Genomic DNA, 56,827 nt, shown 5'->3' on the forward strand with positions numbered 1-56,827 from the left:
GCCCGCGCCTCAGGCGAAGACCGCCCCGGAGGCCAAGCCCGCGACCGAGGCCAAGCCCATGACCGAGGCCAAGCCCACGACCGAGGCGAAGCCCGCCGCATCGCCGGCCCGTTCGGGCCAGTCGATCAACGTGGTCTCGGCGCCCGCCGCCACCCGCAACGCCGAGATGCTCCGTCCGGGCAGCGGCCCCCGTGCCGACCAGCGCGGCGGCGACAACCGCGGCTGGCTCTCGGACCTGCTCACGCGTGCCTCCCTCGACGACGAGCCGGAGGCCGTGCCGAGCAGCCGGGCCCCCGCCCAGGCACCCGACGACGCGCAGCGGAACGCGGCTGAGCGGGGCCGTACCGCCCTGGAGACGATCTCCAGCGACATCGCCAAGATGATCGATCACCAGACGGCGGTGGATCTGTGGACGCGCTATCGCCGGGGCGAGCCGAACCTGTTCGACCGCCGGATCTACACCGCGCAGGGTCGCCAGACCTTCGAGGAGGTCCGCCGCCGCTACGCTGCCGACGCCGATTTCCGCCGCACGGTGGACCGCTACGTCGGCGAGTTCGAGCGCCTGCTCGGCGACGTCTCGAAGAACGACCGCGACTCCTCGCGGGCGGACGCCTACCTCACCTCCGAGACGGGCAAGGTCTACACGATGCTGGCCCATGCCAGCGGCCGCTTCGACGGCGCCTGATACCGGGCCTCGACGAGCCTGCTCGTCGAGGCCTCCTCGCGCGGCGGCCCTCCGCCGGATCTCAAGGCGACTCGGCCTCGGCCGCGTGGTGTTCGCCAGATGAGCCCCGAACGCGACAAACCCCGCCTCCCCCCGGAGGCGGGGTTTGTCATGGGCAGTGGTCGGTCGCTCAGATGAGCCCGAGACCGGCGAGTTCGCGGCGCAGGGATTCCGGCATCTCGGCGAGGCCCCCGGCGGTGCGGGCGTCGAGATCGGCCGGGGCATCGTCCGCCTTGAGGTAGCGCCAGCCCTGGAAGGGGCGGCACGGGCGTGGCGAGACCGCGGTGACGACGGGGTCCAGGATCAGGCGGCAGCGGCCGATGCCGTCCGCATCCGTGAAGGGCGTGATCGCCCGGATGGATTGCCGGCAGAGCAGCGTGCCCTTGATCACCCAGTAGATCGAGCCCCGGCCGACGATGTCGCCGGCGCGGGTCGGTACCATGCGGGTGGTATGCACGGGCGCGGGATCGCGCCCGAGGCGACGCGCCTCGTCGACGTTGCGGGCGATGCGCTCCTCCAGCTCGCCGATGCCGGCCGGACCGACGCAGAGCTTGAGGAGATGAAGGGGCGCGCGAGCGGACATGGCGGCCTTGTAGCAGCCGCACCGGCCGCGCGCTCGGGCCGCGGCAGCGGCGCGACCCCGCGCCGCTATGGGCGGGATCAGGAGAACAGGGCGCGCTTCTCGTCGTCCGAGAGGGCGTCGATCTCCGCAAAGGCGCTGGCGATGTCGGTCTGAACCGGGGCGGCGGACGCCGCCATCTTCAGGGCGACCGGATCCACCGGCGAGGCGGGCTCGGCGTCCCCGGCCGGCTCGGGCTCGTGGCCGGTCGCCTCCGTCGCCGGGTTCGGGACCGGCGCTTCGGCGGCCGGGGCGGGCTCGCGGATCTCGGCACGCAAGGCGACCGCTTCCTCCGCGATATCGTCGGCCGGCTCCGCCACCGCAGCGTGGGCGGGCTCCGCATCCTGTGCGAGGATATCCGCAGCCGGCGCCTCCGCCTCGGCGAAATCGGCCGGCTGGGGCTCGGCCAGGGGCGTGGCGGCGGACGCATCCGGCGGGACCGCGTCCGTGGCTTCGAGGAACACGATGTCGTCGTCGACGGAGAGGTGCTCCGGCAGCCTCGAGGCCGCGACGGGGGCATCGGCGTCACCCGGGGACGCCTCCCCGTCGATGTAGCGGTCCACGTCGCTCTGGCAGAGGTCGGTGGGCAGGGTCCCGCCCTTGGATTCGCCGGGCGCGGGCGGAACCGATTCCACGGCATCGCCCCAGATCGCCATCATGGCGGCGAGGCGCTCCTCGAGATAGCGCAGGGTGTGGATGATCCGCGCCGTGCGCTGCGCGGTCAGGTCCTGGAAGGAGCAGGCGGTGTAGATGCCGGTGGCGCGCCGGTCGAGCTCGTCGCAGATCGCGGCGTCAGAGCCGGATTCGCGCAAGGTCCAGGCGGCCTCCTGCACGTGCTCGGCGGCGCTGAGGATCTCGGAGGTGGCGCGCTCGGTGGAGCGCACGATGGCGTCGAGGGCGGCGGAGGCACCGCCGAGGCGGCTCTGGTCGTGGTCCGGCGCGCTGATCGCCGCGATCTCGGCCTTCGTCCGGGCGATGGCGTGGGCCATGTCCATCAGGTCGCCGCGCACGCGCCCGATCTGGTCCTGTTCCCGCTCCCCGGTGACGGCCTTTTCAAGCCGCGCGATCGCATCGAGCAGGATACCGGTGTCGTGCGCGCGGTTGCGGCGCAGATACGCGTCGAGAAACCAGCGCCCCCGCTCGCTCTCGCTCATCGCGGCCTCGATCCGATCGTATTCCGACACGTCGATCGACGTCAGCGATTGGGAACTCGACATCACGCACACGTCCTTGGCGAGGCTGCGGCCGACAAGCGATCGCTGGTTTCCAAGCGACTGGAGATTGACAGCATCACTTTAACGCCGGCTTTACGCTGCCATCGCCTGGGACGATCGATCCACAGGCCTCCTCATCATCGCCCGTCGCGTGTCCGATCCACTTTCACCGCATGCGGAGCCGAAGGCGTTCCGCCTCTCGGTTCTCTACGCCGTCATCTTCGTCGAGATCGGAATCGCGATGCCGTTCATGCCGGTCTGGCTGAACGCGCTCGGGCTCGATGCCGCGCTGATCGGCCTGCTGCTCGCGCTGCCCATCGCGATCCGGATCGTGGCGACGGCGCCGCTGGTCGGGCTGATCGACCGGGGCATCGCGGCGCAGCGCATTCTGCTCGTCGGCAGCCTCGTGCTGGCGGCGACCTACGCGCTGATGCCGGCCGGCGCGGCGACCGGCTGGCCGCTGCTGGCGCTCCTCATCGCCCTCAACGCGGTGGCCGCCGCCCCCCTCGTCCCGAGCATCGACTACATGACGCTCGGCGCCGTGCGCCGGAATGCCCGGCTCGACTATGCCCGCATCCGGATGGCGGGCTCCATCGGCTTCCTCCTCGCCAACCTCGCGGGCGGGGCCGTACTGGGCGCCATGGGCGAGCGGCTGGCGGTCCCGCTCATCCTCACCGCCCTGGCACTCCTCGCCGCCGCCGTCGCGCTGGTCGCCCGTGTCGACGGACCGGCGGCGCCACCCCGCGACCCAGGTGCCGGGCGCCCGCGAATGCCGGGCGTGCTCTGGCTCTCCATCGGAGCGGCGGCACTGATCCAGTCGAGCCACGCGGCGATCTATGCCTTCGGCAGCATCCATTGGAGCACGCACGGGATCGGGACGGCGTGGATCGGGACGCTGTGGGCCATCGGCGTCGCCTCGGAGATCGTGCTGTTCGCCCTGATCGGCCGTGTGCCGGCGCGCTGGCGCGGCCCCTTCGCCCTGCTCGCCCTCGGGGGCGGGGCGGCCCTGGTGCGGGCGCTCGGCATGGCCTTCCTCGGCGACCGGCTCGGGCCGGTCGTCGTCCTGCAGGTGCTGCACGGGCTGACCTTCGGGGCGACGCAGCTCGGCGCCATGGCGGCGGTGTCGCGCTTCGCGCCGGAGGGCGCGCGCGGGCGGGCGCAGGGCACCGTAAGTTCGGCCGGCGCGCTGGCTTCGGCGAGCGCGACCCTGCTCACGGGCGCCGCCTACGGGGCCGGGGGCGGCCCCCTCGCCTTCGCGCTGATGGCGCCGCTCGCCCTGTGCGGCCTGTGCCTCGCGGCACGCGCCGCGCAGTCTGCCCGCGCTTTCGGCCTTCACACCACCACGTTTCTGGGCCAGCACCCGCAACAGCGCGATCGATCTTGACCCTCCGGTAACCGTGATCGGTGATGCGTGATGGGGAGATGGAGCGCTGCCCCTTTGGCTAGAGCCGAGACCAGGACCCACCCCGACACCGCCGACGCCACCCTCCTCGAGGGCGGGCGCGTCGGGCTGTCCGGGCGTTGGACCGCCGACCAGGGCGCCGCCGTGGAAGACGCCGCCGCGCGCATCGCCGGCAGCGCCGCCGGCGCGCCGGTCCTCGTCGACCTCAGCCAGATCAGCCGCCTCGACACCCTGGGCGCCTGGGTGCTGGAGCGGACCCGGGCCGAGATCGAGGCCGCCGGGGGGCGCCTCGCCTATGCGGGGGCCGCCCCCGAGCACCGCATCCTGCTCAGCGAGGTGAAGCTGCGCGCGGCCGAGCCGGCGCCGGCCCCGCGCGGGCGCCTCTACGGTTTCCTGGAGGATCTCGGCAAGCGGGTGGTCGGCGCGAAATCCGACCTCGTCACGGGCCTCGCCTTCTTCGGCGAGGTCGTCACCGCCTGCATCCGGGTCGCGGCCCGGCCCGGCACCTTCCGGGGCACGGCCCTGGTCAACCAGATCGAGCAGGTCGCCTTCCGGGGCGTGCCGATCATCGTGCTGATTTCGTTCCTCGTGGGCGGCATCGTCGCCCAGCAAGGCATTTTCCAGCTCCAGCGCTTCGGCGCCCAGAGCTTCGTGGTGAACCTGATCGGCCTGCTCATCCTGCGCGAGCTCGGCGTGCTCCTCACATCGATCATGGTGGCGGGCCGCTCGGGCTCGGCCTTCACCGCAGAGATTGGCTCCATGCGCATGCGCGAGGAGGTCGATGCCCTACGCGTCATGGGCCTCGACCCGATCGAGATCCTGATCGTTCCGCGCATCCTCGCCCTGGTGATCGGCCTGCCGATCCTCACCTTCCTGGCCTCCCTGGCGGCGCTCGCGGGCGGCGGCCTCACGGCCTCCCTCTACGGCGGCATGACGGTGGACGCCTTCCTGGCCAGACTCCAGGCGGCGGTGTCCCTCCACCACGTCGCCGTCGGCCTGATCAAGGCGCCCTTCATGGCGCTGATCATCGGGATCATCGCGACGATCGAGGGTTTTGCCGTGGAGGGTTCGGCCGAGTCGCTCGGGCGCCACGTCACGGCCTCAGTTGTGAAGTCAATCTTCATGGTCATCGTCCTGGACGGATTGTTCGCCGTCTTCTTCGCCGCCATCGATTTCTGAGGCGCCCGTTCCGACAACCATGACAACCCTGTCCGCCATACCGGTTCACGCCGCGCAGCAAGCGCCCGTCCATGGCGAGACGGCCCGCGCGGGCGCGCCTGAGCCGATCATCCGCGTGCGCGACCTCGTGGTCGGGTTCGGCTCGAAGATCGTGATGAAGGGGCTCAACCTCGACATCCGGCGCGGCGAGATCCTGGGCTTCGTCGGGCCGTCCGGCCAGGGCAAGTCGGTGCTGACGCGGACCATCCTGGGCCTCGTGCCCAAGCGCGCCGGCACCATCGAGGTGTTCGGCGAGGACGTGGACGGCCTTACCGTGGCGCGCCGCCGCCAGATCGAGCAGCGCTGGGGCGTGCTGTTCCAGCAGGGCGCATTGTTCTCGGCGCTCACAGTCAAGCAGAACATCCAGATGCCGATGCGCGAGCATCTGAACCTGTCCGAGCGCCTGCTCGACGAGTTCGCGCGTCTCAAGATCGAGATGGTCGGCCTGAAGCCGGACGCCGCCGACAAGCTGCCCTCGGAGCTTTCCGGCGGCATGATCAAGCGCGCGGCGCTGGCCCGGTCCCTGGCCCTCGACCCCGAGATCCTGTTCCTCGACGAGCCGACCTCCGGCCTCGACCCGATCGGCGCCGGCGAGTTCGACGACCTCGTCGCCACCCTCAAGCAGACGCTGGGCCTGACCGTGTTCATGGTCACGCACGACCTCGACAGCCTCTACACCGCCTGCGACCGGATCGCCGCCCTCGGCGACGGTCAGATCATCGCGCAGGGCACCATCGCGGAGATGCTGGAGAGCGACCATCCCTGGCTGCGCTCCTACTTCCACGGCAAGCGCGGCCGCGCGGTCGTCCCGCAGGGAGGCCGCCGTGCACAGGCCTGACGCGCCGGGTGCGGCCTCGCACCGCGCGGTCCCCATCCCGCCAAGGTATCGCTGATCCCATGGAGACTCGTGCCAACTACGCCCTCATCGGCGCCTTCACCCTTGCGGTCCTGGTGGCGGCCTTCGGCTTCGTGTTCTGGCTCCAGGGCGGCTCGCGCAGCCAGGTCCGGCAGGCCGTGCGCATCGTGTTTTCGGGCAGCGTCGGCGGTCTCGCCAAGGGATCGACCGTGGCCTTCAACGGCATCAAGGTCGGCGAGGTGATGGACGTGCGCCTGCTGCCGCAGGATCCGCGCCGCGTCGTCGCCGTGGTCGAGGTCGAGCGGACCACGCCCCTGCGCGCCGACACCCGCGCGCGCCTCGATTCGGCGATGCTGACCGGCGTCTCCACGATCTCGCTCTCGGGCGGCAACGCGGACTCGCCCGTGCTGCCCCCGGGCTCGGGCGACCAGATGCCGACGATCTTCGCGGATTCCTCCGACATCCAGGACATGATGGCGGCCGCCAAGCAGATCGCCCAGCGGGCCGACGACGTGCTCCAGCGCCTCGACAAGGTGGTGGCCGGCAACGAGGGCGCGATCACGCGCACGCTCGCCAACGTCGAGTCGTTCTCGAAGACCCTCGCCGAGGCCGGCCCGGCGGTGAGCGGCCTCGTCAAGGCCATCGACGGGCAGAAGCTCAACCGCGTCATCGACAATGCCGACCGCTTCTCCGGGGCGCTGGCGGCCGGGAGTCCCGACATCGAGGGGGCGCTCAAGGACGCGCGTTCGCTGGCCGCCAAGCTCAACGCCTCGGCCGACCGGGTCGATTCCGTGCTGAAGGGCGCCGAGGGCTTCCTCGGCTCGGCCTCGGGTTCGGCCGGCACGAGCACCTTCACGGAGGTGCGCGAGGCCGCGATCTCGGTCCGTGACGCCGGCAAGGCGTTCCGGACCCTCAGCGAAAACCTCGACAAGCGCACCTCGAACATCGCCACCAGTTTCAACCGTCTCAGCGGCACCGGCCGCCGCGAGGTCGAAGCCCTGTCGACGGACGGGCAGCGCACGCTCAACACCCTGAACCGCACGGTCAAGAGCCTCGAGCGCGACCCATCCCAGGTGATCTTCGGCGGCAAGCCGTCGTTGCCGGAATACAACGGTGGGCGCTGAACTGTGCTCCACCGGGCCATGCGTGCTGCGGCGCACGGCACCAATCGCCCGGGCCGCTAGTTTACGGCCACGCTGCGCGTCTGTGCGGCGACGGGTTTCCGGAATGCGTATGTCCCACTACAGAACCGCCCCCGCACTCGTCGCGATGCTCCTCGCGGCCACCCTCGGCGGCTGCGGGGGCGGCGCTGTGCCGCTGACCTTCGATCTGGCCGCCTTGCCGTCCAACGGCCGGGTCGGCACCTCCGCGCGTTCGTTCAGCGTGGCCGAGCCCGTGGGCATCCAGCCCTTCGAGGCGGACCGCATCATCGTGCGCGAGCCGGGGGGCGCCCTGTCCTTCCTGGGCGGCGGCCAATGGGCCGACCGTCTGCCGCGCCTGATCCAGACGCGGCTGATCCAAAGTCTCGAAAATTCCGGCCGCCTGAAATCCGTGAGCCGTCCCGGCGACAAGGTGGTCTCCGAGTTTCAGCTCATCAGCGAGATCCGCGCCTTCGACATCGCGGCCGGCTCCGGCGAAGCGGTGGTCGACATCTCCGCCAAGATCATCGCCGAGGGCACCGGCAAGGTCGTGGCCGCCCGGATCTTCACCGCGCGGGTGCCGGTGCCGAAGGTCGATGCGGGGACCGCCGCCGTGGGTCTCGATGCGGCGCTGGCCCGGGTGCTCGCCGAGATGGTGGCCTGGGTGAATTCGGGGCGCTGAGCCCCCTCACTCCATCACGGCGGCCTTCATGATCACCACCATGATCGCCTTGGCCGGCTCCGGTCCGATGCAGCGCACGGTGTGCGGGCGGTCGCAGCGGTAGCGCAGGGTCTCGCCGGCGCGGGCGCGCTGGGTCGTGCCGGCCACCTCCACCTCGAGCGTGCCGGCGGTGACCGTCAGCGATTCCACCGAGCCGCGCTGGTGCGGGTCGGAATCGAGCTGCCCGCCCGGATCGGCGGAGACCTCGTACCATTGCAGCCACTCGACGGTCTTGATCCAGCCGACGATGGCGAGACGCACCTTGCCGTCGTCCGAGACCAGGATCGGCGTGTCGGCCCGCGAGGTCTTCTCGATGAAGGGCTCCTCGTCGCTCGTGGCCAGCACCCGCTCGATGGAAACGTCGAGGGCCTGGCTCAGGCGCCAGATCGTGGCGAGCGTCGGATTGGTCTCGTTGCGCTCTATCTGGCTGATGATCGACTTTGCGACGCCCGACTGCTCGGCGAGTTCGGACAGGGACAGGTTGTAGGCCTTGCGCAGGCGCTGGATCGTCTTGCCGAGCTGGCCGGAGAGAACCTGCGCGCCGTTCAGGATATCACGCTGCCGCCCGCGTTCGGGCGTCGTCAACTGGTTGTCCATGGGTCCCGAGATCCGCGCGTCCGTTCCGTTAAGCGGACGCTTGTACGGTACTTCAAACGCAAACGGGACGGCGGCGCAAGGCTGGGTCAGGTCCAGAGGGCGTGGAAATGGTGCACCGGTCCGTGCCCGCGCCCCACCGCGACGCCGTCGGCTCCCGCGATCGCCGCCGAGACGTAGCGCTTGGCCTGAGCCACCGCCTCGACCATCGGAAGACCCCGCGCCAGCCCGGCCGCCACCGCCGCTGAGAGGGTGCAGCCGGTGCCGTGCGTGTTGCGCGTCTCGATGCGCGGCGCGGCGAAGCGGCGGAGCGTACCGTCGCTGCTCATGAGGTGATCGACGCTCTCGCTGCCGACCCCATGCCCGCCCTTCACCAGCACCGCGCGGGCGCCGATGGCGAGGAGGCGCCGGCCCTGCGCAACGGCGGCGTTCTCGGTGTCGGCGGCGGGTTCACCGATCAGGGTCGCGGTCTCGGGCAGGTTGGGGGTGACGAGGTGGGCGAGCGGCAGGAGGTGTCGACGCAACGCCTCCACGGCCGTCTCGGAGATCAGGCGGTCGCCCGAGGTGGCGACCATCACGGGGTCGAGCACGATGGGGATCCGGCCGGCGTGGCGGGCGAGCCCCGCCGCCACCGCCTCGATGGTGGCCACCTGGGACAGCATCCCGATCTTGACCGCCGTGACGGCGAGGTCCGAGAACACGCTCTCGATCTGCGCGGCAACGAAGTCGGCCGGTACGTCGTGGATCGCCTGGACCCCTTGGGTGTTCTGGGCCGTCAGGGCGGTGATCACGCTGGCGCCGTAGACCCGCAGGGCCGCGAAGGTCTTCAGGTCGGCCTGGATGCCGGCCCCGCCGCTCGAATCGGAACCCGCGATGGTGACGGCGATCGGTGTCATTGGGGGGTGTCCTCGAGGCTTTGTGGGAGCTTAGGCCGCGACGCCCCGCGCGGCGAGGGCCGAATCCACCCGGTCCCGCAGATCGCGCGCGCAAGCCTCGACGGAATCGCCGGAGAACAGCGAGGCGATCACCGCGATCCCGTCCGCCCCGGCCCGGATCACGGACGCCGCGTTGCCCGCGTTGATGCCCGCGATGGCGCCGAGGGGGAACGCGGCGCCCCGTGCGAGGCGTCCCCGGAAGACGATGCGGGCGAGCCCGTCGAGCCCCACCGGCGGATCGGGATTGTCCTTGCTGGCCGTCGCGAACACCCCCCCGATGCAGGCGTAGTCGACCGGCAGACGGTAGAGTTCATCGGCCTGGGCGGCGGTCTTGAGCGTGAGGCCGATGATCGCTTCGCGCCCGAGCAGGCGGCGCGCATCGGCCGGGTGCAGATCGCCCTGGCCGAGATGCACGCCCTCGACCCCGGCGGCCAGCGCGAGGTCGACCCGGTCGTTGACGAGGAGCGGCACGCCCCGGCCCGCGATCGCCCCGTGGATCGCCCGGATGCGGGCGAGCGCCGCGCGGGCATCCGCGATGGACTTCTCCCGGTACTGCAGCAGCGTGCAGCCCCCCTGAACGGCCTCGGCCGCCATCGCGGCCAGCCGCGCGCCGTCATGGCCCGACACGCCGGTGTCGATGAGCCCGTAGAGCCGCAGGTCGACCGCCGGCCCCGGGCCGCCCGCTTCCTTCTGTCCGATCACGCGGCGCCTTCCTGAACGTCGTGGCAGGGATGTTGGGTCTTGTCCCCACAGTCTAGGGCCCTCGCGGCCCGCTCGGAAGACGGGTGTGCCGCCGGGAGCCCCGGGCCTGCCACGGCGTTACCGCCGCAGCCTTCCTCGGAGACGCAGCCCGCGCATGGACCGGACACCCAAACAGAAGATGCTCGCCGGCGACCTCTACGATCCGGACGATCCGGAGCTTCACACCGACAACCGGACCGCGCGAGCCTGGATGGCGCGCTACAACGCCGCCGCCACCGAGACGCCCGCGACCCGCCGCGAACTCCTGCGGGAGCGCTTCGCGTCGGTCGGCGACGGTACGGTGGTACGGCCACCCTTCCATTGCGATTACGGGCTGCACATCAGCCTCGGCGCGCACGTCTTCCTGAATTTCGGCTGCGTGATCCTGGATTGCGCTCCCGTGAGCATCGGCGACCGGACCCAGATCGGTCCCGGGGTGCAGATCCTCACGCCGGACCATCCCCGCGAGCCGGGGCCGCGCGAGGCGGGCCTGGAATTCGCCCGGGCGATCCGGATCGGCCGCAACGTCTGGATCGGGGGCGGCGCCCTGATCCTGCCGGGCGTCACCGTGGGCGACGACGCCATCGTGGGCGCCGGCAGCGTGGTGACTCGCGACGTGCCGGCCGGCGCCACGGTCGTGGGCAACCCGGCCCGGGTCCTGGCCGCCCGAACCCCGCCCGCTCGGGAGGCCTGACCGGGGCGGGACGGTTTTTCGCGTTCATCGCGCGCCCGCAATGTGCGATGAGCAGGCGCGAAGCGATGGGCGAGCAGCGGGCGAGGATCGGGCAGCGTGACCACGGCGCAGGAGACCGAACGGGCGGCGGACTCCGCGCTCTCCAATCCGTCCGCCGTGGGGCTCGTGGCCGTCATCGTCGCGGCGACTGACGGGGAGCCGCGGGCCCTGACCGTGCAGGTCGGCGGCCAGGCCCGGGGCCGTTCCGACGGCCTGCCCGCGGGGCCGCTCGTGCCCGAGCACCCCACCCTGGAGCGGGGCCTGCGCGCCTGGGTGGAACGCCAGACCCACCAGCGCCTCGGCTACGTGGAGCAGCTCTACACCTTCGGCGATCGTGACCGGCAGGGCGACGACGGCGGCGGTCTGCACTCGCTCTCGGTGGCCTACCTCGCCCTGGTGCGCGAGCTGCGGCCGGCCGGCCTCGCCGAGGCCGCCTGGCGAAACTGGTACCACTACCTGCCCTGGGAGGATTGGCGCGCCGGGCGGCCTGATTCCCTCGGCGAGATCGAGGCCAAGCTCCTCGCGTGGGCGGAGGGCACTGGAGACCCGAAGCAGCGGCGTCGCCGCGAGGACCGCCTCGGCCTGACCTTCGGGCTCTGCGGCGGCGCCTGGAACGAGGAGCGCGTGCTGGAGCGCTACGAACTGCTGTTCGAGGCCGGATTGATTCCCGAGGCGCAGGGGCAGTCCGGCGAGGCACGCGACGCTGACCTGACCGTGACGGGCCAGCCCATGGCCCTCGACCACCGCCGGGTGCTCGCCACGGCGATCGGGCGCCTGCGCGGCAAGATCAAGTACCGCCCCGTGGTCTTCGAGCTGATGCCGCCGACCTTCACGCTGTTCCAGCTCCAGCGCACGGTGGAGGCGCTGTCGGGCACCAATCTGCACAAGCAGAACTTCCGCCGGCTCGTGGCCCAGCAGGGGCTGGTGGAGGAAACGGACGGCGTGACCTCCGGGGCGACCGGGCGACCGGCCCGCCTCGTCCGCTTCCGGCGTGAGGTGCTGCTGGAACGCCCCGCCCCCGGCTTCCGCCTGCGGCCCGCGCGCCGGCCAACTTGATCGCCGTGCCCCGGCGGGGTGGATGACAGTTGCACCGCAACGTCATTCTCGCATCGCAAAAACGTTATGCTCAAAGCCTGCATATCTAGACAAGCCACCGTGGCCCGCCTACGTTAGTCGGCACAATGCTCAGTTTGAGCATAAGTGAGGACGCGTCAATGGCGGCGACCAGTCTCCCGATCGGCAGCAATCGTGCGGGTGTCCCGAGTGGCCTTCCCCTGCCGCACATCTACGAGCGCGTGAGCCGGCACGTGCCGGCCATCGAGTGGCCGGCCCTGGCCGACGACGTGGCGGCGATCCTCGAACTGAAGAAGACCCGCAACGCGGTCATCCTGGCCCACAACTACCAGGCGCCGGAGATCTTCCACACGGTTGCGGACATCGTCGGCGACAGCTTGGCCCTGGCGCGCGAGGCCGTGACGGTCGACGCCGACGTCATCGTGCTGGCGGGCGTCCACTTCATGGCCGAGACCGCCAAGCTCCTGAACCCGGGCAAGACGGTGCTGATCCCGGACACCCGCGCGGGCTGTTCCCTCGCCGATTCGATCACGGCGGCGGACGTGCGCGGCCTGCGGGCGAAGTATCCGGGTGTTCCGATCGTCACCTACGTCAACACCTCGGCGGCGGTGAAGGCCGAGTCGGACCTGTGCTGCACCTCCGGCAACGCGGTCGAGGTGGTGCGCTCGCTCAACGCGCCCCGCGTCCTCATGATCCCGGACGAGTTCCTGGCCCAGAACGTCCAGGCGATGGTGCCCGAGGTCGAGATCCTGACCTGGGCCGGGCATTGCGAGGTGCACGAGCAGTTCACCCCCGCCGACATCCGCGAGGTGCGCGAGAGCTACCCCGGCGTCACCGTCATCACCCACCCGGAATGTCCGCCGGAGGTAGTCGCCGAGGCCGATTTCTCGGGCTCCACCGCGATGATGATGAACTTCGTGCTGGAGAAACGCCCGAAGCAGGTGGTGCTCGTGACCGAGTGCTCCATGGGCGACAACATCGCGGCCGCCAACCCCGACATCGAGTTCATCAAGCCCTGCAACCTGTGCCCGCACATGAAACGCATGAGCCTGAAGAACATCCGCCACGCCCTGGAGACCATGACCCACGAGGTCACGGTGGAGCCGGAGCTCGCCGAGCGCGCCCGGATGGCGGTGGAGCGCATGCTGGCGGTCCGCACCCGATGAACGCGCACGCTCCCCTCGCCTTCGCGCTCCCGGGCGCCGATCGCATCGTCGTCGTGGGCGCCGGCATCGCGGGCCTCGCCACGGCGCTCCGCCTCGCGCCCCGCCCCGTCACCCTGGTCACGGCCGCCCCCCTGGGCACCGGCACCGCCACGGGCTGGGCGCAGGGCGGCATCGCCGCCGCCATGGGAGCGGACGACGCGGCCGCCCTCCACGCCGCCGACACCCTGGCGGCGGGCGCCGGCCTGACCGAGGCAGACGTGGCTGCCCGCGTCGCCGCCGCCGGACCGGCGCTGATCGAGTGGCTGGTCGGGCTCGCCGCTCCGTTCGACCGGGACGCCGCCGGAGCCCTCGCCCTCGGGCTCGAGGCCGCCCATTCCCGTCGCCGCATCGTGCGGGCCGGCGGGGATTCCACCGGCCGGCTCGTGCTCGAGACCCTGGTGCGGGTGGTGGGCCGGACGCCCTCCGTCACCGTGCTGGTGGCGTCGGCGCGGGAACTCCTGCGGGACGCGGGCGGCGCGGTGGCCGGCCTCGTCTGCGAGCGGGAGGGCGCGCGCTTCACCCTGCCGGCCCGCGCCGTAGTGCTGGCCACGGGAGGCACCGGCGCGCTTTACGCCGCGACCACGAACCCGCGCGGCGCCACAGGGCGCGGTCTCGCCCTGGCGCTGCGGGCCGGCGCCACCTTGCGCGACATGGAGTTCGTGCAGTTCCACCCCACCGCCATCGCCACCGGCGCGGACCCGATGCCCTTGGCCACCGAAGCCCTGCGCGGCGAGGGGGCCCGCCTCATCGATGAGACCGGCGCCCCCGTGATGGCAGGAATCGCCGGAGGCGACCTCGCACCCCGGGACGTGGTGGCGCGCGGGATCTTCCAGGCGCTGTCGCGCGGCGCGGGCGTGTTCCTCGATTGCCGGGGCGAGCTCGGCGCCCGCATGGCGACGCGGTTTCCCACCGTGGCGGGCCTCTGCGCGCAGGCCGGCATCGACCCCCACCGGCAGGCCATCCCGGTGCGACCGGCGGCCCACTACCACATGGGCGGCATCAAGGTGGATGCCTGCGGCGCCAGCACGGTGCCGGGCCTGTTCGCCTGCGGCGAGGTCGCCTCGACGGGCTTGCACGGGGCCAATCGGCTGGCCAGCAACTCCCTCCTCGAAGCCATGGCCTTCGCGCCCTGGATCGCCGAGGCCGCGAGTGCCCTGCCCGCCCCGGGCCATGCCCTGGCCCAGCCGGAGCGGGCGCGCGCCGCGACCGATCTCGACGCCCTGCGCGGGGTCATGGACCGGCAGGTCGGCGTCGTGCGCGCGGCGGAGGGCTTGGCAGATGCGCTTCGGCAGCTCGCGCCGGCCGCACGGGCCGGCGGAGACGCGGCGCTGACCGCCTTCGCCATCGCGGCCTCGGCGGCCTCGCGCCGCGAGAGCCGCGGCGCGCACTGGCGCAGCGATCACCCCGGGCAGGAGCCCGCGCGCCACACCGAGGTGACGCTGGCCGAGCTTCAGGCCCTCGCCGCGGCGTACGCGCCCGATCGTGACGTCGTCGCGGCCTGACACGGAGGGGGCGAGCCGGCACGACCCGCCCCGATGACGCGAAGACTTCGACCGAAGGACGATCCATGACCGACCGCACCGATCTTCCCCCCCTGCCCCGCCTGATGGTGGAGCCCATCGTGCGCGCGGCCCTGCTAGAGGATCTCGGCCGGGCCGGCGACATCACCACGGACGCGATCGTCCCGGCGAGCGCCCGCCTCGAAGGCGTCATCGCCGCGCGGCAGGACGGGGTCATCTCGGGCGTCGACGCGGCGGTGATCGCCTTCGGGCTGATCGACCCGGCCGTCGCCGTGACGGTGGAGCGCGGTGACGGCAGCCGGGTCAAACCGGGCGACGTGGTGATCCGCCTCGCCGGTCCGGCCCGCGCCATCCTCACCGCCGAGCGGGTCGCCCTGAACCTGTTGTGCCGGATGTCGGGGGTCGCCACCGCCACCGCCTCCCTGGTCGACGCGGCGCGGCCGCACGGCAAGGCCCGCATCGTCTGCACCCGCAAGACCACCCCGGGCCTGCGTTCCCTGGAGAAGCACGCGGTCCGGGCCGGGGGCGGCTCGAACCACCGCTACGGCCTCGACGACGCCGTGCTCATCAAGGACAACCACGTGGCGGTGGCGGGCGGCATCGTGCCGGCCATCGCGCGGGCAAGGGCCTATGCCGGGCACCTCGTGAAGATCGAGGTGGAGGTCGACACCCTGGAGCAGCTCGAACAGGCGCTTTCGGTGGGCGCCGACGCCGTGCTCCTCGACAACATGACCCCCGATCAGCTCGCCCGGGCGGTGGCGATGATCGACGGGCGGGCCATCGCGGAGGCCTCCGGCCGCATCAACCGCGAGACCGTGGGGGCGGTCGCGGCCTCCGGCGTGGACCTGATATCCTGCGGCTGGATCACCCACAGCGCACCGATCATCGACCTCGGCCTCGACGCGGTCTGATCGCGCGCCCGGCGTACCTCCCACGCGGGCGATACGGCCAAGGTGCCACGGTGTTGCCACGAAATCACGACGCTCCGGCAACCGACGCCGGGGCGGGAATAGAGCTTGGCTTTGAAGGGCGAGCGTTTACGTCTTGGGCAGACTTCGCGCCGTAACGTGCGTCGAGTTTTCCTAATCCGCTCCACAGATTTCGTTCGCCTTCGAGAGGCTCCGATGCGCCGTTTCGCCCCCGCCCTGACCGGGCTCCTCTGCGCGCTGGGCGCATGGGCTTCGCCCGTGGCCGCCTACGAGATCGATCCACTCACACGCCAGCCACTCGACAACGCCCTGGTCATCCGGGTGCGCCCGCAGGCCACGCCGGTGGCCCTGCCCACCGCCAACGCCTCGCTGCCCGCCGATCCGATGGCACCGTCCTCCGCCGTGCCGCAGATGTCGGCGATCCAGCGCGAGGAAGTCGTCTATGCGGGCGGCTACGCGGCCGGCACCATCGTGGTCTCCACCGCCGAGCGCCGCCTGTACTACGTGCTGGGTGACGGCAAGGCCCTGCGCTACGGCGTCGGCGTCGGCCGTCCGGGCTTCACCTGGGGCGGCGTGCAGACCATCACGATGAAGCGCGAGTGGCCCGATTGGCGTCCCCCGGCCGAGATGCTGCGCCGCCGCCCCGACCTGCCGCGCTTCATGAAGGGCGGCATCGAGAACCCCCTCGGCGCCCGCGCCATGTATCTCGGCAACTCGATCTACCGCATCCACGGCTCGAACGAGCCGGAGACCATCGGCACCGCCGTGTCCTCGGGCTGCATCCGCATGACCAACGACGACGTGGCCGACCTCTACACCCGCGCCAAGGTGGGCGCGAAGGTCATCGTCCAGCGCTGACCGGCGCGAACCCAAGTCAGGTAACGACGAGGGGTCGGCGGAAACGCCGGCCCCTTTCGCGTTGGAAACCTACTTCGACACCGCGAAGAACCGCGACAGCAGCCAGAGCGGCACCACCACCACGGCGCCGGCCAGGATCCAGCGGCCGAAATCGTGGAAGGTGGCGAGGCCGAGGTCGATCAGGGTCCGCACCGCGTCGTAGGCGTGCCAGAAGAGGAGGCCCGGGGTGACGCCCAGGGTCGCCATCACGGCGCCGACCAGCACCGACAGGAACAGCAGCTTCATGAAAACGGCGGCGGGCGAGCCGCCGAGGAAGCGCCGCAGGGCCGAGCGCCGGCCCTGATCCGGGAACGGTGCGCCGGCATAGGGCTGGCCCGGGTAGGGCGAGGGACGGCGCGGATCGTGTTCGGGGGTCATGCCGGAGGTCATGCGATGTTTCCTGGGAACGCCCGGCCCGTATCACGGCGGCGCGCTTGAGCCCCTTCTCAACCCGCCGATCCCGGCGGAACCGTGACGCGGACGCCACAGGACGGGAGGAAACCCAACCGGGCTTGAGGCGTTGGGCGATTTCGCACAAGCCACGGATGGCACCGATGCCCGCGCGGTCCCATTCTAGGGTCTGGAGTCGGTGGCGCGCGTCGCGACGGCCGACCTGTCAATGAAACGAACGGATTCATGATCGACCACGCCCTGTTCGATCCGGCGATGATCGAACCGGAAACCAAGCGCCTGAACGCCGAGATCGTGGCCGCCCATGCCGCGCAGGGCGACCCGTGGTCGATTCCGATGACGGAGGTGCGCGCGCGCCGTCGCCAGGGCACGCAGGCCTCCCCGGCCATGCCCCGCAGCGCCCGGGCCGAGACCCTGACCATCGACGGGCCCGGCGGTCCGCTGGACTTGCGCGTCATCCGCCCGAACCCCAAGAAGTGGGCGAAGCTGCGCGGCGCCTACCTGCACATTCATCGCGGCGGCTGGGTCTGGGGATCGGCAGACGAGCAGGACCCCTGGCTGGAGCGCATCGCCGACGTCTGCGGCTTCGTCTGCCTTTCGGTGGAGTACCGGCTGGCGCCGGAGCATCCCTATCCGGCCGCCCTCGAGGACTGCGAGGTGGCGGCCCTCTGGCTCGCCGGTCCCGGCAAGGCGGAGTTCGGCATCTCCGCGCTGACCATCGGCGGCGAATCGGCGGGCGCGCAGCTCGCCGTGATGGTGCTCCTGCGCCTTCGCGACACGCACGGCCTGCCCCGCGCCTTCCGGGGCGCCAATCTGAACGCGGGCTTCTTCGATCTCGGGCTGACGCCCAGCGTGCGCAACTGGGGCGCGGAGCGCCTCGTGGTGAACACCGAGGACCTGACGCGCTTCGCCGACGTCTACGTGCGCGACGGCATCGACCGGCGCCGGCCCGACGTCTCGCCGCTCTACGCCAACCTGAAAGGCCTGCCCCCGGCCCTGTTCACGGTGGGGACGCACGATCCGCTCCTCGACGACACGCTCTACATGTCGGCGCGCTGGGCCGCGGCCGGCAATGGCGGACACACCGCGATCTATCCGGGCGGGTGCCACGTCTTCGTGCGCTACCCCGGCGCGATGACGGAGCGCGCCCTCGAACTGATGGACCGGTTCCTGATGGCCCTGGCCTGAGCACGACGCCCGAGACACCGACGCCCGAGACACCGCTGCCGGAGCGCTTCGCGGCCTGGTTCGCCGCGCGCGGCTGGGCGCCCCGGCCGCACCAGCTCGAACTCCTCGACCTCGTGCGCGCAGGCCGATCCGCCCTGCTGGTGGCACCCACCGGGGCGGGCAAGACCCTGGCGGGCTTCCTGCCGAGCCTGACGGCGCTTGCCGAGCACCCCGCCTCGGCGGGGCGCCCGGCTTCGGTCAAGGCCCGCGGGCTGCACACGCTCTACATCTCGCCCCTGAAGGCCCTGGCGGTGGACATCGCCCGCAATCTCGAGGCGCCCATCGCCGAGATGAGGCTGTCCATCCGCGTCGAGACCCGCACCGGCGACACGCCCTCGCACAAGCGCACCCGGCAGATCGCGCGCCCGCCCGACATCCTGCTGACCACGCCGGAACAGCTCGCTCTGCTCATCGCCCACCGCGAGGCGGCCGACCTCTTCGCCGGACTGTCCTGCGTCGTCCTCGACGAACTGCACGCCCTGGTCACCTCCAAGCGCGGCGATCTCCTGTCCCTGGCGCTGGCCCGGCTGCACCGCCTCAGCCCGGGGCTGACCGCGATCGGGTTGTCCGCCACCGTGCGCGAGCCGGACGAGCTGCGCCGGTATCTGGTGCCGCAGCAGCCCGCCCCGCCCCCATCCCTCGTGGAGGGCAGCGGGTCCGGGGTGGCGATGGCCGACCTCGTCGTCGTGCGGGGTGGCGCCGCGCCCGATCTCCACATGCTCGACACCGGCCTGACCCTGCCCCTCGCCGGCCACACCGCGTGGCAGGCCATGCCGGCGATCTACGACCTGATCGGCCGGCACCGCACGGTTCTGGTCTTCGTCAACACCCGCCTCCAGGCCGAGTACACCTTCCAGGAACTCTGGCGGATCAACGACGCGAACTACCCCATCGCCCTGCATCACGGCTCCCTCGACGCCACGCAGCGCCGCCGCGTCGAGGCCGCGATGGCGGCGGGGCAGCTGCGGGCCATCGTCTGCACCGCCACCCTCGACCTCGGCATCGACTGGGGCGACGTCGACCTCGTGGTGAACATCGGCGCGCCGAAGGGCGCGAGCCGGATCATGCAGCGCATCGGCCGGGCCAACCACCGGATGGACGAGCCGTCGAAGGCCTATCTGGTGCCGGCCAACCGCTTCGAGATGCTCGAATGCCAGGCCGCCCTCGACGCCGTGGAGGCCGCCGCCCAGGATACGCCGGACGCCCGCCTCGGCGCCCCCGACGTGCTGGCCCAGCACGTCCTCGGCATGGCCTGCGCGGATGCCTTCGACGCGAACCTACTCTACAATGAGATCGTCTCGGCCGCGCCCTACGCGACTTTGTCGTGGGAGGATTTCGAGGCGGTGGTCGATTACGTGGCGACCGGCGGCTACGCGCTCCGCGCCTACGAGCGCTTCGCCAAGATCCTGCGCGGGCCGGACGGCCTCTGGCGGGTGCGCGATGCGCGCATCGCCCAGCAATACCGGATGAACGTCGGCACCATCGTCGAGTCCGCCAAGGTCAAGGTGCGCCTCGCCCGGGGCGTGCGCGGCAAGCCCGGCGCGATCCTGCCCAAGGGCGGGCGGGTGCTCGGCGAGATCGAGGAGGATTTCGCCGACACCCTGACGCCGGGCGACACCTTCCTGTTCGCCGGCGAGGTCCTGCGCTTCGAGGGCCTGTCCGAGGACGAGGCCCTGGCGACCCGGGCCGGACCCGGCACCGACCCGGCCATCCCCTCCTACGCGGGGGCGAAATTCCCGATCTCGACCTTCCTCGCCGCGCGGGTGCGGGCGCTCATCGCCGATCCGTTCGAGTGGGACCGGCTGCCGCGACAGGTCTCGGATTATCTCCTGCAGCAGCGCACCCGTTCCGTCCTGCCCGGCCCGACCGGTCTGCTGGTGGAGACCTTTCCCCGCGCCGGGCGCTACTACCTCACGGCCTTTCCCTTCGAGGGCCGCCTCGCCCACCAGACCCTGGGAATGCTGCTGACCCGCCGCCTGGAGCGGGAGCGGATGCGGCCGCTGGGCTTTGCCGCCAACGATTACGGCATCGCCATCTGGCTCACCCGGGATGTCGGCGAGCGCATCGGCCGCGAGCCGGACTTTCTGGAAGCCTTGTTCGCCGAGGACATGCTGGGGGACGACCTCGAGGCCTGGCTCGACGAATCCGCCATGATGAAGCGCACCTTCCGGCAATGCGCGGTCATCGCCGGGCTGATCGAGCGGCGTTATCCGGGGCAGGCCAAGACCGGCCGTCAGGTCACGATCTCGACCGACCTCGTCTACGACGTGCTGCGCAAGCACCAGCCGGACCACCTCCTCCTGAAGGCCGCGCGCCAGGATGCGGCAACCGGACTCCTCGACGTGAAGCGCCTCGGTATGATGTTGAGGCGCATCCAGGGGCGAATCATCCACAAGGCGCTCGATCGCGTCTCGCCCCTCTCCGTGTCCGTGATGCTCGAGATCGGGCGCGAGCGGGTCTACGGCGAGGGCGCGGACGAGATCCTGGCCGAAGCCGAGGCGCAGCTGCTCGAAGAAGCGCTGGGCTGAGACGCGGTGAAGCCCCCCTTCCAGAACTCAGAGGATGCGGTTTTGGCGCTCGGCCAGAGACTTGAGAAGACCACCCGGGCCCCCGGCCTGACCCTCGCCGGAGAAACCCTCGCCCTCGACCTCTGCGGCGGCCTCTGGCTCGGCGCGCACCGGACCCTGATCGTGTCCGATCTCCATCTGGAGAAGGGCTCGGCCTTTGCCGCGCGCTCGGGCCAGTTCCTGCCGCCCTACGACACCCGCGAGACCCTGGCCTGCCTGCACGAGATGGTGGTTCGTCTCGACCCCGCACGCGTGGTGGCGCTGGGCGATTCCTTCCACGACGCGCGCGGTCCCGAACGGATGGAGCCGGGCGACCGCGCCATGGTGGCGGCCCTGCAGGAGGGGCGCGACTGGGTCTGGATCTCGGGCAACCACGACCACGCCGTCACCGAGGGCGTCGGGGGGCGCTACGCCGAGACCCTGGCGCTCGGCGGCCTGACCCTGCGGCACGAGCCGACCGCCGACGCCCCCGAGGGCGAGGTCGCCGGCCATCTGCATCCCTGCGGCAAGGTCGCGATGCGCGGGCGGGCGGTGCGCCGGCGCTGCTTCGTCACCGACGGCAAGCGCCTGATCATGCCGGCCTTCGGGGCCTATGCGGGCGGTCTCAACGTGCGCAATCCCGTCTTCGAGCCGCTGTTCCCGGCGGGCTTCACGGCGCATCTCCTCGGCGACGGCCGCGTCTTCGCCATCGGCAAGGCGATGCTGAGCAAGGACTGATAAAGGTCCTTTCCGCTCAGGCGGCCACCAGCAGGGACGCACCGGCGACCCCGGACAGGACGAGGCGCAGGCGCCCGAGCCAGACCGGGACGAGGCCGCGCCGGGGCAGATCCTGGTCGACGAGGCCCCAGGCCAGCACGAGGACGCCGAGGACGCGCAGGTCCCACGGGGCGGGCGCGGCCAGCGCCGCCCAGGCGACGAGGGACGGCAGGATGGCGATGGCGTAGTCCGCGCCACCCGAACCCCGCGCGGCGGCCGCCCCCCAGCGGATGCCGCCGAGGAACGACGCGATGACGGCGCCGTAGGTCGAGAGCACGAGGCGGGGACTGAGGCCGATGGTGCCGAGCCCCGCATCCGTCCCGCTGACGGAGAGCAGGGCGAAGCCCAGGAACGGAATCAGGCCGGCGATCCCCAGGACGAGGGCGGCCGGTGGAACCGCTGTGACACGCGCCATCGGGTCTCCAGGCTTGGTGGCCACCCCGGTCGGCGGCACGGGCATCGGGAACGAGGGGCGGGCGTGACCCGCCCCTCCAAACCCTAACGCCCGGAGGCCTCGTCCGCTGCATCGCGAACGGGCGGCAGAAGCCCGCATGCCGGTGGGCGCGGGCTCCCGTCAGATGCGGCGCGCCGGGGGCGTGGCGCCGGGGCTCGGCGGCGGAGCGCCGAGCAGGCTCATGGAATTTTCGATCGCGAACGGAGCCGGCGGCTCGTTCGCGGCCGGGTCGGGCGTGCGGGCCTTGAAGGCGGCGACCTGCGCCTTCGCGGCGGCCAACGCCTTCGGATCGAGCTTGGCGGCCACGTCGTCCCGCTTCTTGGCCGCATCGCTGTCGCCCTGGGCCGAGGCGGCCGAGAACCAGAGGTAGGATTGTTCGAGATCCTGCTGGACGCCGAGGCCGCGCGCGTAGAGCACCGCGAGATTGTACTGGCTGTCGCGCAGGCCGAACTCGGCGCCGCGCTTGAACCATTGCGAGGCCGTGGCGAAGTCGGGCTTGCCGTTGGCGGTTGGGGTCTCGGCGTAGATCACCGCGAGGTTGTGCATGGCCCGCGCGTTGCCGAGTTCCGCCGCACGGCCGTACCAGAGCTTGGCCTGGACGAGGTCGCGGGGCAGGCCCACGCCCTTCTCGTGGAGGCTGGCGAGCTTGTACTGCGCCGGGGCGTATCCGGAGGCAGCCACCTTCTCGAGGATGCGGGCCGCCATGACATTGTCGCGCGGCATGCCCCGGGCCTCGGAGGCGCGGGTCGCGAGGTCGTAGGCGGCGGCCGCGTCCCCGTCGAGGGTGGCCTGCCGCAGCTTGCCGAGGGCGGGCGGCACGCCCGCGAGGTCGCCAGACAGGCTCGCCAGAGCCGGGACCTTGGGCGGCCCGGCCCGGTCCGGGCCCGACTTCGCGGGGTTCGCCGGGATCGCGGCGCCGGGTGTCTCGGCCAGGGACTGGGTGGTCTGGGGCTCGGCCGGCGCCTTCGCCTCGGCTGCCTTCGCCTCGGCTGCCTTCGCGGGGGCGGGCTCGTCGGCGACGGCCTGGGTGGTGGCGGGCGCGCTCTCGGCGGCCGGCGGCAACGTCGCCGCCTCGGACATCGCTGGTTCCACCGCGCCGGTCGAGCGGCGGGCGTTCACGGCCTGGAGGGCGCCGAGGGCGAGGACGATGGCGGCCAGGCCGAGGAGCAAGGGCTTGCGGCGGCGATCGATCTCGCCGCGCAGGCGCGCGAGACGGCCCCCGCGCTCGGGCGCCTGGGCGGCGTCGCGGGCCTCGGGGGGGTCGAGGGGAATGGACTGGCCCGCCGCCTCCGCCTGGGCGGCCTGGGCGGCCCGGCGGGCGGCGGCGATGAAGCTCGTCTTGATGTCGCTGTCGGCCACGGCCGGCGTCTCGACGGACTCGGTCGCGCGCTCACGGCCGGGCCGGCCGGCCCCGGGCTCCAGGGGCAGGTCGGGGCCGGTATGGAGCGCGGCGGGAATCGCGGGCCGGCTTCCCCGGGGTCCGTCGCTTCGGGGTCCGGCCCGGTCGAGGGGCGGGCGTTCCGAAGGCATGCGCTCCGGAATCGAATCGCGGCCCAGGCGGCCGGAACCTGTCGAGGCGGCCTCCCCTTCCAGGGTGCCGAGGCGGCCGACGAGGCGCTCCAGGGCCGAGTAGACGCCGTTGAGGGTCGACTGCATCCGCTGCTCGGAGGCGACCTGATGCGCGCGCAGATCGGCCAGGCTGGCCCGCAGCAGGCCGACCTCTTCCGGATCGGCGACGGCGCCGATGCTTTCCGCGACGGCGTTGCGAGCCGCGCGCTCCACCGCCGCCTCGATCGGCGCCTCGGCCCGCAGGGCCGACACCTGATCGAGGAGGTCGCTCATGGTGCGCTCGAGGCCGGCGAGCGCCGGATCGGCGTCGCGGGTGTCGATCCGCTGGGCCAGCGCCAGGACCTGCTGCTCCAGCGCGTCGAGGCCCTCGTCGCGAGGGCCATCGCCGGTGCCGACGCGGTCGAGCTTGACCGTGAGGTCGTGCAGCATGCTCCGGATCGAGGCGAAATCCTCCTCCGGCGCTGCCGGACGGCGCAGCGTCGCCCCGAGGTCTTCGAGACGGCCGATGAGGTCGCCCACCGGATTGATGTGGACCCGCTCGACCTGCTCGGAAAGCGCGTCGAGGCGGTGCAGGATGGCGTCGGACTGCGCCCCGGTACCCATCGGCGCGCTGCCGCGCAGGGCATCGAGTTTGGCGCCCATCTCCTGGATCTGCTCGCCGATTCCGGAATCCGGGCCCGAACGCAGACCGCTGCGGATCTCCTCCAGGAGCGGACGCAGTTCGGCCAGGCTCCCGGCCTCCCCGGGCTTGCCATCGTGCAGCTGCGCGATCTGGGTGCTGATGGTCTGCAGGCCCGAGGCGAGGCTCTGGATGCGCTCGGGGCCGGCAAGCGCGCCGATCAGGCGACGGATCTCGTCGAGCTCCCGGAACAGGCCCCCGAGCACGTCCTGCTCGGCGAAGCCCGCCGGCGCGCTGTGCAGGGCCCCGTCCACCTTGGCGGCGAGGCGCTCCACGTCCGCCGCGACGCGGGCATGGACGTTCTCGGCCACGTCCTCGGCCAGGCGCGCGACCTGGACCCGGATCAGTTCGATCGGGGCCGCGATGGCGGCGAGGTCCGACGGTGCCTGGGCGCGCTGCACCCCGGCCGCCAGGGCCCGCATGGCCTGCTCCAGAGCGCCGACGTCGCGGCCGCTGGCGAGGCCGCCGATGGATTCGCGCAGGCGCGAGGTCTCGTTCTGGAGTTCGGCGATGGCCGGGGAGCTCGCCTTGGGAGCCTGTCCTTCGGGAGCCTGTCCTTCGGGGGCCTGTGGCTCCGGGGCCGTGCCGGTGGCGAGTTCGCGCTGGCGCTGGCGGATCTCGCTGACGGCGTCGCGGATCTCGGTCTCGGCGGCCCGGCCCCGGCGGCCGAGGGGCCGCGGTTGGGCGAGCTGCGAGCCGATCTCGGTCATCCGGCGCTCGATCTCCGACAGGCGATCGACAAGCTCGGACGGAGCGGCGGCGGGTTGGGCGGCGGCGCCGAGGCGCGCTTCGATCCCCGCGATGGTGCGGCTGGCCGCGTCCTGCGACGCCTGGCTCTCGCGGCGCATGCGCTCGTCGATGGCATCGAGGCGCTGCATCATCTCGGACAGGGCCAAATCGATCCCTGCGGCGGCCGGAGCCGGAGCCGGTGCCGACGTCGCCATGGGTGCGGGCTCCGCCGCTGCGGCCTGGAAAGGCGGAGCGGTGGCCCGGAGATGCGCGGCAGCGGCCTGGACAGGCGGAGCGGGTGGGATTTCCGCCGTCGTCTGCGCCATCGGAGGCGTCGGCTGACGCTGCTCTCCGGTCGCGGCGCGCGCCGCAGCCTCCGGGTCCACGATGGAGGCGATCCAGGTCTCGACGGGGATTCCGGCGCGCCGCGCCACGTCTCGGGCCGCCTCGAGCACGTCGGGGTCGAAGCCTTCGAGGTTGAGCGTGGCGGTGCGTGTCATCGTCAAACCTGACTCGGCGAAGTCCGTGGCTCGATCCGGGCAAGGCCCCCACGCCAACGCGGGTAGGCGTTAACGGCAGATCGCATGTCCCCGACATTTGGTATTCTTGGTAAACACCCGGTTAAGGTCTCTGCGTCGGACGTCGCGAACGCGCGGCGGCTCCCGCGAATCTTCTCCTTTGCGCCCGGCCAAAAATAGTTTAGATATGAACCATCAGGTGCGCCGGGGGCCGCAGGGCCTTCCAAGAACGCAACCGTTTCCGGGAGATGATGCGCGATGCCAAGCTACAAGGCACCCGTCGAGGACGTGCTGTTCCTGCTCAACGACGTGTTCGGGTTCCACCGCTACGACAACCTGCGCGGCTTCTCGGACGCCTCGCCGGACGTGATGGAGGCGGTGCTCAACGAGGGCGCCAAGCTCGCCGAGACGGTGCTCGCACCCCTGAACGCCGTCGGCGACCGGGAGGGTTGCATCCGCCATCCCGACGGCAGTGTCACGACACCGAAGGGCTTCAAGGCCGCCTACGACGCCTATGCGGGCGGCGGCTGGATGGGCCTGTCGATGCCCGAGGCATACGGCGGGCAGGCCCTGCCCCACACCCTCAACACCGCGATCCAGGAATTCGCCTCCGGCGCCAACCTCGCTCTCGGCATGTATCCGGGCCTGACCCAGGGCGCGATGGCCGCCCTCCTGGTGCACGGCTCGGAGGAGCAGAAGGCGCTCTACCTGCCCAAGATGGTGGAAGGCGCCTGGACCGGCACCATGAACCTGACCGAGCCGCATTGCGGCACGGATCTCGGCCTCCTGAAGACCAAGGCGGTGCCGAACGGCGACGGCTCCTACAGCCTCACCGGCACCAAGATCTTCATCTCGGCGGGCGAGCACGACCTCTCCGAGAACATCATTCACCTTGTCATCGCCCGCATCGAGGGCGCGCCGGCCGGGACCAAGGGCATCTCGCTCTTCGTGGTGCCGAAGTTCCTCGTGAACGACGACGGCTCGGTGGGCGCGCGCAACCCGGTCTCCTGCGGCTCCCTCGAGCACAAGATGGGCATCCACGGGAATTCCACCTGCGTGATGAACTACGACGGGGCCAAGGGCTGGCTCGTCGGCCAGGAGAATCGCGGCCTCAACGCGATGTTCGTGATGATGAACGAGGCGCGCCTCGCGGTCGGCGTCCAGGGCCTCGGCCAGTCAGAGGTCGCCTACCAGAACGCCGTCGCCTACGCGCGGGACCGGCTCCAGGGCCGCTCGCTCACCGGCGCCAAGGCGCCCGAGAAGGCCGCCGACCCGATCATCGTCCACCCCGACGTGCGCCGCACCCTGATGGGCATCCGCGCCTTCAACGAGGCCGCCCGCGCCCTCGTGCTCTGGACCGCGCTCCAGGCCGATATTGGGCATCGTTCCGACGATGCGGCCGAACGCCAGAGCGCGGATGACCACATGGGCCTGATGACGCCCGTGGTGAAGGGCGTCCTCACCGACAAGGGCTTCGCCAACGCGGTCGAGGCCCAGCAGATGTTCGGCGGCCACGGCTACATCGAGGAATGGGGCATGTCGCAGTTCGTGCGCGATGCCCGCATCGCCATGATCTACGAGGGCGCCAACGGCATCCAGGCCATGGACCTCATCGGCCGCAAGCTGCCCAAGGACGGTGGCCGCGCGATGATGAGCTTCCTCGGCGAGGTCCAGACCTTCATCAAGGACCACGGCGAGGACGACGGCATGAAGCCCTTCGTCGCCCCCCTCCAGGCCGGTCTGAACGACCTGCAGGGCGCCACCATGTGGTTCATGCAGAACGCCTTCTCGAAGCCCGACAACGCGGGTGCGGGCGCCACCGACTACATGCACCTCCTCGGCCTCGTCGCCATGGGCTACATGTGGGCGCGCATCGCCAAGGCGGCCCTCGCCCGGCAGGCCGAAGCCGCTTCCGACGCGATGGCCGCCAAGCTCGTGGTCGGCCGCTTCTACATGGAACGGATGCTGCCCGAGACCGCGACCCGGCTGGTCCGGATCAAGGCCGGATCGGAAACCACGATGGCGCTCAGCGCCGAGGCTTTCTAAGAAGGCTCCCGACCCCTCTCCCCCTTGCGGGAGAGGGTGGCCCGGCCGCGAGGCCGGGTCGGGAAAGGGGAACGCCGCCTCCGGACGGGGCGCTTCCCTCTCCCGGCTCACTGACGTTCGCCACCCTCCCCCGCGGAGGGGGGAGGGAAACAAGGAAACGCGCATGCCCGAGGCCTTCATCTACGACCACGTCCGCACCCCCCGGGGACGCGGCAAGCCGGACGGCGCCCTGCACGAGGTGACGGCGCTTCGCCTCGCCGAGGTGGCCCTACGCGCCCTGAAGGACCGCAACGCCCTCGACACGCGCCGCGTCGACGACGTCGTGCTCGGCTGCGTCGATCCGGTGGGCGAGGCCGGCGGCGACATCGCCCGCGCGGCCGCCCTGGTGGCCGATTACGGCACCCACGTGCCGGGCGTTCAGATCAACCGCTTCTGCGCGTCGGGCCTCGACGCGGTGAACTTCGCCGCCGCGCAGGTCATGGCCGGCCAGCACGACATGACGGTGGGCGGCGGCGTCGAGTCGATGAGCCGCGTGGGCCTGGGCGCCTCTGGCGGAGCCTGGCCGGTGGACCCGGCCATCGCGATCAAGTCCTGGTTCATGCCCCAGGGCGTGTCCGCCGATCTCATCGCCTCGAAATACGGCTTCTCCCGCGACGATTGCGACGCCTACGCGGTCGAATCGCAGAAGCGTTCGGCCGCCTCCTGGGCCGAGGGGCGCTTCGCCGACGCGGTGGTGCCGGTGCGCGACATCAACGGGATCACGCTGCTGGCGCACGACGAGCACATGCGGCCCTCCACCGACATGCAGTCGCTCGGGCAGCTCAAGGCCTCCTTCGTCCAGATGGGCCAGATGGGCGGCTTCGACGCCGTGGCGATCGACGCGCATCCGGACGTCGAGACCGTCAACCACGTCCACCATGCGGGCAACTCGTCGGGCATCGTCGACGGCGCCGCCGCCGTGCTGATCGGATCGCGCGAGGCCGGCGATGCCGCGGGCCTCAAGCCGCGCGCCCGCATCCGCGCCTTCGCCAATATCGGGTCGGACCCGGCCCTGATGCTCACAGGCCCCGTCGACGTGACGAAGAAGGTTTTGGCCCGCGCCGGCATGAGCCTGTCCGACATCGACCTGTTCGAGGTCAACGAGGCCTTTGCCGCCGTGGTGCTGCGCTTCCAGCAGGCCTTCGACGTCGACCCGGCCCGGATCAACGTCTGCGGCGGCGCCATCGCCATGGGCCACCCTCTGGGCGCCACGGGCGCGATGATCCTCGGCACCGTGCTTGACGAACTGGAGCGCACCGGCAAGGAGCGCGCCCTCGTCACCCTGTGCATCGGCGCCGGCATGGGCACGGCCACCATCATCGAGCGGGTGTGAGGTCGGGTCGCCTCCCCATCCCTCTGGCAATGGGGTAGACGGCGGCGCCCGCCGTCGCCCGGCGGTGGGCTCACAAGAAGACTTTCGAGGATACGCCACGATGACGCGCCTGCTCGCCACCCTCTGCCTGACCACGGCCCTGTGCCTGCCGATCGCCGCCCGCGCCGACGACATGGCCGACCGGATCGCCACGGCCAAGGACCTCGTCCAGAAGACGACGCTGAAGAACCTCGAGGTCGGGTTCACCGGCGCCCTCGAGAAGACGGTCGCGCCGATGAAGGAGGACAAGGCCGAGGCGGTGCGCAAGGAGATCCGCGCCGAGTTCGACAAGCAGCGCGAGACCATGCTCGACGGCCTGTCGAAGGCCTATGCGGAGAAGTTCAGCCTCGACGAGCTGAAGCACCTCGCCGACATCTATGGCGACAAGACCTACCAGAAGTTCCAGACGATCAACGCCGATCCGGCCTCCACCGTCACGGCGGTCTCCCAGGCCTCGGTGACCAAGCTCCTCAACATGCTGGCGATCGCGGCGGCCGGCGACTCGGTGGCCAACGGCGCTCCGGGCGCGCCCGGCGCCCCGATGCCGATGCCGGCGCGCTGAGGCGGTTCGGCGGGCGCTCCGATGGCCGTTTCAAGCCACCAGCGCGTGGTCGTACCCGCCCGCCGGGAAGCCCGTCACCGGCGGGAGCGCCTCCAGGCGCGGCTTGGCGAAGTGGTAGCCCTGGAACAGGGTCGCGCCGAGGCCGCGCAGGGTGTCCAGCTCGGCGGCCGTCTCGACCCCCTCGGCGATCACCGCGATGCCGAGCGAGCCGGCGATGCCGATGATGCCCGCCACGATGACCTGGCGGCGTTGGTCGGTGTCGATGCCGCGCAGGAGGTCCATGTCGATCTTGATGAGGTCCGGCTGGAAGTTCGCCAGCAGGCTCAAGCCCGCGAATCCCGCGCCGAAATCGTCGAGCGCCGTCAGGAAGCCCTGACGGCGATACTCGGAGACGATGCGCGAGACGTGGGCGGTGTCGCGGAACTTCTCGTTCTCGGTGAACTCGAACATGATCCGGTCGTGCGCGAAGCCTGCCTTGCGCGCCGCCTCCAGGGACGAGCGGATGCAGGCCGCCGGTTCATAGACGGCGTTCGGCATGAAGTTGATCGACAGGCGCGTCGCGTCGTCGGCGGGAAAGAGGCGTCCGGCGAGCTCGATCGCCTTCACCCGCGCCGCCTGGTCGAACCGGTAGACCGTCTCCGGGGTCACGCGCCCGAGGATGGAGGCGGCGGATTCGCCGCCCGTGCCGCGCACGAGGGCCTCGTAGCCCCAGACCCGGCTCTCGGCCAGATCGAGGATCGGCTGGAAGGCCATCGTGAAGGTGAAGTCGAGTTCGGCGCCATCGCGGCAGCCCTGGCAGCCGATCCGTCCGGTCATGGTCTTGTCCTGTCGCAGCGATGTGCTTCCTGGCAATCCGGGATGCACACGCAAGTTTTGAGATTGGCTTAAGCGCTTCCGCCGAAGCCCTAACCGCCGCCAACCCGAGGATCAGCGATGAATCTCACAAATTTCCGTCTTGAGACCGATGCCGACGGGATCGCGCTGGCGACCTGGGACATGCCGGGCCGTTCCATGAACGTCTTCACGGACGCGGTCATGGACGAGCTCGGACAAGTGGTCGACGCCGTGGTGGCGGACGCAGGCATCAAGGGCTGCGTCATCGTCTCCGGCAAGGAAAACTTTTCCGGCGGCGCCGACCTGACGATGCTTCAGGGCCTCGGCCGCGCCTACGAGTCGCTCAAGGCCGAGCGCGGCGAGGAGGAGGCGATGCGCCACTTCTTCGAGGAGTCGCGCAAGCTCACCCTGGTGTTCCGCAAGCTCGAGACCTGCGGCAAGCCCTTCGCGGCGGCCGTGCACGGCATCTGCCTCGGCGGCGCCTTCGAACTCGCGCTGTCCTGCCATTACCGGGTGCTCTCGGACGACCCGAAGACCCGCGTCGGCCTGCCCGAGATCAAGGTCGGCCTGTTCCCGGGCGGCGGCGGCACACAGCGCGTCGCGCGCCTGATGCAGACGGGCGACGCCCTGCAGATGCTGTTCAAGGGCGAGCAGATCCGCCCCATGATGGCCCGGAACATGGGCCTCGTGCACGAGGTCGCGGGCCGGGACGAGATGGTCGCCAAGGCCAAGGCCTGGATCGCGGCCGGCGGCTCGGCCGTGGCACCCTGGGACCAGCCGAAGTTCAAGGCACCGTCCGGCAAGGTCTATTCGCCGGCCGGCATGATGATCTGGCCGCCAGCCAACGCCATCTACCGGCGTGAGACGCACGACAACTACCCCGCCGCCAAGGCGATCCTGGCCTCGGTCTATGAGGGCTTGCAGCTGCCCATGGACCAGGCCCTGCGCGTCGAGAGCCGCTACTTCGCCCATATCCTGCGCACCAAGGAGGCGGCGGCGATGATCCGCACGCTGTTCCTCTCCATGGGCGAACTGAACAAGGGCGCGCGCCGGCCGAAGGACGTGCCGGCCACCAAGGTCAGCCGCGTGGGCGTCGTGGGCGCCGGCTTCATGGGCGCGGGCGTCGCCTATGTCAGCGCCAATGCGGGCATGGAGGTCGTCCTCGTCGACCAGTCCCTGGAGGCCGCCGAGAAGGGCAAGGCCTACGCCCACAAGCTCGTCACCGACCAGATCAACAAGGGCCGGGCCAAGACCGCCGACCGCGACGCCCTGCTCGCCCGCATCACCACGAGCGCCGACTACGCCGATCTCGGCGCCTGCGACCTCGTCATCGAGGCGGTGTTCGAGGATCCGAAAGTGAAGGCCGAGGTCATCGCCAAGGTCGAGGCCGTGATCCGGCCGGAGACGATCTTCGCCTCCAACACCTCCACCCTGCCGATCACGGGCTTGGCCGAGACCTCGGCCCGGCCGGAGCAGTTCGTCGGCATTCACTTCTTCTCGCCGGTGGAGAAGATGATGCTCGTCGAGATCATCAAGGGCGACCGGACCGGCGACGCGGCGCTGGCCACCGCCCTCGACTACGTCCGGGCGATCAAGAAGACCCCGATCGTGGTCAACGACGCGCGCGGCTTCTTCGCCAACCGCTGCGTCGGCGCCTACCTGCTCGAGGGCCACAAGATGCTGAACGAGGGCATCCCGGCGGCGATGATCGAGAATGCCGGCCGCCAGGCGGGCATGCCGGTCGGCCCGCTCTCGCTCACCGACGAGGTCGCGGTCGACCTCGCCCTGAAGATCGTCAAGGCGACCGAGGCGCAACTCGGTGCCGAGAGCATCGACCCGGCCCAGAAGGCGCTGCTCACCACCCTCGTCGAGGGCGAGGGCCGGCTCGGCCGCAAGAACAAGAAGGGCTTCTACGATTACCCCGAGGGTGCGCCCAAGCGCCTGTGGCCCGGCCTCGCCGGCCTCCAGGCGACCAAGGTCGATCCCGACGCGGTGGACTTCACCGAGTTGAAGCAGCGTCTCCTCGTGGTGCAGGCCCTGGAGGCCGCCCGCACCGTCGGCGAGGGCGTGGTCACCGATCCCCGCGAGGCGGATGTCGGCTCGATCCTCGGCTTCGGCTTCGCGCCCTTCACGGGCGGCGCCCTGTCGTACATCGACTTCATGGGCGCGCAGGCCTTCGTGAACCTGGCGCAAGGCCTGGAGGCCAAGCACGGCCCCCGCTTCGCCGTGCCCGATAACCTCCTCGACATGGCCGCGCGCGGGGGGACGTTCTACGGCGACGCGGCCCGCAAGGCGGCCTGACCCGGAGCGTCGATCCGACGGCGAGACCAGGGCCCCTCTCCCCCGCGCGGAGAGAGGGGCCCGATGCGTTTTCGCCGGCCTTCGTCATACGATTTCCGGGTGATGGCTTCGGCCTGCTTGAGCGCGACGCGCTCCCTCTCCTTTCAGGAGAGGGGACCCGCGCCAGAACCCGAACGATTCAGCCGGAAAACGTCTCAGGCCAGGGTCGCGCGGAAAACCTCAGCGCTCCGTCTCGGGCGGTAGCGTCGCGCCCGTGACGCCGTCGTTGCCGCCGCCCGCGCTGAAGAGCTTGCGCAGGATGCCGGGGGCGAGGGCCGAGAGCGGGTTCACGCTGACATCCGGCTTCGAGAGCCGGCCCGAGACCCGGAAGTTCAGGGCGAACAGGCCCTCGTTGCGGCCGCCCCCGAGGAGCTGGCCCAGGATCGGCAACTGCGAGACGACGTTGTTCAGGCCGTAGAGCGGCACGAAGGTGCCGTTGATGTCGGTGCGTTCTTTGGCGGTGTCGAGGAAGCCCGTCATCGTGAAACCCATGGCGGGGTTGGAGATCGCGGCGTCGCTGATGTCGATCCGGGTGCCGGTGCGGGTGAAGATCGCCCGCAGGCGGTCGAACTCGACGTCGTTGCCGGCATTCTGCACCACGTACTTGCGGCCCCGCGCGTCCACCGCCTCGCTGGTGGCCGGCCCCTGCGCCACGATGCTCGACAGGGCGGGCTCGTTGCGCAGGACGAAGTTGCGGATCTGGACGGAGCCCGGTTGCGGGCCGTCGCTGAGCGCGCTCGTCATGATGAGCTTGCCGCCATACATGCGCTTGTAGATGTCGGCGAAGCGCAGGGTCGAGCCGGCATCGAGGGTCTCGATGGTGATGGTCGCGGCGCCGCGCTCGGCGTGCGTGACCTGGGCGCTGAAGGGCGCGCCGGTAAACTTGCCCTGCAGGCGGCCGCTGCGGATGTCGCGACCGCGCAAGGACACCTTGGCGCTGGCATTGGTCAGGGCCTCGCCGTTGAAGCCCGTGAGGATGCCGAGGCTCACGTCCGCGTCGATGTCCTTCGGGTTGCCGTCCCGGCCGCCCTTGCCCTCCGGCCCGGTCAGCCCGCGCAGGAAGGGACGCGCGTCGCCCACCGCGCCCTTCACCGAGACCCGGTAGCCGTTGCCGCTGCGCTCCGCCTGCACGCGCATGTCGTCGCCGGGCGAAAGCTTCAGGGTGGTGAGATCCGCGCGCTCGAAGCCGCCCTCCCCGCTCAGGCTGGCGCTGCCGCGTACCGTGACGGGCGCGGCGTCCAGGCTGAGGTCGCGCAGGTCGAGGCCGCCATTCGCGCTCTCCACCACCGTGAAGCTCGCGCGGCCGGGCTTGCCGGCCGTCTTGGCGAAGCCGGGTAGAAGCCCGTCGCTGGCGGCGCGGACGAGGTCCGCCTCGACGCGGATCGGCGGCTTGCCCCCGCGCCCGAACGGCACGTTGATCCGGACCGGAATGATGCCGGAGAGCTGCGGCGCGACGGGCAGGCCCTTGCGCGCCCGCAGGGCCTCGTCGAGGGCCAGCGATACGTTGAGCTCGCCCGGCGCCCCGGCCTTGGGCTGGCGCAGGTCCACCGTCAGGGGCGAACCCATCACGCGCGCGTCGCCCTTCAGGGTGAACGCGCCCCGGTCGTACGAGACCGCGAAGCGGCCGGCCTCCAGGCGCTCCTTGCCGAAGGCCTTGTCCATGGCGATGTCGGTGAGCGTGCCCGAGATGACGACGGGCAGCTCGGCCAGGTCCGGGATGTGCTTGAGGTTCAGGGGAAAGTCGATGCGCAGGTCGGCGCTGCCCTTCACCGCCGCCGGATCGAGATCGACCCCGGTCAGGCTCTTGAACATCTTCGTCTGCAGCATCGAGACCAGGGCATCGGCCCCGCCGCCGAGGCGCAGGCCGATCTGGGCCACCACCGAATCCGGAGCGATCTTCGGGATCACGAAGGACCCGTCCGCGATCGAGAGGGTGCGGTTGTCCGGCATCCGCAGGTCGGCGGTGACGTTGCGGATCGTGGTGGTCTGCCCGGTGATGGTGCCGGTCACCCGGCCCTTGGTGAGGGGCGGCGCGTCGGGCGCCACCGCCAGGGTGGCGTCCGAGACCGTGAAGTCGATGCGCACGGCGTTGTCGGGCATCGGCTCGCCCCGCGTCGCGGCGGCGAGTTCGGGGCCGCTCATGTCCACCGTGATGTCGACGGTTTCTGCGATGCCGGAGCGCAGGTTGTCCACGAGGTAGTTGCGCGCGGGCGGCGCCACGTGCTCCGGCCAGAGTCGCAGGGCGAGGCGCGCCCCCGTGCGGGCGGCGACGATCCGCAGGGTGAGGCCGTCATCGTCGGCGGCGGTGCCCAGCGTGCCGGTGATCTGCCCGCTGGCGGCACCCGCCTTCACGGTGAAGTCGTCGATGACGACGCCGCCGGCCTTGCCAGTGAGATGGGCCGAGACCGCGTCGAGGGTGACGGGTTGGTCCGCCGCGTTAGCGCCGCGCAGCACCGCGTTCTCGCCCGCGAGCTGCAGCGTCCAGGCGGCGTCCGAGCCGGAGGCGCCGGCGAGCCAGGTGCCTGTCAGATGTACGGCGTTGCCGGCGCCGTGATAGTCGAGGCCGTCGAGCCGCATCGCCCGCTTGCCCTCGTCCCAACTCACCAGGGCCTTCAGGCTGTCGATGGTGACGGGGTTGAAGTCCTTTTCCTCGATGAGGACGTTGCCGCCGCCCGTGCCGATCTCGGCCGTCATGGTCTCGATGCGGCCGGCATCGATGGCGACCTCCGCCTTGGCGGAGAGCTTCAGATCGGTCTCCACCGGCAGCTTCGACTGTCCGGACAGGAGCAGCAGATCGGTGATCGGCAGGTCGTCGAGGGTGATCGTGCCGGTGCGGCGGGTGCCGCCGGCCTCGTGCAGGGTGCCGCCGAAGCGCCACTCGCCGTGGGGTCCGTCGATGCGCAGCTCGAACACCCGGGCGTCCCGGGTGGCATCGCGCCGGAACAGGCCGTTGACGTGCTCGAAGACCGCGCGCTGGCGGGCATCGTCGTCGATCAGGGTCAGGCGCCCGTTGGTGATCCGGGCCCGGTCGAGGGCTCCCACGATGCCGGCGGAATCGAGCACCACCCCGAAGATCGAGGCGACGCTCGCCGAGATCGGCGAGACCTTGCCGAGCGCCGCGTCCACGCTCGGCAGGGTGTGGGGCTGGACGGTTCCGGCCTGCTGGGTGTCGGAGGCCGCGAAGGCGATGCTGCCGTCACGGTGCACCAGGGCGGTCATCTGGAGGTCGCGGAACTCGATGGCGCGGGGCTTCACCACGAGGCGCAGGAGCCCCCAGGTGTCGAGGCTCACCACGGCCTGGGGCGCGCGCACCACGAGGGCGCCCTCCGGGTTGCGGATGTCGAGCCCGGCCACCCGGAGGGCCAGGGATTGCTCGGAGTCGATCTCGACGGCGCTGTCGCTGAGCGCGACGCGCCAGCCCGGGCCGATGCTGCCCGCGATGGCCGCGGCGACCCGCTCCGACATGCCGTCGATGCGCAAGGGCCCGGAGCTGAGGCGCGCGATGAGACCGCCGACGGCGAGGACGAGACCGAGCACGATTGCCGCCGCGATCCAGAGCAGCGGACGCCGCCGCGCGGCCGGCCGCGCGGGTCCCAAACCTGTGGCCGTTTCCTGGTCCATCAATCCTTGTGCCGCTGGATCGGAACGTCCCCTCGGGCTATCGAGCGGCTGTCCTTGAGGGTTTCAGCTTCCGGTACCGTTCGTTCGTCGCGGGCGGTCGGCCTCGCCACGGCGCACCTCCAGAGGCACACTATCAATCGGCCGAAAGGAAGGCATGATGCCCCTCGATACCGGAGATCAGGCTCCCGACTTCACCCTGGCGGGTGCCGGCGGGGAAACCATCAGCCTCGCCGCCCTGAAGGGCCGCAAGGCCGTGCTCTACTTCTACCCCAAGGACGACACGAGCGGTTGTACCCTGGAGGCGCAGGGCTTCAACGCCCTCGGCCCCGACTTCGCGGCGGCTGACGCCTTCGTGATCGGGGTCTCGCCGGATTCCGTGAAGAGCCACGACAAGTTCCGGGCGAAGTACGGTCTCACCTTCCCGCTCGCCTCCGACGAGGGCAAGGCGATGCTCGAGGCCTACGGGGTCTGGGTCGAGAAGAGCATGTACGGGCGCAAGTACATGGGCGTGGAGCGCACCACCCTGCTGCTCGACCGCGAGGGACGCATCGCCCGGATCTGGCCGAAGGTGAAGGTGCCGGGCCACGCCGAGGAGGTCCTGGCCGCCGCGCGCACTTCCCTGAAACGCGGTCGCCGGATGGTTATGGATTGAAGCCCTCCCGGCCGTTCGTTTGGCGGTTCGTTAACCCTGATCCCGGCAAGGTGGCCCGGTGGATCAGGTCACCCGTCCCATGAGAACCTCCCCTCGACCGCCCGGCGCCCGGGCGGTCCGTCCTCCGGTCCCTGCCGCATCCCTGCGCCCGCGCCTCATGGCCGGAGCGCTGGCGCTGGCCACCCTCTGGGCCGGCGGGGCGACCTACTACCTCGTCTTCCACGACGAGGTCCTGGCCCGCTTCGTCTCGCAGCAGAGCGCCCTGCAGTACGGCTACGAGGAGCGCATCGGCGCCCTGCGCCTTCAGCTCGATCGGGCCGCCCTGGAACAGGCCTCGGTCCGCGAGCGCATCGCCCAACGCCTGGCGGAACTCGGCCAGCGCCAGGCCGCCCTGGAAGCCCGGCAGGCGCAGCTCGCCGGCCTCGCGGGCGAGCCGGGCGCCGCTCCGCCGCTCACCTCGCCGGTTGCCTCGCCCGTCGCCGAGGAGGCCGCCATCGACGAGCCGGGGCCGCGCGGCGCGGGCGCAAAGCCCTTCCCGACCCCCGACACCCTGGAACTGCGCACCCGCGACGACGCGAGCCCGGGCCGCCAGTCCACCCGCAGCGTCGAGACCCGCCTGGCCGTGCTGGAGAAGCGTCTCGACGGCCTCGCCCAGGCCCAGACCTACCTCCTCGACGGCATCGGCGTGAGCGCCGGGCGGGGCGCCCAGCGCCTGCGCGGCCTCGTCGCCCGCCTCGGCCTCGATCCGGCCCGCTTCGAGCGCGGCCGGGAGCCCGGCCTTGGCGGTCCCCTCGTCCCCCTGACCGGCGACGCCTTCGGCGCCGCGATGGCCCAGGCCCAGCGCAACCTCGCCGAGACGGCGCGCCTGCGCCGTATCGCGGCCGCCCTGCCGGTCCGCCGGCCGCTTTCCGGCGAGATCACCCTGTCCAGCACTTTCGGCGCCCGCCTCGATCCGTTCACCCGCGGCTACGCCATGCACACGGGCATGGACATGCGGGCGGAGACCGGGGAGCCGGCCCGCGCCACGGCGGCCGGGCGCGTTACCCTGGCGGATTACAGCGGCGGCTACGGCAACATGGTGGAGGTCGATCACGGCCACGGCCTGATGACCCGCTACGCCCACCTCTCGGCCTTCGACGTCACGCCCGGCCAATGGGTCGAGCCCGGCACCATCGTGGGCCGCGTCGGCTCGACCGGCCGTTCGACCGGCAGCCACCTGCACTACGAGACCCGGATCGACGGCGAGCCGGTGGACCCGCAGCGCTTCCTGCGGGTCGCCGACGCGCTTTGATGGATCGGAGCGTCGGTTCCGCGTTCCCCTCTCCCCGCAAGCGGAGCGAGGGGATGTGCACCGCCCGATGCGCCGGTATCGCCGACCCGCCGCCCTACTCGATGTCTTCCACCACGTCCGCCCCGCCATAGACGCGCTGGGCCAGGGAGGCTTCCATGAACGGGTCGAGGGAGCCGTCCAGGACCGCGTCCGGGTCCGTCGATTGCGTGCCCGTGCGCAGGTCCTTGACCAGCTGGTAGGGCTGGAGGACGTAGCTTCGGATCTGGTGCCCCCAGCCGATATCGGTCTTGGCGGCGGCCTCGGCGCTGGCCTTCTCCTCCCGCTTCTTCAGCTCGGCCTCGTACATGCGGGCGCGCAGCATGTTCCAGGCGGTGGCCCGGTTCTTGTGCTGCGAGCGCTCCTGCTGGCACGCCACCACGATCCCGGTGGGGATGTGGGTGATGCGAACGGCCGAATCGGTGGTGTTCACGTGCTGGCCGCCCGCGCCCGACGACCGGTAGGTGTCGATGCGGCAATCGGATTCCTTGATCTCGATCTCGATCCGGTCGTCGATGACGGGATAGACCCAGACGGATGCGAAGCTGGTGTGGCGGCGCGCACTCGAATCGTAGGGCGAAATCCGCACCAGCCGGTGCACGCCCGACTCGGTTTTCAGCCAGCCATAGGCGTTGTGGCCCTTGATCAGGAGCGTGGCGCCCTTGATCCCGGCCTCGTCGCCGTCCGACCACTCGACGATCTCGACCTTGTACTTCCGGCGCTCGGCCCAGCGGCCGTACATGCGCTGGAGCATGTTGGCCCAGTCCTGGCTCTCGGTGCCGCCGGCGCCCGAGTGCACTTCGAGATAGGTGTCGAAGGCGTCGGCCTCGCCGGAGAGCAGGGTCTCGATCTGGCGGCGCGCGGCCTCCTTCTCGACGGCGCGGACGCCGGCCTCGCCTTCCTGAATGCTGGCCTCGTCGCCCTCCATCTCGCCGAGCTCGATCAGCGTGTGGGCGTCCTCGAGGTCCTGGGAGAGCTTCTTGATCGCGTTGACGGCGTCATCGAGCTGGGTGCGCTCGCGCATGACCTTCTGGGCCGCCTCGGCGTCGTTCCAAAGCTCGGGGTTCTCGGAAGCCGCATTCAGCTCCGCGAGGCGTTTCTCGACGGTATCCCAGTCAAAGATGCCTCCTCAGCAGTCCGATCGACTGCTTGGCGGCATCCGAGAGTTGTTCGATCTCGGCGCGCATCTGGTGTTTCGGGCTCGTGTTTTCGGGGTGTGGGACCGGGTGATACCGGGACGCCCCGGTGGTGTAAACGGCCTGAGGCCCCGCGCTCCGGATCGCTGACCCGATGACACACGACCCGCGCGCCCGGCGCCGCCTCCTCGCCCTCACGCTCGGGGTGATCGCCGCGGGCCTGAGCTTGCGCCTCCTGCCCCTCGGCCTGCCTCAGGCCGTGACGAAGTGGGGCGGATCGGTGCTCTGGGGCGCGATGGTCTACGGTCTCGTCGGGCTGGTCCTGCCGCAGCCACGCCGGCGCATCGTCGCGCTGGCGGCGTCGCTCGCACTGGCGGTGGAGGCCTTCCGGCTGGTGCATACGCCCGGCCTCGACGCCTTCCGGCTGACGCTGGCCGGCAAACTCCTGATCGGCCGGGTGTTCTCGCTCCTCAACCTCGTCGCCTACGCGGGCGGCATTCTCGCCGCGCGCCTCGCCGACCGGCGGGGGTAGACGCAGCCTACGGAAGCGCGGGACGCACGAAGTCCGGAGGGCCGATCAGGGCCGGAGCCAGCACGAATTCGCGGCGGCGGTGGCGCTTGTTGAGCGGACCCTCGGTGACGCTGTCGCTGTAATAGTCCGTGCCCGTCAGGCCGAAGCCGCCGCCGTTCATCACGTGCGGGACCGGCACGGCGCGCGGATCGTCCGGCACGGGACGGCCCGAATTCGGGCTCGTCGGCAGCACCACGGGGCCGTTGGCGCCGAGAAACATCGTCTGGGCGCTGGCCGCGCAGGTCAGCCCGAGACCGATCAGGCCGGTGGCGAGGACGGTTCGCAAGGTCATCAGCACGAAGGCACTCCGGCGGGCAGCCTGGATCGGTTGTAGCGCGCCCGGCCGCACTATGGCCGAACGCGGGGGGCTTGTCCGTGGCCGGGGCGCCGCAGGTTTGCGGCATCCACGCCTAATCGCGTCGGCGGCCGGGCGTTATCCCTTTGCGCGCACGACCACCTGGGGCTCGCGCAGCAGGGGCTCGCACGTGGTTTGGAAGGCGTTGAGCACGGTCGGACGGGAATCGCAGGCATAGCCGACGCCCGGGGCCGGTGCGGGCACCGGATCGCGGGCGACGATGGGCTTCGGGGCGCAGGCGCCGGCAGTCCCGGCCAGCGCCAGGGCGGCGGCGAGCGTCAAACCACGCATCATCGAACCACGCATACGATCCTCGGGCCTCAACCGCCGGCCACAGATGCGGCGCGGCCTCGTGCCGACCCTGCGGACCAAGCCGGCCCGTGACAAGCGCGACCGCTCAGGCCACGCCGCTTTGCGGGCGCCTGTCTCCCGGCCGCAACAACGGCCGGGTGGGGTTTCGGCTGGACGATATCGGCGCAGGGATCAGCCGGCCTTGGAGAGCGGCACGACGTTGTGCAGCGTCTTGTCCGCCGAATCGAAGAAGCGCCGGATGTTGCGGGCCGCCTGACGGATGCGCTGCTCGTTCTCCACGAGCGCGATGCGGACGTAGTTGTCGCCGTGCTCGCCGAAGCCGATGCCGGGCGCCACCGCCACGTCCGACTTCTCGAGGAGCAGCTTCGAGAATTCGAGGCTGCCGAGTTCCGCGTATTTCTCCGGGATCGGCACCCAGGCGAACATCGATGCGGAGGGGGTCGGGATCTTCCAGCCGGTCTTGCCGAAGGATTCGATCAGCGCGTCGCGGCGCTTCTTGTAGATCCCGCGCATCTCTACGATGCAGTCCTCCGGCCCGTTCAGGGCGGCGGTAGCGGCGACCTGGATCGGCGTGAAGGCCCCGTAATCGAGGTAGGATTTCACGCGCGTCAGGGCCGCGAGCAGGCGCTCGTTGCCGACCGCGAAGCCCATGCGCCAGCCGGCCATGGAGAACGTCTTCGACAGGGACGAGAATTCCACCGTGCAGTCGATCGCGCCCGGCACCTCCAGCACGGAGGGCGGCGGCTCGCCGTCGAAGTAGACCTCCGCGTAGGCGAGATCCGACAGGATGATGATCTCGTGGCGCTTGGCGAAGGCGACGAGGTCCCGGTAGAAATCGAGGCTCGCCACGTAGGCGGTCGGGTTCGAGGGGTAGCAGACCACGATCGCGACGGGCTTGGGGATCGAGTGCTGCATCGCCCGTTCCACCGCCGGGAAGAAGGCGGGCGTCGGCTCGGCCGGCACGGAGCGGATGACGCCGCCGGCCATGAGGAAGCCGAAGGCATGGATCGGGTAGCTCGGGTTCGGAACCAGCACCACGTCGCCCGGCGCCGTGATCGCCTGGGCCATGTTGGCGAAGCCCTCCTTCGAGCCCAGCGTCGCCACCACCTGGGTGTCGGGATTCAGGCTGACGCCGAAGCGGCGCTTGTAGTAGCCGGCCTGGGCACGGCGCAGGCCCGCGATGCCCTTCGAGGCCGAGTAGCGGTCCGTGCGCGGGCGGCCGGCGGTCTCCACCAGCTTGGCGATGACGTGCTTCGGCGCGTCGAGGTCCGGGTTGCCCATGCCGAGGTCGATGATGTCGGCGCCGTTGGCGCGGGCCTGGGCCTTGATCCGGTTCACCTGCTCGAACACGTAGGGGGGCAGGCGCTTGATGCGATGGAAGTCGGTCATGGCCTTCACAATATCCGGGGGATAGGAATTTCGGTCCGAGAGCACGAGGTTGGGTGCGCGTGGCGTGCCTGATCGCGCGGAACTGTCATCGACCCGAGACGGAGACGTGGTCTAGACCGGATGTCCCTCGGGTGGCATCCGGCCGTCGCCGACGGACCCGCCCCGCGAGACCGTCGATGAATTCGCACGTCGGCCCCATGTCTAGCAGTTTTGTGCCACGGCGCCGAACGATATCTGCGCGGCTCAGGGTTTGGGCAGCTGCCCGGTCTTGCCGGCGGCGCTCTCGGCGGATCGGCCCTTGGCCTCGTTGCGGCCGCGTGCGGCCATCAGCTCGTCCTCCAGGGCCTTGGTGCCCTCGGCGGACTTCGCCCGCACGGGCCGGGCCGGGGCGGAGACCCCCACGGGCATGAAGTCGTCGCCCCCGCGCCGGGACTTGGCCACGAAGTCGGGCGTCTTGGGCGGCGGCCCGGCCTCGCCGGTCCCGTACGCCATGCGCATGGGGTTGAGGTCGCCCGAACAGCCGCCGAGGAGCGCGACGGCGGCCAGGGCAGCGACAAACTGAGGGTTGTGAAGCCGGGACATGGGGGTAGTCGGCCGATTCGAGGACGGGCGCTCTGGCGGAACTGCGCGATGGCGCGTTAATTTGTCGGAAACGAGGCTCCCAGAGCCGTGTGGCAGGCGTCGCGCGGCGAAAGGACTGAGCCGGAACGGGGAGAGATGCACGCGTGACGACCGAACGGACGACGCCGCTGCCCGATATCGAGGCTCTGTCCCGCAACGCGAGCCTGCTGGTCGAGGAATTCCAGCGCGCGGCTTCCCGCTACATGAAGCCCGTCGCGACCTCCGACGCGCTCGTGGTCCAGCCCGTCGAGCCGCCGGAGGAGGTCAAGGACGTGGTCCGCACCCTCGGCAGCGTGGCCGAGACCTGGCTCTCCGACCCGAAGAAGACCGTTGAGGCCCAGACCCGGCTGAGCGAGGCCTTCATCACCCTGTGGGGCTCGACCTGGCAGCGCCTGCAGGGCGAGAACGCCCCGCCCGTGGCCCAGCCCGAGCCGAAGGACAACCGCTTCGCCCACGCGGAATGGTCCACCAACCCGATCTTCGACTTCATCAAGCAGAGCTACCTCATCACCTCCCGCTGGGCCGAGACGATGGTCGACGAGGCCGAGGGCATCGACGAGCACACCCGCCACAAGGCGCAGTTCTACCTGCGCCAGATCTCCGGCGCGCTCTCGCCCTCGAACTTCGTGATGACCAACCCGGAACTCATTCGCCACACCCTGAAGGAGAACGGCGCCAACCTCGTGCGCGGCATGAAGATGCTCGCCGAGGACATCGAAGCCGGCCAGGGCCAGCTGCGCGTGCGCCAGACCGACCCGGGCGCCGGCTTCGAGGTCGGCGTCAACGTGGCGGTGACGCCGGGCCAGGTGGTGTTCCGCAACGACCTGATGGAGCTGATCCAGTACGCGCCGACCACCGAGACGGTGCTCAAGCGCCCGTTCCTCATCGTGCCGCCCTGGATCAACAAGTTCTACATCCTCGACCTGAACCCCGCCAAGAGCCTGATCGCCTGGATGGTCTCCCAGGGCCTGACGGTGTTCTGCATCTCCTGGGTCAATCCGGACGCGCGGCACGCCGACAAGGATTTCGAGAGCTACATGCGCGAGGGCATCGAGACCGCCATCGACGCCATCGGGGTGGCCACCGGCGAGAGCGAGGTCGCGGCGGCGGGCTACTGCGTGGGCGGCACCCTACTGGCCGTGACCCTGGCGATGCAGGCGGCCACCGGCAACAAGCGCATCAAGAGCGCCACTTTCCTGACCACGCAGGTGGACTTCACCCATGCGGGCGACCTGAAGGTGTTCGCCGATGAGGAGCAGATCCGCCTGATCGAGTCGCGGATGCAGAAGCGCGGCTACCTCGAGGGCACCGGCATGGCCACCGCCTTCAACATGCTGCGTCCCAACGACCTGATCTGGTCCTACGTGGTCAACAACTACGTCAAGGGTCAGGCGCCTATGGCCTTCGACCTCCTGTACTGGAACGCCGATTCGACCCGGATGCCGGCGGCCAACCACTCGTTCTACCTGCGCAACTGCTACCTCGACAACACGCTCGCGCAGGGCAAGATGATTCTCGGGAACGTGCGCCTCGACCTGAAGAAGGTGAAGATCCCGATCTTCAACCTGGCCACGAAGGAAGACCACATCGCGCCCGCCCTGTCGGTGTTCGAGGGCTCCTCGAAGTTCGGCGGGCCGGTCGATTACGTGCTCGCGGGCTCCGGCCACATCGCCGGGGTCGTGAACCCGCCCGCCAAGCCGAAATACGGCTTCTGGACCGGCGGCCCGGCGACCGGCCGGTTCGAGGATTGGGTGGCGGCCGCCACCGAGCACAAGGGATCGTGGTGGCCCTACTGGTTCCAGTGGCTGGAGCATCAGGCGCCCGCCCGCGTGCCGGCGCGGGTCCCGGGCGACGGCGGCCTCGCCGCCATCTGCCCCGCCCCCGGCACCTACGTGCGCATGAAGGCGTGAGCGTCGGAGGCTGGACGCTCCGGCTTGAGTCGGACCCGGACCCGGCGATCCGGGCCGAGATCCTGGCGCCCCTCGTGGCCCACAACGAGGCCCAGGTGCCCAACGGCGACTGGGGCCTGCTCGCCGTCACGGTCCGGGACGAGGGCGGCGCCGTCGTCGGCGGCCTCTGGGGCCGCACCGGCTACGGCATGCTGTTCGTCGAACTCCTCGCCCTCGGTCCCGCCCGGGGGCAGGGCCTCGGACGCCGGGTGATGGCGCTGGCCGAGGACGCGGCCCGGCGGCGCGGGCTCGCCGGCATCTGGCTCGATACCTGGACCTTCCAGGCGCCGGCGTTCTACGAGCGCCTGGGTTTCTCGGAATGCGGGCGGATCACGGATTACCCGCCCGGGCACGACCGCATCTTCTACGTGAAGCGTCTGACGGGACAGGGTCCGGGGGCGTGAGACGATCTCCGGCCGGTCGCATGGGCTCCCGCGAGCGTGCGGTTCGGGGCGTCGGGTCGTCCAAGCGTTTGCCCACCCGCCCCTCGGGCGTGATCTTGAGCCGGCAAAAACAGAAAGCGCCCGCATGCCGCCCGCACCGGACCTGACATTGCCGCGCCCGTCCCTCGACCCTTCAAATCCTCCCGAGACCCGCCGCACGCTGATCGGCGTCGGCATCAATCACGCGCTGCACGACGGCTACACCGACCTGATCTACGTGCTGCTGCCGGTCTGGCAGGCGGAGTTCGGCCTCGGCTTCGCGGCGCTCGCCCTGCTGCGTAGCCTCTACAACGGGGCGCTCGCCGCCCTGCAGATGCCGGCGAGCCGCCTCGCGGAACGCCTCGGCGTGCGGACGGTGCTGATCCTCGGCACACTGCTCAGCGCCGCAGGGTACGCCCTGGCCGGCTTCTCGGGCTCGCTCCTCGGCCTCAGCGTCGCGCTCACCCTGGGGGGCACGGGGAGCAGCACCCAGCATCCCCTCGCCTCGACCCTGATCGCCCGGGCCTATGGCCGCAACGCCCGCGGGCCCCTCGGGACCTACAACTTCACGGGCGACCTCGGCAAAGCGAGCGTGCCGCCCCTCGTCGGGCTCCTGCTGACGCTCACGGATTGGCGCACCGCCCTGTGGCTGATCGCGGCGCTCGGCGTCGCGGTCGCCGTGAGCCTGCCGTGGCTCCTGCGCCGCGATCCCGGCGCGCGCTTCGAAGCGGCGGCGCGGACCTCGCCCGCCGCGGCGGCCGGGGATTCGCCCGCGGAACCGGCGCGCGGATTTCCCCTGCTGGTGGCCATCGGCATCCTCGACAACGCCGCGCGCCCGGCCTTCCTGCTCTACCTGCCGTTCCTGCTCCAACAGAAGGGCGCGGCCCTGACGACCGTGGGCTTCGCGCTCTCGGCCGTCTTCGTCGGCGGAGCGCTGGGCAAGGCGGTCTGCGGACGGCTCGGCGAGCGCCTCGGCGTGACGCGCACGGTGGTGCTCACCGAGACCGGCACGGCGCTCGCGATTCTCGCCGTGATCCTGCTGCCGCTCGCCCCCGTCCTCGCCGTGCTGCCGGTGCTCGGCGTGATGCTGAACGGGACCTCGTCCGTCCTCTACGGCACGGTGCCGGAACTCGCGCCCGGTGGGCAGGTCCAGCGGGCCTTCGCGGTCTTCTACACCTGGACGCTGGGCGGTAGCGCGCTCGCGGCCCCGCTGCTCTACGGCCCCCTCGGGGATGCGGTGGGACCACGCGGCGCGATGCTGGCGGCGGCGGCAACCGCGCTCGCCGCCGTGCCCGTCATGCTCGTCCTGTCGACTCGCCTCGGGCCGGCCGCGCCGCGACCCTGAGGGCGTGGAGGGCCCTGAGCATACTCAGAACTTGCGCACGATCGGCGCCGGGGCGGCGACCGCCGGCTCGCCGAAGACGTAGCGGAAGCCCACCGAGACGATGTCGGCGCTGCTGTCGGCGACGCCCGCGAAGGCGATGTTCTGCACGTTGTAGTCCCGCCCGACGCCCGACAGGATGCGGCCCTTCTCGACGAAGAAGTGCGAGTAGGCGGCGGTCAGAGTCAGCTTCTCGCTCCAGCGGTAGCTCGCGCCGATCGAAACGTTGACGCGGTTGTTGTCGGGCAGGCGCACCGAGCGGTTCTCGAAGTCGATGGGCGAGACCTCGTAGGCGACACCGCCCCGGACAGTGAGGGCCGGCGACCAGTCGTACTCGGCACCGACCGCGTAGGTGAAACCGTCCTTGTAGTTCAGGGGCAGCGCGGTCCCGGCGCGGCCGAGGACCAGCGGGACGACAGCGACGTTCTTCAAGCGGCTCCAGTTGTCCCACTCGAACCCGAAATTGACGCGGGTGACGGGGTTGATCGCCTGGGTCACACCCACCGTGACCTTCTCGGGCGTGTTCAGGTTGGCCGCCACCGGACCGCCGAGGGCGGCGGCGGGGCCGGGCAGCCGGAGCGAACCCTCGATATCGTGATGGACCGTGGAGCGGTAGCCGACGCCGAAGGCGGTTCCGGCGAAAGGCGTGATTAGCACGCCGGCCGTGAAGCCGACGCCCCAGGAATCGCCCGTCAGGCGCGCGCTCGCGAGGTTCGCCGGGTCGAAGGGCACCCCGGTGATCTGCGCCTGCTTCAGGGTGAGCTTGAAATATTCGATGTTGGGACCGGCGGCGATGGAGAGCCACTCGTTCACCTTGAAGCCGATCACCGGATTGAAGGCGAGGGTGAAGATCCGGTTCGAGCGGCCGTAGAGCTCGCCCGCCCAGGTGTCGCGCGGCTTCGTCACGAGGCCGAAGGGCGCGCCGGTCTGGATGCCGACCCAGAGCCGGTCGTTCAGCTGGTAGGAGGTGGCGCCCGCCGGCACGATCGCGCCCTGCCCGATGTCGCCGCTGTCGCCGAGGCGCGCGAAGGCCGGGTTGGTGCCCGCCTCCGGGGTGATCTTGCCGGACAGGTTGATCAGGCTGAGGTTCTGCTCGGTGACCCAACCCGGCCGCATGGTCACGGTGGCGGGGTTCCAGAACATCGACGAGACGCCGCCGGAGCCGGAGGCCGTGCCCGCGAAGGCCATGCCCTGTGCCTCGGTGCTCTGCTCGCGGATGCCGAAGGCACCGGCCGAGGCCTGCGTGACGCCGGCGGCGAGGAGAGCGACGGAAACGCCCGAAAGCGCCCAGTTGCGGTAAGAACGGCTCCGAATCGTGCCCGTCATGTCGCGAGACCCACCCCTATCCATGGTGCTTGGCTTGGTCCCGCCCTGTCGGACCGGGTGCTGCACCTTGGACACGACAATGACGCGGCTTTCGCGACTTCGCAATGCCTGAACGTATAAGTAAAAGCCAAGATAAATTATTGCACTGTACTGTAATTTGCGCAATATTGCATGCGGCACCTCGCTATCCGTTGGACACAGGCAGAATGGTTCACATCTAAACTTTTGCCGGCGTGAATAAGTGTCAAAGGAGAAAAATGCGCCGGTGCCGCATCGCGGGGCGGCGGTGTGACCTTTTGGTGACGAATCCGGCATCCCAGCCGGGCCCGGCAGCGGCCCTGCCGGCGATTTGCCCACCGGACCCTCTCCCGCGCCCCTTGCCCTTGGGTCTCGTCCGATCGATGTCTGCCGAAAGAATCCTGCGCGGAGGAACGAGCGATGAAATTGATCCGTCACGGCGAGAGCGGCGACGAGAAGCCCGGCCTCGTCGACGCGCGCGGCGGCTTGCGCGACCTCTCGGACCATGTCCGCGACATCGCCGGATCCGTGCTGTCGCGCGAAACCCTGGAGCGCCTGCGCCGGATCGACCCGGAGAGCCTGCCGCTCCTGCCGCCGGCGACCCGCCTCGGCCCCTGCGTCGGCGGCACCCGCAACGTCGTCGCCATCGGCTTGAACTTCACCGATCACGCCGCCGAGATCGGCGCCGACATCCCGCCCGAGCCGATCCTGTTCAACAAGGCGCCCTCGTGCCTCGCGGGCGCCAACGACCGGGTGATCCTGCCCAAGGGCTCGGCCAAGACCGACTGGGAGGTGGAACTCGCCCTCGTGATCGGTGCGCGCGCCTCCTACGTGCACGCCAACGAGGCCCTGTCCTACGTGGCGGGCGCCTGCATCTGCAACGACGTCTCCGAGCGCGAATTCCAGATGGAGCGCGGCGGCACCTGGGCGAAGGGCAAGGGCTGCCCGACCTTCGGCCCGCTGGGCCCCTGGCTCGTTACCCTCGACGAAATTCCGGACCTCAAGAATCTGGCCATGTGGCTGGACGTGAACGGCACCCGCATGCAGACGGGCTCCACCGCCACGATGATCTTCGATCCGGCGCAGCTCGTGGCCTACGTCTCGCACTTCATGATGCTGGAGCCCGGCGACGTCATCACCACCGGCACGCCCCCCGGCGTCGGCATGGCCCGCAAGCCGCCCCGCTTCCTGCGCAACGGCGACGTGATGACCCTCGGGATCGCGGGGCTCGGCGCGCAGCGCCAGGAAATCGTCGCTTTCGACGACTGGACCGCGAAGGTCGCGGCGGGCGAGCCGACGCATTGAGGGCGCACGCCCGGCTTGATTTTTAGGCCGGGATTCGCCTCATGGGGCCATGACCGAGACCCTGGCCCCCCGCGCATCCACCCCGGCCGCCGAGACCGCCGCGATCCGCCACGACTGGAGCGTGGCCGAGATCCAAGCGATCCACGACCTGCCGCTGCTCGACCTCGTCTATCGGGCGGCGGCGGTCCACCGCGCCCACAACGACCCGGCCGACATTCAGCGCGCCGCCCTCCTCTCGATCAAGACCGGCGGCTGCCCGGAGGATTGCGCGTACTGCCCGCAATCGGCCCATCACAAGGGCACCGGCATGGCCCGCGAGCGGCTGATGCCGGTCGACGCGGTGCTGCGCGAGGCCGCCGCCGCCAAGGCCAACGGGGCGCACCGCTTCTGCATGGGCGCGGCCTGGCGCCAGCCCAAGGACGGGCCGGAATTCGACGCGGTGCTCGCCATGGTGCGGGGCGTGCGCGGCCTCGGCATGGAGGCCTGCGTGACGCTGGGCATGCTCACCCCCGCGCAGGCCGGACGCCTCGCGGAGGCCGGGCTCACCTCCTACAATCACAACCTCGACACCGGCCCGGACTTCTACGGCGACATCATTTCCACGCGGACCTACGAGGACCGCCTGACCACCCTGGAGAACGTGCGCGCGGCGGGCATCGGCGTCTGCTGCGGCGGCATCGTCGGCATGGGCGAGGGCGTGAAGGACCGGGCCGGCATGCTTCAGGTGCTGGCCAACCATGCGCCCCACCCCGAGAGCGTGCCGATCAACGCCCTCGTGGCTGTGGAGGGCACGCCCTTGGAGGACCGCCCGGCGGTCGACCCCCTCGACCTCGTGCGCATGTGCGCCACGGCGCGCATCGTGATGCCGCGCGCGCGGGTACGCCTCAGCGCAGGCCGCAAGGGCCTGACCCGCGAGGCCCAGATCCTCTGCTTCCTGGCCGGCGCTAATTCGATCTTCTACGGTGAGCGCCTGCTCACGACCGCCAACAACGAGACCGATTCAGATGCCGAACTTCTGCACGACCTCGGCATCGCGGTGCCAGGCCTGACCCTGGCGGCGGCGGAGTAAGGCACGGCCCCCGGCAGCGCTTCCGGTCCGGCGGGAACCCGCCCGCTCAACCCACCGGGTCGGGGATCACGATCCGGAAGCGGGTGCCGACCGGGGTCTCGTCGAGGGACAGGGTTCCGCCGTTGAGTTGGATCAGCTCCGACGCGATGGCGAGGCCGAGCCCGGTGCCACCCGAGCGCGACGCGCCCTTGAAGGGGCTGAACAGGTGCTCGCGCGCCCGCGCCGGCAGGCCCGGGCCGTTGTCGCTGATCAGGACCATGGTGCCGGCACCGGTCCCGGTGCGCCGCGCCTCGATGGTGATCGTCGGATCGGTGCGCGTCATCGCCTCGTAGCCGGGGCCCGGCGGCGCCAGGGCCTGGACGGCGTTGCGAACGATGTTGGCGAGCGCCCGTGAGAACTGGTCCGGATCGACGCAGATTCGCAGGCCGTTCGGGCAGATCTCCCGGATCACGATGTCCGAATCGCGCTCGCGGCCCGACAGGTCCGCCTGCTCGGCGATGATGGGAGCGAGCGGCACGAGGCGCCGGTTCGGATTGCGCTCCGTGGCGCGGCCATAGGCCAGGGTCTCCTCGCAGAACCGAATCGCCCGGTCGAGGGTCGCCACGAGGCGCGGGGCGACGCGCTGGACGAGCGGGTCGGCGACCCCGTCGAGGCGGTCGCTGAGGAGCTGCGCCGTGGTCAGGAGGTTGCGCAGCTCGTCGTTGATCTTGCTCACCGAGAGCCCGAGGTCGGCGAGATGCCGCTTCTCGCGCAGTTCGCGGGCGAGGGCCGCCTCCATCTGCGCCAGCGCCACCTCGGCGTGGCCGATCTCGTCGGTGCGCCGCGAGGGCACGATGACGCCGTCCGACGCCTCCGGGTCCTGCGCGAATTCGGTGATGTTGTGCACGAGCCGGCGTACCGGTCGGACGATGGCCCGCTGCAGGACGAGGAAGATCAGGCCGGCCACCGCCGCCGCGATGGCGAGGGACGACAGGGCGAGCCGGATCGCGAAGGCCGTCACGGCGTCGCGCACCGGCAGGCAATCGATGAGGATTTCGACAAGGTCGAAACCGTCGCGGCCATGCCCGATCACGCGAATCGGCCGGGTGCCGTCCGCCATCAGCGTGCGGGCCACGCCGCGAATCGACTCGATCAGGTCCTCCTCGCGCAGGTCGATGTGGTCGGAGACCGCGTCCGGCACCGATTCGTCGGAGAGCAGCCGCCGGGTGCCGTTGCCCTGCACCACGATGGCCCGCGCGCCCACGCCCGCCAGGAGGCGCTGGGCGAGGCTCTCCGAGACGCGCTGGTCGGGGGCCGCGTCGAGCACGAGGGCGGCCACCTGCGCAGCCGCGATCCGATCGGAGAGCCACATGCGCCGGTAATTGGCGACCGTGGGCACGTAGACCAGCACCTCGATGACGGCGACGAAGGCCACGGTGAGCAGGAAGAGGCGCCCGGACAAGCCGAGGTGCCGGCCGAGGCCGCGCGCCGCCGCCACGTCGGGCGCGGCGACGTCCTGATCGAACACAACGCGTGAATTCACACCCATTTTGGTTCTTCGGGTTCCCGGTCCCCTCGGCGCGGCGGGTGTCGGCTTGAGGTCCGGCTGACGGTGACCCGACGGCGTTTCCAGAGCGTAATCTCGATGCGCGATTGCACCTCATAACGCTCATGAAGCCGTTAGGCTGCCCCGCGTCTCGAAGATTTTGATCAGACTTATGGCTAAATTCGATCAGAAAATTACGGTTCGTCGATGCTGGCGGCCTCGGCCCGCGACCGCCGCTGGAAGCGCCTGCGGAGGAATACCGAGAGCAGCGCGAAGGCCGCCAGGGCGCCGAGGCCCGCGACCATCTTGGGGGTGACCAGGGTCCGCAGGGTCAGGGCGTTCTCGCAGTCGAGACCGTCGGCGGCGAGGCACGCGGCCTTGGCGCTCTCGTGGGCGAGGACCACATCCTCGATCGCCGCCCCGGTGGAGGCGTAGATGAAGACGCCGGGCAGCAGCCCCACCAGGGTCGCGAGCACGAAGGTACTGCGCTTCACCCCGAAGGCGGCCGGCGCGAGGTTCGTCATCCAGAACGGGAAGATCGGCAGCAGCCGCAGGAAGGCGATGTAGCCGAAGGCATCCGCGCGAAACCCGGCGGCGAGCCCGGCGAGCCGGGGTCCGGCCCGGCGCAGCAGCAGATCGGCCGCCGCCCCGCGCCCGATGGTGAAGACGATGGCGGCCCCCGTCGTCGCCGAGGCCAGCGCAATGAGGGCACCCGGAACGATGCCAAACAGGAAGCCGCACAGCATCGTCAGGAACAGCGAGGCCGGCACCGAGACGACCACCGCCGAGACGTAGACGAGGTAGGCCACCACCATGGCGCGGAAGCGGTCCTCCGCGACCCAGGCGATCAGCCAGGCCCGCGACGCCAGGAGCCGGTCGAGGCTGAGGAGGTGCGAGGCGCCCGAGACCAATACGGCGAGGGAGGCCCCGACCAGGAGCAGGAGTGGGAGCCAGCGCAGGACCCGCCGCATCCGCGTGGGCCGCGCCGCCGGTGACTCCGGGGTCGACTCGGCCGAGGGGGGCGGCCGCGTGCTCACCCGGGCTTGCGCATCCGCAGGATCTTGAAGAACCCGCCGGGGAAAGTCGGCGCGACGCCGATGAACTCGACCCCGTGCGACCGGGCCCAGGCCTCGATGCGGGTCGACTTGAAGTCCGAGGACCAGCCGATCTTGGTGCAGAGCGGGGCGACGATCTCCTCGACCTTGGCCACCGGACCGGTGCTCTGTCCGAAATGGTTGGCGAGCACGATCTCGCCGCCGGGCCGGACCACGCGCAGGAACTCGGAGAGCGCGGCTTCCGGATCCGGCACCAGGGTGATGAGGAACTGGGCCACCACCGCGTCGAAGCTGGCATCGGCGTAGCCGAGCCGGCAGACGTCCATGACCTGGAGGCCGCGCACGTGGCGCAGGCCCCGCCGCAGCACCTTGGCGCGGGCGCGCTTGAGCATGTCCTCGGAGAGGTCGACGCCGCAGACGAAGCTCGTGGGCGGATAGTAGCCGAGCGACAGCCCCGTGCCGACGCCGGCCTCGAGGATGCGGGGCCCGCAGGCGACGGCGGCCTCGACCGCGTCGCGGGCGGCCGGCTCGGTGAGCTTATCGTAGACGACGTCGTAGACCGGCGCCCAGCGCGCATAGGCCTTGCGCATCAGGGCGGTGCTCGGACCGGCCTCCCGCGGCTCGCTCAGCATGACGATCTCGAAGTCCTGTGTGGGGAGAGGGTGGATGGGCCTTGTTCGGTCCGGCGGCTTGCGCGGTCAGGCGACTTGTTCGGTCAGGCGGCTTGCGCGGCGCCGCGGGCCAACGCGTCGACCCGCCGAATGGTGCCGCCGCCGAGCACGCGGGCGCGGGGGCCGTCATCGGCGTAGATCACGCAGGCCTGCCCGGGCGAGACGCCGTCCTCGGGGGTCGCGAGCTCGATCTCGGCCCCGTCGCCCTGGGGGTCGCGGAAGAGGAGTGCCGGCCGTGGATCGCGGGTCGAGCGCACGCGCACCGCCACGGGGCGCGCGGCGGCCTCGCCCGGTCCGCCGAGCCAGTTCATGTCCCCGAGGCGGATCCGGCTCGTGGCCAGGGCCGTGCGCGGGCCGACCACCACGCGGGCGGTGTCCGGCTCCAGGCGGATCACGTAGAGGGGCTCGCCCACGGCGAGGCGCAGGCCCCGGCGCTGGCCGACCGTGTAGTGGATGATCCCCTCGTGCCGCCCCAGCACCTGTCCGCCGAGGTCGACGATGTCGCCGGCACGGGCCGCGTCGGGGCGCAGGCGCGCGATCACGTCGGCGTAGCGGCCCTGCGGCACGAAGCAGATGTCCTGGCTGTCGGCCTTCTCGGCCACCGCGAGGCCGAGTTCCCGGGCGAGCCGCCGCGTCTCGTCCTTGGGCAACTCGCCCAAGGGAAAGCGGAGGAAGTCGAGTTGCTCGGCCGTGGTGGCGTAGAGGAAGTAGCTCTGGTCGCGGGCCGGATCGAGGGCCCGGTAGAGTCCGCGCCCGCCGGCCGCCTCCGGGCGGCTCGCCACGTAATGGCCCGTGGCGAGGCAATCCGCCTCGAGGTCGCGGGCGGTGCGCAGCAGGTCGCGGAACTTGATGGAGCGGTTGCACTCCACGCAGGGGATCGGGGTCTCGCCGGCCAGATAGCTCTCGGCGAAGCGGTCGATCACGGATTCGCGAAAGCGGTCCTCGTAGTCGAGGACGTAGTGCGGGATGTCGAGGGCCTCGGCCACCCGACGGGCGTCGTGGATGTCCTGCCCGGCGCAGCAGGCGCCCTTGCGGTGCGTGGCGGCGCCGTGGTCGTAGAGCTGGAGCGTGATGCCGACGACGTCGTAGCCCTGGCGCTTCAGGAGCCCGGCAACGACGGAGGAATCGACGCCGCCCGACATGGCGACGACAACGCGCGTCTCGTGCGGAGCCTTGGGAAGATCAAGGGAGTTCATTGCGCCAGGGTTTGCCGGAGAGGGCCGGTCCGACCCTTCGCGTGAGTCTATAGCGATCCTCGCCCCCGGTTTCCAGGGCAGGCGTATCGGCACCCTGCCCGGGCTCCGGGTGCGACCGCGACGCGGGACATGGGGTCAAAGCTGCCGGGTCGGGGCAGGAATTGCCGAGCCGCGCGATCCCGGCCGATACCCGATCACGAACAATCCCTGCAGAATCAGTGCCTTGTCGCGCCCCACGTCTGGCCCGCCGCTTGCGCTCCCTCGCCCAGGGAGAAACGCGGCGCATGGCCTTTCCGGCGATTGATATGGATTCCTCGACCCCGCGCCGCGCCTCGGCGATGCCCGCCCGATCCCGGGAGCCGGGCGCCCGCGCCTTCCGGATCGACCCGCCGGCCCCGGAGGCCGCGCCGCCGGTGCGCGAAGCGTCCAGGGCAACGGAGCCCAAGGCGCCCGCGCACGAACCGGACGCCTCCGCCGCGACGGACTTCCTGCCCTTGCTGGAGCGGCGATCGGCAGCGCCGGACCGGGCTTCATCGCGGGGCCCGACAGCGTCGGCGCAGGCGGCCCGCAGCCCGTCGTCCCGAACGGCGACGACACCGGCCGCACCGGATGCCGGTCCTGCGCCGGACGCCGGGTTGTCCGAGCCGGCCTCCACCGCGATGCCTGTCGCTGGGGCAACCCCGGACGCTACCGGCGCCGCGCCCGACCCGTCCACGGAGGTGGATCTCGAGAGGACGTCCGACGCACTCCAGCAGTCGGAGACCGCCCCGGCCGGTCAGACGCCCCCCCCGGTCGCGATCATGCAGCCCGCGCCCCCGGCTTCCGCCGCGATCCGGCCGTCCGAGGGGACGGCGCCGGCGATGCAAGCGGAGGCCGCCCCGGCGAATCCGATCGCACTCCCGGCCGCGCTTCCGGCCTCCGCCGGCACGCAGCCGCCAGCGGGTACGGAGCCGGCGATGCCGGGCACCGCTCCCTCCGCCGCGCAGCGCTCGGCCGCCGCGTTCGCGGCCCAGGCGGGGAAGACCGAGCCTGACGCCGAGTCCGGCGAGCCGTCATCGACGCCGCAGGATGTCGCCGATTCGGGCCAGGCCGGGGCCGGTCTTGCCGGAGTCCTGGCCGCGCTCCAGCCCGCGACCCCGGCCACGATGTCGTCGGCCAGCCCGACTCAGCCCCCACCGGCGACCCGGACAGGCGAGGTCGCCGCCTCGGTCGCCGGAGCGCAGCTTGCAAGCGCGGCCGCATCCGCCCCGCGCGGCGCGTCCCGCCCGGGCGGGGGCGAGGCCGCGACGTCGAGCGATTCGGCTGTGTCTACGAAGGACGGCGAGGCCGCGTCATTCCTGGCGGCGAATGCCGACCCCTCGGCGCTCCTCGCACAGACACCCGCCCCGGCGCCGGCAGCCCAAACGCCCGCGTCCCAGGCGGCGATGACGGTCGGGCACGAGGCCCAGACCCCGGCGCCCATCCCCCTCGGGGCGGTGCCGATGACGATCGGCCTGCGCTCGCTCTCGGGCAGCAACACTTTCGAGATCCGCCTCGATCCGAAGGATCTCGGCCGGATCGAGGTCAACCTCGCCATCGACAAGGAGACCGGCGCGGTCCAGGCCAGCCTGGTGGTCGACCGGCCCGAGACCCTGGCGCTCCTCCAGCGCGACGCCGGCAACCTGCAGCAGGCGCTGACCCAGGCCGGTCTCGACGCCCCCGACGGCAGCATCTCCCTCAGCCTGCGCGGCGACGGGACCGGCGGCGGAGCGGACGGCCAAGGCTCGAACGGGCACGGCTCGAACGGGCAAGGGTCCGGTGCGCAAGGCTCGGGCGCGCAGGGCCAGCCGCGTCGAGCCGGCCAAGAGACCCAAATCCCGCTGGATGCCGTGTTGCAGCGCCTCTACGGCGCCGGACGCGGCATCGACATCCGAATCTGAGGAAACGATCCCATGGCGTCCGGCATCAGCAGCACCACGAGCGGCACCGCCACGGGTGCGGCCACCAAGACCGCGTCGCAGGAACTGGCGGGCAACTTCACGCAGTTCCTGACGCTGCTCACCACGCAGCTGAAGAATCAGAACCCCCTCGATCCGATGGATACCAACCAGTTCACGCAGCAACTCGTGCAGTATGCAGGCGTCGAGCAGCAGCTGAAGTCGAACGACCGCCTCGATTCGATTCTGAGCAACGCGAAATCGTCGAGCGCGGCCTCGGCCACGGGGTTCATCGGCCAGACCATCACGGCGGACGGCAGGACCACCGCCCTGAAGAGCGGCGCGGCCAGCTGGACCCTGACCCCGGCCCGGGCCGCCACGCAGGC

49 protein-coding genes (1 of these 49 cut by a window edge) are annotated in these 56,827 nt (G+C 71.1%); 29 read left to right on the forward strand and 20 right to left on the reverse strand.

The features are described from left to right. On the forward strand, positions 1–685 hold a 685-nt coding region (locus tag K2X24_RS09280), incomplete at its 5' end, for a hypothetical protein (protein WP_292497053.1). A gap of 169 nt (positions 686–854) precedes the next feature. Here the strand turns inward: K2X24_RS09280 and K2X24_RS09285 are convergent. Together K2X24_RS09285 and K2X24_RS09290 are read right to left on the reverse strand one after the other, a co-directional pair. Continuing rightward, positions 855–1,307: a DUF1489 domain-containing protein gene (locus K2X24_RS09285; RefSeq protein WP_292497054.1), complete on the reverse strand. Its 453-nt coding sequence runs from the start codon at positions 1,305–1,307 to the stop codon at positions 855–857. A 77-nt stretch (positions 1,308–1,384) separates the two neighbouring features. Beyond that, positions 1,385–2,560, reverse strand: coding sequence for a hypothetical protein (locus K2X24_RS09290; RefSeq protein WP_292497055.1), 1,176 nt, complete (start codon positions 2,558–2,560; stop codon positions 1,385–1,387). Positions 2,561–2,708: 148 nt separating this feature from the next. Between K2X24_RS09290 and K2X24_RS09295 the strand changes: the two genes are divergently transcribed. The 5 genes from K2X24_RS09295 (at position 2,709) to K2X24_RS09315 (ending at position 7,854) form a co-directional block, all read left to right on the forward strand. Beyond that, positions 2,709–3,941: an MFS transporter gene (locus tag K2X24_RS09295; protein ID WP_292497057.1), complete on the forward strand. Its 1,233-nt coding sequence runs from the start codon at positions 2,709–2,711 to the stop codon at positions 3,939–3,941. 54 nt (positions 3,942–3,995) lie between these two features. Beyond that, the gene (locus tag K2X24_RS09300) at positions 3,996–5,138 is read left to right on the forward strand and encodes an MlaE family lipid ABC transporter permease subunit (protein WP_292497059.1); all 1,143 of its coding nucleotides are present in this window, start codon (positions 3,996–3,998) and stop codon (positions 5,136–5,138) included. Between the two features lie 154 nt (positions 5,139–5,292). Further along, the gene (locus K2X24_RS09305) at positions 5,293–6,015 is read left to right on the forward strand and encodes an ABC transporter ATP-binding protein (RefSeq protein ID WP_366934471.1); all 723 of its coding nucleotides are present in this window, start codon (positions 5,293–5,295) and stop codon (positions 6,013–6,015) included. Positions 6,016–6,074: 59 nt separating this feature from the next. Then, positions 6,075–7,157: an MlaD family protein gene (locus K2X24_RS09310; RefSeq protein WP_292497065.1), complete on the forward strand. Its 1,083-nt coding sequence runs from the start codon at positions 6,075–6,077 to the stop codon at positions 7,155–7,157. A gap of 109 nt (positions 7,158–7,266) precedes the next feature. Further along, entirely contained in the window at positions 7,267–7,854 is a 588-nt protein-coding gene (locus K2X24_RS09315) for an ABC-type transport auxiliary lipoprotein family protein (protein ID WP_292497066.1), read from the forward strand. 6 nt (positions 7,855–7,860) lie between these two features. On the opposite strand, the gene K2X24_RS09320 is transcribed toward K2X24_RS09315, so the two are convergent. From K2X24_RS09320 to thiE, 3 genes are all read right to left on the reverse strand, one after another. Continuing rightward, positions 7,861–8,490, reverse strand: a complete 630-nt coding sequence (locus tag K2X24_RS09320) for an XRE family transcriptional regulator (protein ID WP_292497068.1) — start codon at positions 8,488–8,490, stop codon at positions 7,861–7,863. Between the two features lie 86 nt (positions 8,491–8,576). Beyond that, on the reverse strand, positions 8,577–9,383 hold the full coding sequence (gene thiD / locus K2X24_RS09325; protein ID WP_292497070.1) for a bifunctional hydroxymethylpyrimidine kinase/phosphomethylpyrimidine kinase: 807 nt from the start codon (positions 9,381–9,383) through the stop codon (positions 8,577–8,579). A 30-nt stretch (positions 9,384–9,413) separates the two neighbouring features. Then, the gene (thiE, locus tag K2X24_RS09330) at positions 9,414–10,124 is read right to left on the reverse strand and encodes a thiamine phosphate synthase (RefSeq protein WP_292497073.1); all 711 of its coding nucleotides are present in this window, start codon (positions 10,122–10,124) and stop codon (positions 9,414–9,416) included. Positions 10,125–10,278: 154 nt separating this feature from the next. Here thiE and K2X24_RS09335 point away from each other — a divergent pair, with 154 nt between their 5' ends. From K2X24_RS09335 to K2X24_RS09360, 6 genes are all read left to right on the forward strand, one after another. Next, positions 10,279–10,857 (forward strand): sugar O-acetyltransferase, encoded by a 579-nt coding sequence (locus K2X24_RS09335; RefSeq protein WP_292497076.1) that lies wholly within the window; start codon positions 10,279–10,281, stop codon positions 10,855–10,857. 96 nt (positions 10,858–10,953) lie between these two features. Beyond that, the gene (locus tag K2X24_RS09340) at positions 10,954–11,952 is read left to right on the forward strand and encodes a hypothetical protein (RefSeq protein ID WP_292497079.1); all 999 of its coding nucleotides are present in this window, start codon (positions 10,954–10,956) and stop codon (positions 11,950–11,952) included. Between the two features lie 158 nt (positions 11,953–12,110). After that, complete coding sequence (gene nadA, locus K2X24_RS09345) at positions 12,111–13,136, forward strand: quinolinate synthase NadA (RefSeq protein ID WP_292497081.1); 1,026 nt, start codon at positions 12,111–12,113, stop codon at positions 13,134–13,136. Beyond that, positions 13,133–14,677, forward strand: a complete 1,545-nt coding sequence (locus K2X24_RS09350) for an L-aspartate oxidase (protein ID WP_292497083.1) — start codon at positions 13,133–13,135, stop codon at positions 14,675–14,677. The genes nadA and K2X24_RS09350 overlap by 4 nt, the downstream gene beginning before the upstream one ends. A gap of 65 nt (positions 14,678–14,742) precedes the next feature. After that, entirely contained in the window at positions 14,743–15,606 is an 864-nt protein-coding gene (gene nadC / locus K2X24_RS09355) for a carboxylating nicotinate-nucleotide diphosphorylase (protein WP_292497084.1), read from the forward strand. Between the two features lie 213 nt (positions 15,607–15,819). Further along, positions 15,820–16,482, forward strand: a complete 663-nt coding sequence (locus tag K2X24_RS09360; RefSeq protein ID WP_292497086.1) for a L,D-transpeptidase — start codon at positions 15,820–15,822, stop codon at positions 16,480–16,482. Between the two features lie 69 nt (positions 16,483–16,551). Here K2X24_RS09360 and K2X24_RS09365 read toward each other — a convergent pair whose 3' ends face one another. Further along, entirely contained in the window at positions 16,552–16,899 is a 348-nt protein-coding gene (locus tag K2X24_RS09365) for a DUF6460 domain-containing protein (protein WP_238278472.1), read from the reverse strand. A gap of 258 nt (positions 16,900–17,157) precedes the next feature. Between K2X24_RS09365 and K2X24_RS09370 the strand changes: the two genes are divergently transcribed. Genes K2X24_RS09370 through pdeM form a run of 3 tightly spaced genes read left to right on the forward strand, consistent with a single transcriptional unit; the run spans position 17,158 to position 21,443 of the window. Beyond that, a complete protein-coding gene (locus K2X24_RS09370) occupies positions 17,158–18,120 on the forward strand; it encodes an alpha/beta hydrolase (protein WP_292497088.1) in 963 nt (320 codons plus the stop codon). Next, positions 18,117–20,687, forward strand: coding sequence for a ligase-associated DNA damage response DEXH box helicase (locus tag K2X24_RS09375; protein WP_292497178.1), 2,571 nt, complete (start codon positions 18,117–18,119; stop codon positions 20,685–20,687). The genes K2X24_RS09370 and K2X24_RS09375 overlap by 4 nt, the downstream gene beginning before the upstream one ends. A 42-nt stretch (positions 20,688–20,729) precedes the next feature. Continuing rightward, positions 20,730–21,443, forward strand: coding sequence for a ligase-associated DNA damage response endonuclease PdeM (gene pdeM / locus K2X24_RS09380; protein ID WP_292497180.1), 714 nt, complete (start codon positions 20,730–20,732; stop codon positions 21,441–21,443). 16 nt (positions 21,444–21,459) lie between these two features. On the opposite strand, the gene K2X24_RS09385 is transcribed toward pdeM, so the two are convergent. Together K2X24_RS09385 and K2X24_RS09390 are read right to left on the reverse strand one after the other, a co-directional pair. Further along, positions 21,460–21,897, reverse strand: coding sequence for a DUF3429 domain-containing protein (locus K2X24_RS09385; protein WP_238278460.1), 438 nt, complete (start codon positions 21,895–21,897; stop codon positions 21,460–21,462). 159 nt (positions 21,898–22,056) lie between these two features. Then, a complete protein-coding gene (locus K2X24_RS09390; protein WP_292497090.1) occupies positions 22,057–25,413 on the reverse strand; it encodes a hypothetical protein in 3,357 nt (1,118 codons plus the stop codon). A gap of 276 nt (positions 25,414–25,689) precedes the next feature. Here K2X24_RS09390 and K2X24_RS09395 point away from each other — a divergent pair, with 276 nt between their 5' ends. From K2X24_RS09395 to K2X24_RS09405, 3 genes are all read left to right on the forward strand, one after another. After that, entirely contained in the window at positions 25,690–27,477 is a 1,788-nt protein-coding gene (locus tag K2X24_RS09395) for an acyl-CoA dehydrogenase C-terminal domain-containing protein (RefSeq protein ID WP_292497092.1), read from the forward strand. Positions 27,478–27,640: 163 nt separating this feature from the next. Then, a complete protein-coding gene (locus tag K2X24_RS09400; RefSeq protein ID WP_243911376.1) occupies positions 27,641–28,849 on the forward strand; it encodes an acetyl-CoA C-acetyltransferase in 1,209 nt (402 codons plus the stop codon). Between the two features lie 100 nt (positions 28,850–28,949). Then, on the forward strand, positions 28,950–29,450 hold the full coding sequence (locus tag K2X24_RS09405; RefSeq protein ID WP_292497095.1) for a hypothetical protein: 501 nt from the start codon (positions 28,950–28,952) through the stop codon (positions 29,448–29,450). Between the two features lie 30 nt (positions 29,451–29,480). Here the strand turns inward: K2X24_RS09405 and K2X24_RS09410 are convergent, their stop codons facing one another. Then, the gene (locus K2X24_RS09410; protein WP_292497097.1) at positions 29,481–30,266 is read right to left on the reverse strand and encodes an EAL domain-containing protein; all 786 of its coding nucleotides are present in this window, start codon (positions 30,264–30,266) and stop codon (positions 29,481–29,483) included. A 117-nt stretch (positions 30,267–30,383) separates the two neighbouring features. Here K2X24_RS09410 and K2X24_RS09415 point away from each other — a divergent pair, with 117 nt between their 5' ends. After that, a complete protein-coding gene (locus K2X24_RS09415) occupies positions 30,384–32,585 on the forward strand; it encodes a 3-hydroxyacyl-CoA dehydrogenase NAD-binding domain-containing protein (RefSeq protein WP_292497098.1) in 2,202 nt (733 codons plus the stop codon). 219 nt (positions 32,586–32,804) lie between these two features. Here the strand turns inward: K2X24_RS09415 and K2X24_RS09420 are convergent, their stop codons facing one another. Further along, positions 32,805–36,245, reverse strand: a complete 3,441-nt coding sequence (locus tag K2X24_RS09420) for a DUF3971 domain-containing protein (RefSeq protein ID WP_292497101.1) — start codon at positions 36,243–36,245, stop codon at positions 32,805–32,807. Between the two features lie 157 nt (positions 36,246–36,402). On the opposite strand from K2X24_RS09420, the gene K2X24_RS09425 reads away from it, so the two are divergent. Next, positions 36,403–36,897, forward strand: coding sequence for a peroxiredoxin (locus K2X24_RS09425; RefSeq protein WP_292497182.1), 495 nt, complete (start codon positions 36,403–36,405; stop codon positions 36,895–36,897). Positions 36,898–37,054: 157 nt separating this feature from the next. Then, positions 37,055–38,188, forward strand: a complete 1,134-nt coding sequence (locus K2X24_RS09430; RefSeq protein ID WP_292497102.1) for a M23 family metallopeptidase — start codon at positions 37,055–37,057, stop codon at positions 38,186–38,188. A 94-nt stretch (positions 38,189–38,282) separates the two neighbouring features. On the opposite strand, the gene prfB is transcribed toward K2X24_RS09430, so the two are convergent. Next, positions 38,283–39,411 (reverse strand): peptide chain release factor 2 gene (gene prfB, locus K2X24_RS09435; RefSeq protein WP_292497105.1). Its coding sequence is split into 2 segments (ribosomal slippage): positions 38,283–39,341 and positions 39,343–39,411, totalling 1,128 coding nucleotides; the frame shifts between segments, so codons are not numbered across the junction. A 103-nt stretch (positions 39,412–39,514) separates the two neighbouring features. Between prfB and K2X24_RS09440 the strand changes: the two genes are divergently transcribed. Continuing rightward, complete coding sequence (locus K2X24_RS09440) at positions 39,515–39,892, forward strand: DUF2809 domain-containing protein (protein WP_292497108.1); 378 nt, start codon at positions 39,515–39,517, stop codon at positions 39,890–39,892. 7 nt (positions 39,893–39,899) lie between these two features. Here K2X24_RS09440 and K2X24_RS09445 read toward each other — a convergent pair whose 3' ends face one another. The 4 genes from K2X24_RS09445 to K2X24_RS09460 all read right to left on the reverse strand — a co-directional run bounded on the left by K2X24_RS09445 (position 39,900) and on the right by K2X24_RS09460 (position 42,569). Beyond that, positions 39,900–40,223 (reverse strand): hypothetical protein, encoded by a 324-nt coding sequence (locus K2X24_RS09445; protein WP_292497184.1) that lies wholly within the window; start codon positions 40,221–40,223, stop codon positions 39,900–39,902. A gap of 141 nt (positions 40,224–40,364) precedes the next feature. Next, complete coding sequence (locus K2X24_RS09450; RefSeq protein WP_292497185.1) at positions 40,365–40,577, reverse strand: hypothetical protein; 213 nt, start codon at positions 40,575–40,577, stop codon at positions 40,365–40,367. A gap of 192 nt (positions 40,578–40,769) precedes the next feature. Further along, positions 40,770–41,987 (reverse strand): LL-diaminopimelate aminotransferase, encoded by a 1,218-nt coding sequence (locus K2X24_RS09455; RefSeq protein WP_292497111.1) that lies wholly within the window; start codon positions 41,985–41,987, stop codon positions 40,770–40,772. 243 nt (positions 41,988–42,230) lie between these two features. Further along, positions 42,231–42,569 carry a hypothetical protein gene (locus tag K2X24_RS09460; protein WP_292497113.1) on the reverse strand — a complete coding sequence of 113 codons (339 nt, stop codon included), beginning with the start codon at positions 42,567–42,569 and terminating at the stop codon, positions 42,231–42,233. A 143-nt stretch (positions 42,570–42,712) separates the two neighbouring features. Between K2X24_RS09460 and phaC the strand changes: the two genes are divergently transcribed. From phaC to K2X24_RS09475, 3 genes are all read left to right on the forward strand, one after another. Next, positions 42,713–44,518 carry a class I poly(R)-hydroxyalkanoic acid synthase gene (gene phaC / locus K2X24_RS09465; RefSeq protein ID WP_292497115.1) on the forward strand — a complete coding sequence of 602 codons (1,806 nt, stop codon included), beginning with the start codon at positions 42,713–42,715 and terminating at the stop codon, positions 44,516–44,518. Continuing rightward, positions 44,515–44,961, forward strand: coding sequence for an N-acetyltransferase (locus tag K2X24_RS09470; RefSeq protein WP_292497116.1), 447 nt, complete (start codon positions 44,515–44,517; stop codon positions 44,959–44,961). Before phaC ends, K2X24_RS09470 begins: the two co-directional genes overlap by 4 nt. A gap of 124 nt (positions 44,962–45,085) precedes the next feature. Next, on the forward strand, positions 45,086–46,324 hold the full coding sequence (locus tag K2X24_RS09475; protein ID WP_292497119.1) for an MFS transporter: 1,239 nt from the start codon (positions 45,086–45,088) through the stop codon (positions 46,322–46,324). Positions 46,325–46,348: 24 nt separating this feature from the next. On the opposite strand, the gene K2X24_RS09480 is transcribed toward K2X24_RS09475, so the two are convergent. Then, a complete protein-coding gene (locus K2X24_RS09480; RefSeq protein WP_292497121.1) occupies positions 46,349–47,686 on the reverse strand; it encodes a porin in 1,338 nt (445 codons plus the stop codon). A 438-nt stretch (positions 47,687–48,124) separates the two neighbouring features. On the opposite strand from K2X24_RS09480, the gene K2X24_RS09485 reads away from it, so the two are divergent. Together K2X24_RS09485 and bioB are read left to right on the forward strand one after the other, a co-directional pair. After that, positions 48,125–49,009, forward strand: a complete 885-nt coding sequence (locus K2X24_RS09485; RefSeq protein WP_292497124.1) for a fumarylacetoacetate hydrolase family protein — start codon at positions 48,125–48,127, stop codon at positions 49,007–49,009. Positions 49,010–49,058: 49 nt separating this feature from the next. After that, positions 49,059–50,078, forward strand: coding sequence for a biotin synthase BioB (gene bioB / locus K2X24_RS09490; RefSeq protein ID WP_292497126.1), 1,020 nt, complete (start codon positions 49,059–49,061; stop codon positions 50,076–50,078). Positions 50,079–50,124: 46 nt separating this feature from the next. Here bioB and K2X24_RS09495 read toward each other — a convergent pair whose 3' ends face one another. From K2X24_RS09495 to mnmA, 4 genes are all read right to left on the reverse strand, one after another. Continuing rightward, positions 50,125–51,606, reverse strand: coding sequence for a HAMP domain-containing sensor histidine kinase (locus tag K2X24_RS09495; RefSeq protein ID WP_292497127.1), 1,482 nt, complete (start codon positions 51,604–51,606; stop codon positions 50,125–50,127). Between the two features lie 191 nt (positions 51,607–51,797). Then, positions 51,798–52,574 (reverse strand): VTT domain-containing protein, encoded by a 777-nt coding sequence (locus tag K2X24_RS09500; RefSeq protein WP_292497130.1) that lies wholly within the window; start codon positions 52,572–52,574, stop codon positions 51,798–51,800. A 62-nt stretch (positions 52,575–52,636) separates the two neighbouring features. Continuing rightward, positions 52,637–53,290, reverse strand: coding sequence for a class I SAM-dependent methyltransferase (locus tag K2X24_RS09505; RefSeq protein ID WP_238279777.1), 654 nt, complete (start codon positions 53,288–53,290; stop codon positions 52,637–52,639). A gap of 83 nt (positions 53,291–53,373) precedes the next feature. Then, positions 53,374–54,525, reverse strand: coding sequence for a tRNA 2-thiouridine(34) synthase MnmA (gene mnmA, locus K2X24_RS09510; protein WP_292497132.1), 1,152 nt, complete (start codon positions 54,523–54,525; stop codon positions 53,374–53,376). Positions 54,526–55,481: 956 nt separating this feature from the next. On the opposite strand from mnmA, the gene K2X24_RS09515 reads away from it, so the two are divergent. Both K2X24_RS09515 and K2X24_RS09520 read left to right on the forward strand, forming a co-directional pair. After that, positions 55,482–56,444: a flagellar hook-length control protein FliK gene (locus tag K2X24_RS09515; RefSeq protein ID WP_292497134.1), complete on the forward strand. Its 963-nt coding sequence runs from the start codon at positions 55,482–55,484 to the stop codon at positions 56,442–56,444. Positions 56,445–56,456: 12 nt separating this feature from the next. Then, positions 56,457–56,827, forward strand: the 5' portion of a protein-coding gene (locus K2X24_RS09520) for a flagellar hook capping FlgD N-terminal domain-containing protein (protein ID WP_292497136.1). Its footprint extends 304 nt past the window's final position; the window shows 371 of its 675 coding nt (coding positions 1–371); the start codon lies at positions 56,457–56,459; the stop codon falls past the right edge of the window.

This window comes from Methylobacterium sp. (genome assembly GCF_019750675.1).
Taxonomy (GTDB): Bacteria; Pseudomonadota; Alphaproteobacteria; order Rhizobiales; family Beijerinckiaceae; genus Methylobacterium.

What these genes read in the sequence shown, in the direction of transcription:
- nadA (WP_292497081.1), top strand. Translation starts at nt 12,111, where the DNA reads ATGGCGGCGACCAGTCTCCCGATCGGCAGCAATCGTGCGGGTGTCCCG.
- K2X24_RS09415 (WP_292497098.1), top strand. Translation starts at nt 30,384, where the DNA reads ATGAATCTCACAAATTTCCGTCTTGAGACCGATGCCGACGGGATCGCG.
- K2X24_RS09455 (WP_292497111.1), bottom strand. Translation starts at nt 41,987, where the DNA reads ATGACCGACTTCCATCGCATCAAGCGCCTGCCCCCCTACGTGTTCGAG.
- K2X24_RS09420 (WP_292497101.1), bottom strand. Translation starts at nt 36,245, where the DNA reads ATGGACCAGGAAACGGCCACAGGTTTGGGACCCGCGCGGCCGGCCGCG.
- nadC (WP_292497084.1), top strand. Translation starts at nt 14,743, where the DNA reads ATGACCGACCGCACCGATCTTCCCCCCCTGCCCCGCCTGATGGTGGAG.
- K2X24_RS09320 (WP_292497068.1), bottom strand. Translation starts at nt 8,490, where the DNA reads ATGGACAACCAGTTGACGACGCCCGAACGCGGGCGGCAGCGTGATATC.
- K2X24_RS09365 (WP_238278472.1), bottom strand. Translation starts at nt 16,899, where the DNA reads ATGACCCCCGAACACGATCCGCGCCGTCCCTCGCCCTACCCGGGCCAG.
- K2X24_RS09335 (WP_292497076.1), top strand. Translation starts at nt 10,279, where the DNA reads ATGGACCGGACACCCAAACAGAAGATGCTCGCCGGCGACCTCTACGAT.
- K2X24_RS09475 (WP_292497119.1), top strand. Translation starts at nt 45,086, where the DNA reads ATGCCGCCCGCACCGGACCTGACATTGCCGCGCCCGTCCCTCGACCCT.
- K2X24_RS09350 (WP_292497083.1), top strand. Translation starts at nt 13,133, where the DNA reads ATGAACGCGCACGCTCCCCTCGCCTTCGCGCTCCCGGGCGCCGATCGC.
- bioB (WP_292497126.1), top strand. Translation starts at nt 49,059, where the DNA reads ATGACCGAGACCCTGGCCCCCCGCGCATCCACCCCGGCCGCCGAGACC.
- K2X24_RS09385 (WP_238278460.1), bottom strand. Translation starts at nt 21,897, where the DNA reads ATGGCGCGTGTCACAGCGGTTCCACCGGCCGCCCTCGTCCTGGGGATC.
- K2X24_RS09505 (WP_238279777.1), bottom strand. Translation starts at nt 53,290, where the DNA reads ATGCTGAGCGAGCCGCGGGAGGCCGGTCCGAGCACCGCCCTGATGCGC.
- K2X24_RS09285 (WP_292497054.1), bottom strand. Translation starts at nt 1,307, where the DNA reads ATGTCCGCTCGCGCGCCCCTTCATCTCCTCAAGCTCTGCGTCGGTCCG.
- K2X24_RS09495 (WP_292497127.1), bottom strand. Translation starts at nt 51,606, where the DNA reads ATGGGTGTGAATTCACGCGTTGTGTTCGATCAGGACGTCGCCGCGCCC.
- K2X24_RS09400 (WP_243911376.1), top strand. Translation starts at nt 27,641, where the DNA reads ATGCCCGAGGCCTTCATCTACGACCACGTCCGCACCCCCCGGGGACGC.
- K2X24_RS09315 (WP_292497066.1), top strand. Translation starts at nt 7,267, where the DNA reads ATGTCCCACTACAGAACCGCCCCCGCACTCGTCGCGATGCTCCTCGCG.
- K2X24_RS09290 (WP_292497055.1), bottom strand. Translation starts at nt 2,560, where the DNA reads ATGTCGAGTTCCCAATCGCTGACGTCGATCGACGTGTCGGAATACGAT.
- K2X24_RS09405 (WP_292497095.1), top strand. Translation starts at nt 28,950, where the DNA reads ATGACGCGCCTGCTCGCCACCCTCTGCCTGACCACGGCCCTGTGCCTG.
- K2X24_RS09460 (WP_292497113.1), bottom strand. Translation starts at nt 42,569, where the DNA reads ATGTCCCGGCTTCACAACCCTCAGTTTGTCGCTGCCCTGGCCGCCGTC.
- thiD (WP_292497070.1), bottom strand. Translation starts at nt 9,383, where the DNA reads ATGACACCGATCGCCGTCACCATCGCGGGTTCCGATTCGAGCGGCGGG.
- K2X24_RS09500 (WP_292497130.1), bottom strand. Translation starts at nt 52,574, where the DNA reads ATGCGGCGGGTCCTGCGCTGGCTCCCACTCCTGCTCCTGGTCGGGGCC.
- K2X24_RS09515 (WP_292497134.1), top strand. Translation starts at nt 55,482, where the DNA reads ATGCCGGGCACCGCTCCCTCCGCCGCGCAGCGCTCGGCCGCCGCGTTC.
- K2X24_RS09430 (WP_292497102.1), top strand. Translation starts at nt 37,055, where the DNA reads ATGGCCGGAGCGCTGGCGCTGGCCACCCTCTGGGCCGGCGGGGCGACC.
- K2X24_RS09410 (WP_292497097.1), bottom strand. Translation starts at nt 30,266, where the DNA reads ATGACCGGACGGATCGGCTGCCAGGGCTGCCGCGATGGCGCCGAACTC.
- K2X24_RS09445 (WP_292497184.1), bottom strand. Translation starts at nt 40,223, where the DNA reads ATGACCTTGCGAACCGTCCTCGCCACCGGCCTGATCGGTCTCGGGCTG.
- K2X24_RS09370 (WP_292497088.1), top strand. Translation starts at nt 17,158, where the DNA reads ATGATCGACCACGCCCTGTTCGATCCGGCGATGATCGAACCGGAAACC.
- K2X24_RS09450 (WP_292497185.1), bottom strand. Translation starts at nt 40,577, where the DNA reads ATGCGTGGTTTGACGCTCGCCGCCGCCCTGGCGCTGGCCGGGACTGCC.
- K2X24_RS09480 (WP_292497121.1), bottom strand. Translation starts at nt 47,686, where the DNA reads ATGACGGGCACGATTCGGAGCCGTTCTTACCGCAACTGGGCGCTTTCG.
- K2X24_RS09485 (WP_292497124.1), top strand. Translation starts at nt 48,125, where the DNA reads ATGAAATTGATCCGTCACGGCGAGAGCGGCGACGAGAAGCCCGGCCTC.
- K2X24_RS09305 (WP_366934471.1), top strand. Translation starts at nt 5,293, where the DNA reads ATGAAGGGGCTCAACCTCGACATCCGGCGCGGCGAGATCCTGGGCTTC.
- K2X24_RS09440 (WP_292497108.1), top strand. Translation starts at nt 39,515, where the DNA reads ATGACACACGACCCGCGCGCCCGGCGCCGCCTCCTCGCCCTCACGCTC.
- K2X24_RS09310 (WP_292497065.1), top strand. Translation starts at nt 6,075, where the DNA reads ATGGAGACTCGTGCCAACTACGCCCTCATCGGCGCCTTCACCCTTGCG.
- K2X24_RS09390 (WP_292497090.1), bottom strand. Translation starts at nt 25,413, where the DNA reads ATGACACGCACCGCCACGCTCAACCTCGAAGGCTTCGACCCCGACGTG.
- K2X24_RS09395 (WP_292497092.1), top strand. Translation starts at nt 25,690, where the DNA reads ATGCCAAGCTACAAGGCACCCGTCGAGGACGTGCTGTTCCTGCTCAAC.
- K2X24_RS09360 (WP_292497086.1), top strand. Translation starts at nt 15,820, where the DNA reads ATGCGCCGTTTCGCCCCCGCCCTGACCGGGCTCCTCTGCGCGCTGGGC.
- K2X24_RS09425 (WP_292497182.1), top strand. Translation starts at nt 36,403, where the DNA reads ATGCCCCTCGATACCGGAGATCAGGCTCCCGACTTCACCCTGGCGGGT.
- mnmA (WP_292497132.1), bottom strand. Translation starts at nt 54,525, where the DNA reads ATGAACTCCCTTGATCTTCCCAAGGCTCCGCACGAGACGCGCGTTGTC.